General features: G+C 68.3%; 56 protein-coding genes and 10 pseudogenes (1 of these 66 running past the window's edge). 39 read left to right on the forward strand and 27 right to left on the reverse strand.

Annotation, left to right across the window (positions count from 1 at the left end; all coding sequences use genetic code 11):
* Positions 1–22: 22 nt before the first annotated feature.
* The 4 genes and pseudogenes from AQJ46_RS00005 to AQJ46_RS59405 all read left to right on the forward strand — a co-directional run.
* Positions 23–262 (forward strand): ankyrin repeat domain-containing protein, encoded by a 240-nt coding sequence (locus AQJ46_RS00005; protein WP_225887185.1) that lies wholly within the window; start codon positions 23–25, stop codon positions 260–262.
* Complete coding sequence (locus tag AQJ46_RS00010) at positions 259–681, forward strand: hypothetical protein (RefSeq protein WP_059203575.1); 423 nt, start codon at positions 259–261, stop codon at positions 679–681. The genes AQJ46_RS00005 and AQJ46_RS00010 overlap by 4 nt, the downstream gene beginning before the upstream one ends.
* 699 nt (positions 682–1,380) lie before the next feature.
* Positions 1,381–1,749, forward strand: coding sequence for a DUF1330 domain-containing protein (locus tag AQJ46_RS00015; protein ID WP_059203576.1), 369 nt, complete (start codon positions 1,381–1,383; stop codon positions 1,747–1,749).
* Between the two features lie 164 nt (positions 1,750–1,913).
* Positions 1,914–2,235 (forward strand): annotated as a pseudogene (locus AQJ46_RS59405) (transposase); the annotation flags it as partial.
* On the opposite strand, the pseudogene AQJ46_RS59410 reads toward AQJ46_RS59405, so the two are convergent.
* From AQJ46_RS59410 to AQJ46_RS00040, 6 genes and pseudogenes are all read right to left on the reverse strand, one after another.
* Positions 2,228–2,419 (reverse strand): annotated as a pseudogene (locus tag AQJ46_RS59410) (IS256 family transposase); the annotation flags it as partial. The pseudogenes AQJ46_RS59405 and AQJ46_RS59410 sit on opposite strands and share 8 nt — an antisense overlap.
* Before the next feature lie 178 nt (positions 2,420–2,597).
* Positions 2,598–3,701, reverse strand: a complete 1,104-nt coding sequence (locus AQJ46_RS00020; protein WP_059203577.1) for a PDR/VanB family oxidoreductase — start codon at positions 3,699–3,701, stop codon at positions 2,598–2,600.
* Positions 3,702–3,724: 23 nt separating this feature from the next.
* Positions 3,725–4,636 carry a metal-dependent hydrolase gene (locus tag AQJ46_RS00025; RefSeq protein ID WP_059203578.1) on the reverse strand — a complete coding sequence of 304 codons (912 nt, stop codon included), beginning with the start codon at positions 4,634–4,636 and terminating at the stop codon, positions 3,725–3,727.
* 79 nt (positions 4,637–4,715) lie between these two features.
* Positions 4,716–5,645 carry an alpha/beta fold hydrolase gene (locus AQJ46_RS00030; protein ID WP_059203579.1) on the reverse strand — a complete coding sequence of 310 codons (930 nt, stop codon included), beginning with the start codon at positions 5,643–5,645 and terminating at the stop codon, positions 4,716–4,718.
* Positions 5,642–6,790, reverse strand: a complete 1,149-nt coding sequence (locus tag AQJ46_RS00035) for an MBL fold metallo-hydrolase (protein WP_059203580.1) — start codon at positions 6,788–6,790, stop codon at positions 5,642–5,644. The genes AQJ46_RS00030 and AQJ46_RS00035 overlap by 4 nt, the downstream gene beginning before the upstream one ends.
* A 4-nt stretch (positions 6,791–6,794) precedes the next feature.
* Positions 6,795–7,706 (reverse strand): SDR family oxidoreductase, encoded by a 912-nt coding sequence (locus tag AQJ46_RS00040; RefSeq protein ID WP_208616845.1) that lies wholly within the window; start codon positions 7,704–7,706, stop codon positions 6,795–6,797.
* A 152-nt stretch (positions 7,707–7,858) separates the two neighbouring features.
* On the opposite strand from AQJ46_RS00040, the gene AQJ46_RS00045 reads away from it, so the two are divergent.
* Both AQJ46_RS00045 and AQJ46_RS56860 read left to right on the forward strand, forming a co-directional pair.
* Positions 7,859–8,500, forward strand: coding sequence for a TetR/AcrR family transcriptional regulator (locus AQJ46_RS00045; RefSeq protein ID WP_059203581.1), 642 nt, complete (start codon positions 7,859–7,861; stop codon positions 8,498–8,500).
* Positions 8,501–8,557: 57 nt separating this feature from the next.
* Positions 8,558–8,895 (forward strand): annotated as a pseudogene (locus AQJ46_RS56860) (TetR/AcrR family transcriptional regulator); the annotation flags it as partial.
* Positions 8,896–9,291: 396 nt separating this feature from the next.
* Here the strand turns inward: AQJ46_RS56860 and AQJ46_RS53910 are convergent.
* Entirely contained in the window at positions 9,292–9,510 is a 219-nt protein-coding gene (locus AQJ46_RS53910; RefSeq protein ID WP_059203582.1) for a TetR family transcriptional regulator, read from the reverse strand.
* A 180-nt stretch (positions 9,511–9,690) separates the two neighbouring features.
* Between AQJ46_RS53910 and AQJ46_RS00055 the strand changes: the two genes are divergently transcribed.
* The 5 genes from AQJ46_RS00055 to AQJ46_RS00075 all read left to right on the forward strand — a co-directional run bounded on the left by AQJ46_RS00055 (position 9,691) and on the right by AQJ46_RS00075 (position 15,126).
* The gene (locus AQJ46_RS00055; RefSeq protein ID WP_107117168.1) at positions 9,691–10,503 is read left to right on the forward strand and encodes an oxidoreductase; all 813 of its coding nucleotides are present in this window, start codon (positions 9,691–9,693) and stop codon (positions 10,501–10,503) included.
* A 66-nt stretch (positions 10,504–10,569) separates the two neighbouring features.
* The gene (locus AQJ46_RS00060; protein ID WP_059203584.1) at positions 10,570–11,082 is read left to right on the forward strand and encodes a nuclear transport factor 2 family protein; all 513 of its coding nucleotides are present in this window, start codon (positions 10,570–10,572) and stop codon (positions 11,080–11,082) included.
* A 299-nt stretch (positions 11,083–11,381) separates the two neighbouring features.
* Positions 11,382–12,539 carry an L-dopachrome tautomerase-related protein gene (locus AQJ46_RS00065; protein ID WP_059203585.1) on the forward strand — a complete coding sequence of 386 codons (1,158 nt, stop codon included), beginning with the start codon at positions 11,382–11,384 and terminating at the stop codon, positions 12,537–12,539.
* 480 nt (positions 12,540–13,019) lie between these two features.
* A complete protein-coding gene (locus AQJ46_RS00070; RefSeq protein ID WP_059203586.1) occupies positions 13,020–14,318 on the forward strand; it encodes a DUF3533 domain-containing protein in 1,299 nt (432 codons plus the stop codon).
* A gap of 226 nt (positions 14,319–14,544) precedes the next feature.
* On the forward strand, positions 14,545–15,126 hold the full coding sequence (locus tag AQJ46_RS00075; protein ID WP_059203587.1) for a TetR/AcrR family transcriptional regulator: 582 nt from the start codon (positions 14,545–14,547) through the stop codon (positions 15,124–15,126).
* Positions 15,127–15,348: 222 nt separating this feature from the next.
* Here the strand turns inward: AQJ46_RS00075 and AQJ46_RS55235 are convergent, their stop codons facing one another.
* Positions 15,349–15,603, reverse strand: a complete 255-nt coding sequence (locus tag AQJ46_RS55235) for a hypothetical protein (RefSeq protein WP_059203588.1) — start codon at positions 15,601–15,603, stop codon at positions 15,349–15,351.
* Between the two features lie 379 nt (positions 15,604–15,982).
* On the reverse strand, positions 15,983–16,582 hold the full coding sequence (locus AQJ46_RS00085) for a TetR/AcrR family transcriptional regulator (protein ID WP_059203589.1): 600 nt from the start codon (positions 16,580–16,582) through the stop codon (positions 15,983–15,985).
* A gap of 85 nt (positions 16,583–16,667) precedes the next feature.
* On the opposite strand from AQJ46_RS00085, the pseudogene AQJ46_RS58350 reads away from it, so the two are divergent.
* From AQJ46_RS58350 to AQJ46_RS00105, 6 genes and pseudogenes are all read left to right on the forward strand, one after another.
* Positions 16,668–17,084, forward strand: a pseudogene (locus AQJ46_RS58350) (aldo/keto reductase); the annotation flags it as partial.
* Between the two features lie 95 nt (positions 17,085–17,179).
* Complete coding sequence (locus tag AQJ46_RS58355) at positions 17,180–17,722, forward strand: aldo/keto reductase (protein WP_263972830.1); 543 nt, start codon at positions 17,180–17,182, stop codon at positions 17,720–17,722.
* Positions 17,723–17,868: 146 nt separating this feature from the next.
* Positions 17,869–18,018, forward strand: a pseudogene (locus AQJ46_RS53920) (short-chain dehydrogenase/reductase); the annotation flags it as partial.
* A gap of 50 nt (positions 18,019–18,068) precedes the next feature.
* Positions 18,069–18,434 carry a nuclear transport factor 2 family protein gene (locus AQJ46_RS51445; protein WP_079072035.1) on the forward strand — a complete coding sequence of 122 codons (366 nt, stop codon included), beginning with the start codon at positions 18,069–18,071 and terminating at the stop codon, positions 18,432–18,434.
* Between the two features lie 340 nt (positions 18,435–18,774).
* Positions 18,775–19,911, forward strand: coding sequence for an alpha/beta fold hydrolase (locus AQJ46_RS51280; RefSeq protein WP_159063963.1), 1,137 nt, complete (start codon positions 18,775–18,777; stop codon positions 19,909–19,911).
* A gap of 143 nt (positions 19,912–20,054) precedes the next feature.
* Positions 20,055–20,411, forward strand: a pseudogene (locus tag AQJ46_RS00105) (IS5 family transposase); the annotation flags it as partial.
* A 40-nt stretch (positions 20,412–20,451) separates the two neighbouring features.
* Here the strand turns inward: AQJ46_RS00105 and AQJ46_RS00110 are convergent.
* A complete protein-coding gene (locus AQJ46_RS00110; protein WP_079072037.1) occupies positions 20,452–21,702 on the reverse strand; it encodes a multidrug effflux MFS transporter in 1,251 nt (416 codons plus the stop codon).
* Between the two features lie 35 nt (positions 21,703–21,737).
* On the opposite strand from AQJ46_RS00110, the gene AQJ46_RS00115 reads away from it, so the two are divergent.
* Positions 21,738–22,217, forward strand: coding sequence for a MarR family winged helix-turn-helix transcriptional regulator (locus tag AQJ46_RS00115; protein ID WP_059203593.1), 480 nt, complete (start codon positions 21,738–21,740; stop codon positions 22,215–22,217).
* 215 nt (positions 22,218–22,432) lie between these two features.
* Positions 22,433–22,759: a GYD domain-containing protein gene (locus tag AQJ46_RS00120; protein ID WP_059203594.1), complete on the forward strand. Its 327-nt coding sequence runs from the start codon at positions 22,433–22,435 to the stop codon at positions 22,757–22,759.
* 161 nt (positions 22,760–22,920) lie between these two features.
* Here AQJ46_RS00120 and AQJ46_RS00125 read toward each other — a convergent pair.
* Positions 22,921–23,654, reverse strand: a pseudogene (locus tag AQJ46_RS00125) (IS630 family transposase); the annotation flags it as partial.
* A gap of 101 nt (positions 23,655–23,755) precedes the next feature.
* Here AQJ46_RS00125 and AQJ46_RS56475 point away from each other — a divergent pair.
* From AQJ46_RS56475 to AQJ46_RS53935, 5 genes are all read left to right on the forward strand, one after another.
* A complete protein-coding gene (locus tag AQJ46_RS56475) occupies positions 23,756–24,331 on the forward strand; it encodes a hypothetical protein (RefSeq protein ID WP_063803741.1) in 576 nt (191 codons plus the stop codon).
* Between the two features lie 319 nt (positions 24,332–24,650).
* Positions 24,651–25,904, forward strand: coding sequence for an IS256 family transposase (locus tag AQJ46_RS00135; protein WP_079072039.1), 1,254 nt, complete (start codon positions 24,651–24,653; stop codon positions 25,902–25,904).
* 17 nt (positions 25,905–25,921) lie between these two features.
* Positions 25,922–26,320, forward strand: coding sequence for a VOC family protein (locus tag AQJ46_RS00140; RefSeq protein WP_059204339.1), 399 nt, complete (start codon positions 25,922–25,924; stop codon positions 26,318–26,320).
* Between the two features lie 285 nt (positions 26,321–26,605).
* Positions 26,606–27,442: an ATP-grasp domain-containing protein gene (locus AQJ46_RS00145; RefSeq protein WP_059204340.1), complete on the forward strand. Its 837-nt coding sequence runs from the start codon at positions 26,606–26,608 to the stop codon at positions 27,440–27,442.
* 150 nt (positions 27,443–27,592) lie between these two features.
* On the forward strand, positions 27,593–27,781 hold the full coding sequence (locus AQJ46_RS53935) for a hypothetical protein (protein WP_225887186.1): 189 nt from the start codon (positions 27,593–27,595) through the stop codon (positions 27,779–27,781).
* 73 nt (positions 27,782–27,854) lie between these two features.
* Here AQJ46_RS53935 and AQJ46_RS56875 read toward each other — a convergent pair.
* Positions 27,855–28,011, reverse strand: a pseudogene (locus AQJ46_RS56875) (IS5/IS1182 family transposase); the annotation flags it as partial.
* A gap of 202 nt (positions 28,012–28,213) precedes the next feature.
* Between AQJ46_RS56875 and AQJ46_RS00150 the strand changes: the two are divergent.
* From AQJ46_RS00150 to AQJ46_RS00160, 3 genes are read left to right on the forward strand one after another with little or no spacing between them, the layout of a single operon-like run.
* Positions 28,214–28,618, forward strand: coding sequence for a GntR family transcriptional regulator (locus AQJ46_RS00150; RefSeq protein ID WP_079072040.1), 405 nt, complete (start codon positions 28,214–28,216; stop codon positions 28,616–28,618).
* Entirely contained in the window at positions 28,615–29,511 is an 897-nt protein-coding gene (locus AQJ46_RS00155) for an ABC transporter ATP-binding protein (RefSeq protein WP_059203595.1), read from the forward strand. The genes AQJ46_RS00150 and AQJ46_RS00155 overlap by 4 nt, the downstream gene beginning before the upstream one ends.
* Positions 29,508–30,515, forward strand: a complete 1,008-nt coding sequence (locus AQJ46_RS00160; RefSeq protein WP_059203596.1) for a transporter — start codon at positions 29,508–29,510, stop codon at positions 30,513–30,515. The genes AQJ46_RS00155 and AQJ46_RS00160 overlap by 4 nt, the downstream gene beginning before the upstream one ends.
* Before the next feature lie 538 nt (positions 30,516–31,053).
* Here the strand turns inward: AQJ46_RS00160 and AQJ46_RS00165 are convergent.
* The gene (locus tag AQJ46_RS00165; protein WP_079072108.1) at positions 31,054–31,530 is read right to left on the reverse strand and encodes a DUF488 domain-containing protein; all 477 of its coding nucleotides are present in this window, start codon (positions 31,528–31,530) and stop codon (positions 31,054–31,056) included.
* A 72-nt stretch (positions 31,531–31,602) separates the two neighbouring features.
* Entirely contained in the window at positions 31,603–31,860 is a 258-nt protein-coding gene (locus tag AQJ46_RS51460) for a LuxR family transcriptional regulator (RefSeq protein WP_404828345.1), read from the reverse strand.
* 756 nt (positions 31,861–32,616) lie between these two features.
* On the opposite strand from AQJ46_RS51460, the gene AQJ46_RS00170 reads away from it, so the two are divergent.
* Positions 32,617–33,504, forward strand: a complete 888-nt coding sequence (locus tag AQJ46_RS00170) for an MIP/aquaporin family protein (RefSeq protein WP_059203598.1) — start codon at positions 32,617–32,619, stop codon at positions 33,502–33,504.
* 209 nt (positions 33,505–33,713) lie between these two features.
* Complete coding sequence (gene glpK, locus AQJ46_RS00175) at positions 33,714–35,231, forward strand: glycerol kinase GlpK (RefSeq protein WP_059203599.1); 1,518 nt, start codon at positions 33,714–33,716, stop codon at positions 35,229–35,231.
* 394 nt (positions 35,232–35,625) lie between these two features.
* Here glpK and AQJ46_RS56880 read toward each other — a convergent pair whose 3' ends face one another.
* Entirely contained in the window at positions 35,626–35,817 is a 192-nt protein-coding gene (locus tag AQJ46_RS56880) for a hypothetical protein (protein WP_079072041.1), read from the reverse strand.
* 169 nt (positions 35,818–35,986) lie between these two features.
* Between AQJ46_RS56880 and AQJ46_RS00180 the strand changes: the two genes are divergently transcribed.
* Positions 35,987–37,120 carry a glutathione-independent formaldehyde dehydrogenase gene (locus tag AQJ46_RS00180; protein WP_059203600.1) on the forward strand — a complete coding sequence of 378 codons (1,134 nt, stop codon included), beginning with the start codon at positions 35,987–35,989 and terminating at the stop codon, positions 37,118–37,120.
* Between the two features lie 1,073 nt (positions 37,121–38,193).
* Here AQJ46_RS00180 and AQJ46_RS00185 read toward each other — a convergent pair.
* From AQJ46_RS00185 to AQJ46_RS00200, 4 genes are all read right to left on the reverse strand, one after another.
* Complete coding sequence (locus AQJ46_RS00185) at positions 38,194–39,126, reverse strand: hypothetical protein (RefSeq protein ID WP_107117197.1); 933 nt, start codon at positions 39,124–39,126, stop codon at positions 38,194–38,196.
* Positions 39,123–39,335 carry a hypothetical protein gene (locus tag AQJ46_RS00190; protein WP_059203602.1) on the reverse strand — a complete coding sequence of 71 codons (213 nt, stop codon included), beginning with the start codon at positions 39,333–39,335 and terminating at the stop codon, positions 39,123–39,125. Before AQJ46_RS00190 ends, AQJ46_RS00185 begins: the two co-directional genes overlap by 4 nt.
* Positions 39,336–39,583: 248 nt before the next feature.
* Positions 39,584–40,867: a SpoIIE family protein phosphatase gene (locus AQJ46_RS00195; protein ID WP_225887187.1), complete on the reverse strand. Its 1,284-nt coding sequence runs from the start codon at positions 40,865–40,867 to the stop codon at positions 39,584–39,586.
* Between the two features lie 653 nt (positions 40,868–41,520).
* Positions 41,521–41,817: a hypothetical protein gene (locus AQJ46_RS00200; protein WP_059203603.1), complete on the reverse strand. Its 297-nt coding sequence runs from the start codon at positions 41,815–41,817 to the stop codon at positions 41,521–41,523.
* A 289-nt stretch (positions 41,818–42,106) separates the two neighbouring features.
* Between AQJ46_RS00200 and AQJ46_RS00205 the strand changes: the two genes are divergently transcribed.
* Positions 42,107–42,424, forward strand: a complete 318-nt coding sequence (locus AQJ46_RS00205) for a hypothetical protein (protein ID WP_225887188.1) — start codon at positions 42,107–42,109, stop codon at positions 42,422–42,424.
* Positions 42,425–42,993: 569 nt separating this feature from the next.
* On the opposite strand, the gene AQJ46_RS00210 is transcribed toward AQJ46_RS00205, so the two are convergent.
* Positions 42,994–44,001, reverse strand: coding sequence for a DNA polymerase Y family protein (locus AQJ46_RS00210; protein WP_059203605.1), 1,008 nt, complete (start codon positions 43,999–44,001; stop codon positions 42,994–42,996).
* A gap of 87 nt (positions 44,002–44,088) precedes the next feature.
* On the opposite strand from AQJ46_RS00210, the gene AQJ46_RS00215 reads away from it, so the two are divergent.
* The 3 genes and pseudogenes from AQJ46_RS00215 to AQJ46_RS00220 all read left to right on the forward strand — a co-directional run bounded on the left by AQJ46_RS00215 (position 44,089) and on the right by AQJ46_RS00220 (position 45,124).
* On the forward strand, positions 44,089–44,583 hold the full coding sequence (locus AQJ46_RS00215; RefSeq protein ID WP_225887189.1) for a DUF6233 domain-containing protein: 495 nt from the start codon (positions 44,089–44,091) through the stop codon (positions 44,581–44,583).
* A pseudogene (locus AQJ46_RS51480) lies at positions 44,584–44,745 on the forward strand (IS5/IS1182 family transposase); the annotation flags it as partial.
* A gap of 34 nt (positions 44,746–44,779) precedes the next feature.
* On the forward strand, positions 44,780–45,124 hold the full coding sequence (locus AQJ46_RS00220) for a hypothetical protein (protein ID WP_059203606.1): 345 nt from the start codon (positions 44,780–44,782) through the stop codon (positions 45,122–45,124).
* Between the two features lie 317 nt (positions 45,125–45,441).
* Here the strand turns inward: AQJ46_RS00220 and AQJ46_RS00225 are convergent, their stop codons facing one another.
* The gene (locus tag AQJ46_RS00225) at positions 45,442–46,128 is read right to left on the reverse strand and encodes a helix-turn-helix domain-containing protein (RefSeq protein ID WP_225887190.1); all 687 of its coding nucleotides are present in this window, start codon (positions 46,126–46,128) and stop codon (positions 45,442–45,444) included.
* A 63-nt stretch (positions 46,129–46,191) separates the two neighbouring features.
* On the opposite strand from AQJ46_RS00225, the gene AQJ46_RS00230 reads away from it, so the two are divergent.
* Entirely contained in the window at positions 46,192–46,995 is an 804-nt protein-coding gene (locus AQJ46_RS00230; RefSeq protein ID WP_059203608.1) for an NAD(P)H-binding protein, read from the forward strand.
* A 383-nt stretch (positions 46,996–47,378) separates the two neighbouring features.
* Here AQJ46_RS00230 and AQJ46_RS00235 read toward each other — a convergent pair whose 3' ends face one another.
* From AQJ46_RS00235 to AQJ46_RS00250, 4 genes are all read right to left on the reverse strand, one after another.
* Entirely contained in the window at positions 47,379–47,645 is a 267-nt protein-coding gene (locus tag AQJ46_RS00235) for a DUF4235 domain-containing protein (protein ID WP_059203609.1), read from the reverse strand.
* Positions 47,642–48,112 (reverse strand): DUF3618 domain-containing protein, encoded by a 471-nt coding sequence (locus tag AQJ46_RS00240; RefSeq protein WP_059203610.1) that lies wholly within the window; start codon positions 48,110–48,112, stop codon positions 47,642–47,644. The genes AQJ46_RS00235 and AQJ46_RS00240 overlap by 4 nt, the downstream gene beginning before the upstream one ends.
* On the reverse strand, positions 48,109–48,528 hold the full coding sequence (locus tag AQJ46_RS00245; RefSeq protein WP_079072043.1) for a phage holin family protein: 420 nt from the start codon (positions 48,526–48,528) through the stop codon (positions 48,109–48,111). The genes AQJ46_RS00240 and AQJ46_RS00245 overlap by 4 nt, the downstream gene beginning before the upstream one ends.
* A 178-nt stretch (positions 48,529–48,706) precedes the next feature.
* Positions 48,707–49,765, reverse strand: coding sequence for a YihY/virulence factor BrkB family protein (locus AQJ46_RS00250; protein ID WP_059203612.1), 1,059 nt, complete (start codon positions 49,763–49,765; stop codon positions 48,707–48,709).
* A gap of 544 nt (positions 49,766–50,309) precedes the next feature.
* Here AQJ46_RS00250 and AQJ46_RS51485 point away from each other — a divergent pair.
* A protein-coding gene (locus AQJ46_RS51485; protein ID WP_404828346.1) for an IS5 family transposase occupies positions 50,310–51,148 on the forward strand; the annotation gives its coding sequence in 2 pieces (ribosomal slippage) (positions 50,310–50,670 and positions 50,670–51,148; 840 coding nt in all).
* Between the two features lie 17 nt (positions 51,149–51,165).
* Here the strand turns inward: AQJ46_RS51485 and AQJ46_RS00265 are convergent.
* Positions 51,166–51,510, reverse strand: coding sequence for an ArsR/SmtB family transcription factor (locus AQJ46_RS00265; RefSeq protein WP_059203614.1), 345 nt, complete (start codon positions 51,508–51,510; stop codon positions 51,166–51,168).
* The gene (locus tag AQJ46_RS00270) at positions 51,507–51,953 is read right to left on the reverse strand and encodes an SRPBCC domain-containing protein (RefSeq protein WP_208616846.1); all 447 of its coding nucleotides are present in this window, start codon (positions 51,951–51,953) and stop codon (positions 51,507–51,509) included. The genes AQJ46_RS00265 and AQJ46_RS00270 overlap by 4 nt, the downstream gene beginning before the upstream one ends.
* A 424-nt stretch (positions 51,954–52,377) precedes the next feature.
* Between AQJ46_RS00270 and AQJ46_RS00280 the strand changes: the two genes are divergently transcribed.
* The 3 genes and pseudogenes from AQJ46_RS00280 to AQJ46_RS56890 form a co-directional block, all read left to right on the forward strand.
* Positions 52,378–53,010, forward strand: a complete 633-nt coding sequence (locus tag AQJ46_RS00280) for a DUF2461 family protein (RefSeq protein WP_225887192.1) — start codon at positions 52,378–52,380, stop codon at positions 53,008–53,010.
* Positions 53,011–53,220: 210 nt separating this feature from the next.
* A pseudogene (locus AQJ46_RS55240) lies at positions 53,221–53,368 on the forward strand (YjbQ family protein); the annotation flags it as partial.
* A 162-nt stretch (positions 53,369–53,530) separates the two neighbouring features.
* A protein-coding gene (locus tag AQJ46_RS56890) for a SpoIIE family protein phosphatase (RefSeq protein WP_059203617.1) crosses the window boundary here: on the forward strand, positions 53,531–54,545 show its 5' portion. The gene runs 2,207 nt beyond the window's last position; only the first 1,015 of its 3,222 coding nucleotides appear in the window; the start codon lies at positions 53,531–53,533; its stop codon lies off the right edge, out of view.

Raw genomic sequence — 54,545 nt, forward strand, 5'->3', positions numbered from 1 at the left:
TGAGTCGTGATGTCGTTTGTCGTTGAGCGCGGATGGCGCCGGGTGGACTCCCTTGCACTTCGCCGCTCAGGCCCAGGAACCGGTGATCGTGGAGGAGCTGCTGGCGGCGGGCGTGTCCGTGGATGTCCCGGATGGCCAGGGCAACACCGCCTTATGGCGGGCGGTCTTCAGCTATCGGGGTGATCCGGCGGTCCTGCGTCTCCTCCTGGCGGCGGGCCGCCGCCTCACCAGAGCCACCCTCGCTTCCTGGAGGACCGCATGAGCGAGAACCCACAGGTCAAAGCCATCCTGGAACACATCGAAACCCGCGAGCGCGAACTGGCCGACCAAGCCGGGCAGTTCCGGGTCCGCATCGAAGGCCCCAGCCGGCAGCTCGGCGAACTCGACGCGGAGAGCGAGAACCTGCGCATCACCCGCAAGACCCTCCTCGCCCTCCCGCTGCCCTCACCCGCCACCGGACCGGACCGCCCCGACGTCCCGGACCACCCCGCCTACCAGCAGATCCTCACCGCCCTGACCGACGCGGGCCGACCGATGCGCGCCCGCGACCTCTGCCAGCCCCTCGACCTGTCGATCCTTCCGAAGAACACCGAAGGCATCCGCTCCAAACTGAAACGCCTGGTCAGCCGGGACATCCTCATCGAACCCGAACCCGGCCTGTTCGCCCGCCCCGAAGCCTGACGGCCATCCCCCACCCGCGACCAGCGGGCCTTCCCCAACCTCAACCACGAAACGGACAAGAGCCCACGTTCCGCACTCTGAGGTGCGGGTGCGGCCTTGGGGTCGTTCAGACGCGGCGCGCCCTGCGACAGGTAGCCAGGGCGGGGAGGCGGCAGCACGGCCGGGAGTCGCCGGACTGTCCAACCGCAAACCAACCACGAACAGCCAGGCCGCGCGGACATCGGGGCGCACCGAACGGCTCTCCGTCGCTCGGACTTGCGCGCGAAAACCGATCGGTTTACGATGAGGGAGACCGATCGGTTTCTCGCCGCGGAGGCGGGTGAGTCTCGAACCCCATCTATTCGACAGGTTTCTCGGCGGATCGTCTTCGACAGTGGCTGGGGCGGGCTGTTGCCTGGTGGTGTCTGCGCCAGTTTGCCGAGCGCAGCAGTCTGGCCTCGGTGTGGCGTTGGTCGACGAGGCTGGGCGCCGCGCGGGGCCAAAAAGGTGTACCCAACGGCACCGGAGGTGTACTCAGATTCCCGCGACCTCATTCTTCACCCGAGCGCTGGAAGTGCGTTCTTCAAAGTCGGTCTCCGAGATGGCGCAAGTCGCGACCGACGTCAACATCATCATCAATGCATGCGTCCTGCTGTCGGTGCCCCGCGCCCGCCTAGAGCAGCGAACGCCAGTTTCCTGATACCGGAGAGGGTATTTGTAATGAGTGCGAACTCGCAGAAGAAGTTCTACGCCCTGAATATGTTTGACGTGTCCGACTTGGAGAAGTACCTCGCGTACTTCCGCCGTTTGCCTGAAGTAGCTCCGCAATATGGTGGCCGAATGGTAGCGTTTGGTCGTTTCCGAGACAACGTAGCCGGTGACCTCGCGCCACGGCAGGTCCTGTTTGTCGTCGAATGGGAGTCCGAAGAGGCGTTCAACAGGTTCCGGGACGCTCCGGACTTGGCCGACTTCCATCCGCTGCGGGAGAACGGGACGGCGTCCTATGCCTGGCAGACGTTTGATGGTCTCGATATGAGTGACCCCGCCAACGTTTCGGTCGACGATGTACTGGCGGTGCTCAAGCCTTAAAACCCGCATTGCTACGGAGAGCGTTTCGCTTTCTGGCCTGGCCGAGAGGCATTGCCCGGAGTGTAGTTGGCTGATGGCGTGTCAGGGACGGTCTTGGCGGACCGCCCCTCCAAGGAGTCGATACCAGAACTGGCCGCGGTGCGATCCGGGCAGTCTCCAACGTGATCGACGACCTTGCGGACACGACCTGGGACCGTGAACTCGAAGACCTCTTCCTCCGCATCGGCCACGGCTTCGGCCGCGCGGACCTGCGAAGCCGTATGCGGGACTACGTCCGTGCCCTGCTCGGCCCGGTCGGCCGCAAGAACGGCTGACAACTGGCCGAATACGCTGGCCACCGCCCCCTCGATGGCCTGCAGCGGCTGCTCAACGGAGCCACCTGGAGTGCCGACGACATCCGCGACGACCCGCAGACACACATCGCCGAGAAGCTCGGCGACGACGGGGTACTTATACCTTGACGACATCGGCTGGGCCCGGCCCGGTGCCTGTTGCGGTAGTTTCCCCGGACACCCGCGGCCCGCTCACCGGGCTCGTGCCCCAGATGATCAGCAAGCTCGCCCTCCAGCGCAGATTCCAGCACCCGCTTGGTCAGCTGTTGCAGGAGGCCGCCCTCCCCGGTGAGCTTCACGCCACCGGCCTGAGCCCGCGCAACCAACTCGGCGACCAACCGTCATCCACGGCGCTCGCCCCCCTCACAGCAGCCTTCCCGGGCCCCTCGGTGTCACTCGTCACGTCAGTCATCAACTGCCGCTTCCAGCTCAAGAGTTACACCGCTGTGCAGACCCCTCTGACGGAGGGCCGGAGGGCGTCACGCAAGACTTTCTCGACGGGCGCTCGGCCATCGCTCACACCTCCAGCACCAACCGCTCTCCTTCCGGTGCACGTGAGACACATGGCAGCATGGCGCCGGCCGCTCGTTCGGTGGCGGTGAGCCGGCGGTCACGGTGATCGACGTGGCCCTGGGCCACCCGTACCCGGCAGGTGCCGCAGAACCCCTGGCGGCAGGAGAACGGCAGGTCCGGCAGGGCTTCGTGGAGAACATCCAGGGCGGAGCGGTCGTACGGCACCGGCAGAACCCGTCCGGTGTCGCCCAGTTGGAGTTCGAAGGGACGGCCGTCCGTGATCGGGGGCGGGGCGAAGCGCTCGAAGTGCAGGGCTGACGCGCGACTGTCACCGAACGCGCGCCGAACGCCGTCGATCATGGGAGCGGGCCCGCAGCAGTACACCGCACCCGCCGCCGGGATCAGGCTCAGCAGATCGGCTGCTTCGGGCACGCCGGACTCGTCGTCAGGATGGATGGAGACCCGGTCAGGGCAGGCGGCTGCGAGTTCGGCCAGTTCTGCCGCGAAGGGCATCGAGCCGCGGCTGCGGCCAGTGTGCACGAGCCTCCAGTCCAGGCCGCGTCGGGCGGCTTCCCGCGCCATCGGCAGGATCGGGGTGATTCCGATGCCGCCCGCGACGAGCAGGACAGATGCTTCGGCGGCGAAGGGGAAGGCGTTCCGGGGCCGCCCGGTGACGGCGACCCGCATACCGACTCCGAGGGCATCGTGCACCTCGGCCGAACCGCCTTTGCCGTCGGCGATGCGGCGCACCGCGACGCGGTACCGGTACCGGTCGGCGGGGTCGCCGCACAGGGAGTACTGCCGCTTGCGGCCGGAGGGCAGGTGCAGTTCGATGTGGGCGCCGGGCTGCCAGGGCGGGAGTTTTGCCCCGTCGGGTGCTGCCAGCCGCAGGGAGACGACGTCCTCGGCCTCTTGGTGCTTGGTGGCGACCACCAGTTCCCGGATCACGGGCATCTCGGTGGCCGGCGGACGTCGGGGAGGAGCGCTGCGCCGCGCGAGGCGCGTGACCGCGTGGTCGCTGAAAGCCGCCAGCTTCTGCATGAAGGAGTCGCTGCGCGGCCTGCCGTACAGGTCCGGTGGCCGGGTGACGGGTGTGATGGTGTTCATGGGATGCCTTGCTGGTTGCCGGGTCACTGGGCAGCCGCTCGGGCAGCGGGGGACGTTGCCAGGTAGGCGACCGCCAGCTGGGTCGAGCCCTCTTGCGTCGGGTGGTAGCCGGGGCGGAAGTAGCGCAGGACCGAGCGGGCGAACGAGCCCGGCGGGGGCAACAGGTCCTTGTGGGCCGCGGTCAGGTAGTCGCGGAAGCGGACCTTGACCCGATCGTCGAGTTCGGGGTCGGCGCTCATCAGGAAGCGGACTCCGCGGATCCACAGGCGGGTCAGCACCGGAGCGGTGACGAGCATGCCGACCACTCGGCGCCGGTAGCGGGGATCGAGGTGCACCAGCAGGTCGAACGCGACCGAGCGGTGTTCGACCTCTTCCGCGCCGTGCCAGCGGAACAGATCGAGCATCGCGGGGTCCGCGCCGGCCTGGTCCAGGTGCCCGTTGCTGAGAATCCAGTGACCCATGTACGCGGTGAAGTGCTCGAAGGCCGCTATGAGGGCGAGTCGTTGGAGGAGGTGCGCGTGGGTGGCGGCTGGTGTCAGCTCCGGGCGGTCTCCGAGCACCCTTCGGAAGATCCACTCGGACTGCAGGGTGTACGGAGCCGGGTCCAGCCCCTTGGCGAGCAGGTGCTCCAGCACCTCCTGGTGCGCCTCGGCGTGCATCGCCTCCTGGCCGATGAAACCGCGTACGTCCTCGCGCAGCCGGTCATCGGTGATCAATGGCAGTGCCTGCTCGAAGGTGCGCACGAACCAGCGTTCGAGTTCAGGGAGCATCAGGTGGAGCACATCGAAGGTGTGGGTCGCGAAGGGCTCACCCGGTAGCCAGTGCAGCGGGGTGGTGCCCCAGTCGAAGGTGACGTCCCGGGGTTGCAGCACCAGATCGTGGTGGTCGATGGGCTCGGACGGACGCTCCGGGTGGGCATGTGCGGCTCGGAACATGACAGGTTCCTCCGTCAGCGGTCGGTGTGTGCGAAGGGGCGGTCAGGCAGACGTCCAGTACTGGTGGTCTGTTGGGCTGTCAGATCGGGTACGCGGTGTGGTCCGGAGTGTGAGTGCGGCGGGGGCCGTCCTCGATGCGGTTGGCGAATTCCGCGATCCGTGACGCGATCTCCTCGGGGTGGCTGAGCTGTACCCAGTGCCCGGCGTCGATCGGGCGCCGCTGTATCTGGCGCGTCCAGTGCTCCACTCCGTACGACAGCACCGGGGTGACGCAGAAGTCGCGGGTGGGGATGATGAGTTGAACCGGGACGGTGGTTCGCCGGTTCCGGGGACGTAGCAGGCGGGGCAGCATGTTGGCGCGGTACAGCGCGGTGCCGGATACAGCGTCGCGGGCCAGCGTCGGCGCGGGGTAGGCGGTGTGGCCGGGCATGCCTTGGGAGCCGGTGAGGAAGGCGCGCCAGCGGTGTCCCAGTGCTCTCCAGGTCAGGGCGGGCAGGAGCGGAAGATGGAAGTAGGCGATGTACCAGGACCGTGCGGCCTGCCGCAGCATCTTCGGCAGGTCCGGATGCCGCGGTCGAAGGCGGGCACGGATCAGGTGGCCGACGTGGTCCATGCAGGGTCCGGAGATGGAGGTGAACGAGGCGATCCGCCCGGCCAGGCGGGTGCCGGTGACCGACTCCCAGGAGTGGATCGATCCCCAGTCGTGTCCGACCAGGTGCACCGGGCGGTCGGGGCTCACCGCGTCGAGAACCGCCTCCAGGTCGGCTTCCAGGCGGGACATCCGGTAGGCGCGCAGACCCCTGGGCCGGTCGGAGGCACCGGCTCCCCGCACGTCGAAGGCGGTGACGTGGAAGCGGTCGGCCAGGCGCTCGGCGACGGGGTGCCACACGGCGCTGGTGTCCGGATAGCCGTGGACCAGCACCACCGCAGGAGCCGTGGACGCTCCCCATTGGTAGGCGGCCAACTCCACGCCGTCCGCGGCGATCCGGCGGGCGGTCGGGCCGGTCATCGGCCACCACCGGCAGGGGTCAGTTCGCCGTAGTTCAGACCGCCGTGGAAGAAGCTGGGCTGCACCGGCCAGTGCCGCTTGAAGGGGGCCAGTTCCGATGAGGGCAGGATCTGCAGCCAGCGTGGATCGCGCCGGCTGGGGTCGGCGAGGGTCTTCTCCTTGACCATGGAGTCGTACTGGTCGAGGGAGTCCTCCAGGGTGTTGGCGTTAGGGACCACCTCATGGCCGTAGAACGCGGCGTGGCGGCGCACGCCGGGGATGCGGGAGAGGTCGGGCTGCCAGTTGTCGGCCGAGATGCCGTTCTCGGAGGAGACCCACACCCCGTCGGGGGTGTTCAGCACCAGGGAGTGGTTGCCGTCCGTATGGCCGGGGGTCCACAACAGGCTGACGCCGACACCGAGTTCGACATCGCCGTCGAAAGCGGTGACGCGCTCGTCCGGTACCCCGTCCATGCCTCCGTCGACGTACCAGGCCCACTGCATCGGATGCACCGATTCGAAGGTGCCCAGCTCCCTGCGGTGCACCAGCAGCCTGGCGCGCGGGAACAGCGCATCGCGGGGCGCCCGTTCGCCCGGAATCGTCCTGGTACTTCCCATGATCATGCGCACGTCCTGGACGTGCAGGTGGTCGAAGCTGACGAAGTCCACGTCCTCGGGTCGCAGACCGCAGGAGGGCAGGACGGTGTTCGGGTCCTGGTAGAAGCGGGCGAAAACGTGCTCGGTGAGAAAGTCCCCCGCCAGCCGCTTGAGCTGGGCGTAGAACGGCGCTTGAGCCGTTCCGGCGGCGACGGTCGGCTCCCACACGAGTGTTTTCGGCTGACCGTCGAAGCCGTCGAACTGCACGACGAGCATCCGGTTGATGATGCTCACGAACGGGTTGACGGCGAGCGCGGCGCCGTGGAAGCCGAACCGGGTCGGGTACGGGGCGGCGGCGATGTCGAAACTGCGGACGGCGTGGATGCGGCCCTGCTGGATGAACCGCTCACGGTAGGTGGCAGCGGCGCTGCGCACGGCGCGCAGCCGGTCACCGCGGGGCCATACGTTGTGGACGCCTTCGAATTCGGGGATGGGACGCGGAGCGGCGGCGTCCGGGGCCTTGTCCTGCGCCTTCTTTGCGCTGGGCGCCGGCGTGGGCGTGGTGGTCACGGGCTCATCCTTCGGGCAGGCGGGCGGTCCGGGTGCGCTGCTCGTAGGCCGCGCGGACCGACCGGTCGGACAGGGCGGCGAGCTGGTCGGGGACAAGGAGGTGATGCAGGGCGTCGCGGGCACGGCCCGGCAGCAGCGCGGCCAGCCGGGTCAGGGCCGCTATCTGGCGTGGAACGAAGACCTCGAACCGCGGGCGCAGCACGACATCGAGCACGGCGTCGGCCACCTGATCTGTCGTCAGGCGTGGGGTGCGGCCAGCCGCGGTGCCCACGGCCAGCTCGGTGTCCACGACGCCGGGCATCACCAGGGACACGTGCACTCCGGTGCCGCGCAGTTCGGCGCGGACGGCTGTGCTGTAGCCGTGGAGGGCGTGCTTCGTCGCCGCGTAGGTCGCCTCGCCTGCCGGGGCGACCTTGCTGGCGGCGGAGGCGATGTTCACCACGTGGCCGCGCCCGCGTTTCCGCATCCCCGGGGTCACGAGTTTCATCCCACGGAGTACGCCGTGGACGTTGACGTCGAACTGGCGCAGGGCGGCTTCCTCCGGTTCCTCCTCGAAGGGGCCCACCCACATGATTCCGGCGTTGTTGATCAGTACGTCGATCGGCCCCAGCTCGGTCTCGACAGTGCGCAGGAAGTCATCGAAGGAAGGTGTGTCGGTGACGTCGAGAGACAGCCCGAGCAGTCGGCCACCGGGACGCGCGCCGATGGCGCCGGCCGTCTCCCTGGCAAGCTCCGCGTCGAGATCGCCGATCGCCACGGCGGCTCCGGCCGCAGCGAGCCGGGCTGCGACGGCACGCCCGATCCCGCGGCCCGCCCCGGTGACCGCGATCACTCGGCCGGTCAGCGGTTGTGTGCGGGAGAGCCCCTGGCGGTCTCTTCGGCTGAACACGTACGGGTGTTTGGGCGGTGCTGCCACGGTCGAGCCCCTTCCTTGCCCTGAGCACGAGCGGACCGCTGAGCGGCAAGCGGCCCCCACACGCTTCTGACACGTTGACGTGTCAGATGAACTGACAAGCTAGAGTGTCAGTTCGGAGCACACCGGTGTCAACACCTCTGCGAAGGGGAGAAATGACCGGCACACACACCGCCGGGCGCCGCTACGGCGGACGTGAAGCGGCGCAACGACAGCAGGAGCGCCGCACCCGACTCATCCAGGCGGGCCTCGACCTGTTCGGCACGGCCGGATACGCGTCGGTCTCCGTCAAGCAGGTGTGCTCGCATGCCGGACTGACCGAGCGCTACTTCTACGAGTCGTTCCGCGACCGCGAAGACCTTCTCGCCGGGGTCTACAACGAGCTGGTCGCTACGATCAGCGCCGAAACCGCGCAGGCCGCAGCCGCTGCGGCCCCCGATGTCGACGCCCAGTTGCGCGCCGGCCTCGAGGTGTTCATCCGCGCACTGGCCGGCGACGCCCGCACGGCCCGCCTGGTGCTCATCGAGGTCGTCGGCGCCAGCCCTCGCCTCGAAGTGCGTCGCCGTGAGGTCCTGCACGAATTCGCCGCCATGGTCGCCGCCGTCGTCGGACCGCTCACCGGCCTGGAAGCCTCCTCCAGCCGGCTCACCATGACCGCGATGAGTCTGGTCGGCGGAGTCAACGAACTCCTCGTGGACTGGACGCTCGGTCACCAGAACGCCACCGTCGAAGAACTGATCGACCTGTGCCACACCCTGTACACAGCGGCCTACCGAGCCGTCAGCGATCAGCCCTGATCACGCAGGCCCGGATTCCTTCAGGAGCTTTCCGCACCGGACGGCAGCCCACGCCCCCGTTCACCCCGCAAGCGGATCCTGCACATATTCGAGCCCGTGGAACTGCAGGCGTGTGCGCCCGAATTCCGCGACTGCCGGTACCTGGCTGTGCAGATCTAGCTGAAGGATCAGAGTCACCCTACGAGCCAGGTGGCATACAGGATCAAGGGAGGGCTGACGGCCTTTCCGTGCCGAGGCCGAACGGGGCGGGGTGAGTGATCCCGAGCTGCTGGCCCGACTGCTGATCCTGGTCTTGATGGCGCCAGTGCCCGCGCGGGGATCGGCGCCGACTGCACCTGACCGGGCTCATCGCGCCCACTGTGGCCGCCCTGCTAGATGGGGCAGGCATGCGCTGACGCATCGCCTTTCCGGGCAGGTTCGGTGACTGATGTGTTCTCCGAGCTGATGCCCGTCTCAGGTAACCGGCACGGCCCGAGCCGCTTGATGCCCTGGCTCCCCGGTACTCGGGGCAAAGCCCGATGATCGTAAGGGAATTGATGAGCAGCCGGGCGCGGGGGAGGCTGTGGTCTTGTCGGCATTGGTGCCCAGCGGCAGGGCTTGGTCATGGTGCCCGGGAACCTCATCCGGCTGGCCCGGACGCTCGCCGATCTGGTCATTGCCCCGTGCGTTGGCGGCTGTCACGACGGCGTACCCCTGCATCTGCATATGGAGCGCTTCGGGGTGTGCCGAGATCGGCCGCGTAACCGATCGCCATTGGGCTGCCCGTGGCGCGGGAGGCCCGCTCGTGCCCCTCATCCTTGCCTTTTGCCCACGCTCTCGAACGCTGAGCAGGCGTCTTCCGTGCTCCGCGTCAAGGCGGCGGCGACGATCGCCTTCTCGCCCGGGAGGAGTCGGAAGAGGTACGGCTGCGTGACACCGACCCGCTTGGCAATCGCCTCGGCAGAGGTGCCGTAGCGGCCCTTGAGCGCGAACTCGCGATCGCAGCGCGATGGCGCTCCCACATCTCTCATGCCTGCTCATCCGGTGCGTGCCGCCATGCCGGCGGGCGCCGGTCAGCTCCACCTGAAGCCGGCCGGCGGCGCGGCCCGGGATCAGTTCCGTGCTTGAGCTTGCGCAATGTAAACCGATCACTTTACAGTGAGGGCCAAGGGGAAACCGGCCGGTTTCCCAGATGGCTTCGGGAGTGCATGATGACGACAAATCGGCCGGTTGCCCTGGTGACGGGCGCCTCCTCCGGCATCGGGAAGGAAACCGCGCTCGCGCTGGTCGCGGCGGGTTTCGAGGTGGCCGGCACGGGCCGTGACACCTCGCGGGTCGCCCCGCTGGGCGGGGTGACGCTCTTCGACCTCGACGTGGTCAGTGACAAGTCGGTCACCGCGGTGGTCCAGCAGGTGATCGACCGGTTCGGGCGGATCGACGTCCTGGTCAACAACGCCGGCATCGGCTCGATCGGCGCGGCCGAGGAGACCTCCCTCGCGCAGGCCCAGGGCGTCTTCGACATCAACGTCTTCGGGGTCATGCGCATGGTGAAGGAGGTCCTTCCGCACATGCGCGCCCGGGGGCGCGGACGCATCATCAACCTCTCGTCCGTGCAGGGCTTCATCCCCGCTCCCTACATGGCGGTCTACGGCGCGTCCAAGCACGCCATCGAGGGCTACTCCCAGTCCCTGGACCACGAGGTCCGGCAGTACGGCGTCCGCTCGCTCCTGGTCGAACCCGCCTACACCAACACCGGGTTCGAGGCCAACAGCGCCAAGCCCGACACCCCCCTGCAGACCTACGCCGACCAGCGGCACATCTTCGACCGCCTGATGGCGGAGGCGATCAAGAGCGGTGACGACCCCGCCGTGGTCGCCAAGGCGATCGTCACGGCCGCCACCGGCAAGAAGCCGAAACTGCGCTACGCCGCCGGCCCCACGGCCGGACGCGCACGCCTACTCCGCTTCGTTCCCGCCTGGGTCCTGGACAAGCAGATCCGCACGATGAACAAGCTGGCCGGCTGACACCCCACCACCCGCGCATCCCGCCACCCACAAACCCGTTCGTGCCGTTGATACCGGGAGAGACCCATGTCCGAGACGCTGCACTCCGCCGCCGCCACCGTGGCGAGCTGGCGCTCCGCCGAGGAACACGGTGACGTCGACGCCGCGGTCGCGTGTCTGAGCCCGGACGTCGTGCTCAGCTCGCCGCTCACCGACCAGTTCCGCTTCGAGGGATCTGACCAGCTGCGTGACTTCCTGACCGTGGCGTTCGCGGTGGTCAAGGACGTCCGCTACCACACCCAGACCGGCGAGGGCGACGCGTACGCCCTGGTCTACCGGGCGCGGGTGGGGTCCCAGTCGTTCGAGGAGGTGCAGATGCTGCGGCTCGACGACCAAGCACGCATCACGGAGATCACGCTCTTCGGGCGTCCGATGCCGGCCCTCACCGCCCTGATGCACCTCATGGGGCCGGAGCTCGCCCGCCAACAGGGCCGCCGGGGCCTTGCGACGCTCATGAGCGTCAGCACCATACCGATACACGCGATGGTCTCCTCGGGGGACCGCAGCATGGTCGCGAAGACCCGCCCGACAGCCCGGTAGACCTGAGAGCACCAGGTCCACCGGCCGTTTGGCCCCGTTCCCCTTCCAGGAGTTGGCGGCAGCCGCAGGCGATGTCCCCGGCAGACAGCTTCAGGTCGCAGGAACGCACGAGGTATCTGCCGTCCAGGTGGGCTCCGGCGCGCCCTGACCCCACCGGCGAAGCCGACTCCCGAGAGCGGCTGCTGGAGGCACCGTCCCTCACCGGCCACGGGAACGTCCGGCCAATCCCCCCCCCGCACCGAAGTGATGCGGCAACTCGCCGCGCCTTCCAGCAACTTGACCCAGTAGGAGACGCTCCCATGAAGCGACGTACGTTCCTTACGGCGACCACCGCGTCGCTGGCCGCCACCCAACTCGCCGGACCCGCCTACGCCTCCGCCTCCCCCTCCGGTTCAACAGCCGGTCGCTACGAGGTAGTTGCCCGCTTCTGGGGTGCGATGCCGACGGGTGTCACCGTCTCGCGCCGAGGCCGCATCTTCGTCAACTTCCCCCGCTGGGGCGACGACGTCCCCTTCACCGTCGCCGAACTGCGCGGCGGGAAACCGGTGGCCTACCCCGACGCCGAGGTGAACCGCCAGGACGCCTCCGACCTGGCCGGGCACCTCCAGTCGGTGCAGAGCGTCGTCGTCGACGGGGCCGACCGGCTGTGGATTCTCGACACCGGAAGCCCGCTGTTCGCCGGATCCTCCTACGGCGGTCCCAAGCTCGTGGCGGTCGACCTGCGCACCGACCGCATCGTACAGAAGATCCTCCTCCCGCCCGAGGTGGCGCCGTCGAACAGCTACCCCAACGACGCGCGCTTCGACCTGCGGCGCGGCGCCGAGGGCATGGCCTTCATCACCGACTCGGGCGGCTCGAACGGCATCATCGTGGTCGACCTCGCCACGGGCCGCTCCTGGCGGCGACTGACCGGGCACCCCTCGGCACTCCCGGACCCGGACTTCGTTCCGGTCATCGATGGCCAGCCCTTCATGGTCCGCCCCGCAGGCGGCGAGCCCACCTCTTACGAGACCGGCTCCGACGGCATCGCTCTCAGCGCCGACGGCACGCGCCTCTACTACTGCCCGCTCTCCAGCCGCCGACTGCACAGCGTCTCCACCGACGCCCTCGCCGACCCCGACGCCACGGACACCGAGGTGGCAGCGACGGTCGAGGACCACGGGTTCAAGCCGATGGCCGACGGCCTGGAGAGCGACGACAAGGGACGGCTCTACGGCGGCGACCTGGAACACAACGCCATCTGGCGCAGAAGCCCGAACGGCACCTACCGCACCCTCGCCCAGGGCACCGACCTGAACTGGATCGACACCCTGTCCATCGCCTCGGACCGGCACCTGTACGCCACCGCCAACCAGCTCGACCGGCTGGCGCCCTTCCACGAGGGCCAGGACCTGCGCCGCAAGCCCTATCTCCTGGTCCGCCTGCCGATCGACGCCGGCCCGGTCAGGCTCGTGTGACCTCGCCGGCCCGCGTCGGGCGGCCGCCTGGTCGCCGTCCCGGTGCGCACCCCAGCAGTGCAGCGGTCGACCCCGCCCCGGGCGCTGCCCCGGGCGCTGCCCCGGGCGCGGACCCAGTCGAGGCAGGGCTTGCCGGTGTAGTGCGCTGCAGGGCTTGCGCGACCTGAAGTGAGCCGCTCCCCTCACGGTTCGAAGCGACTCGATGACCAGGAGTGGCGTCGGCACGCGGCTTCGCGGCGCTGCTGGGAGACGGGCCAGCGCCTCGACTTGGAATCCGTAAACCGGTCGGTTTACTGATGGGTCTGAAACCGGCCGGTTTCATCAGCCGGAGTCCCGGCTGGGGTGCTGAATTCGCACCTCCGGTTCCGCGTCGCGGCCGTGCGTGCGTGCCGGGATCGAACGTTCCGAGGGTCGCCGGCCCGCAAAAAGCTGTCCGGCCTTCTCCGTCTATGAGTGTGTTGTCCGAGACCGGAGTAAGTCATGAGTGGGATTCACCCGTTCCGCGTCCTGCGTGCCAAACCCCTGTGGATCGCCAACGGCGTCATCACCGGCGTACTCGCGCTGCTGTTCACCGTGTTCTACGTCGGGGCCAACATCGATCCCGTCGATCACATGAAGAACTTGCCCGTCGGCCTGGTCAACGCCGACAAGGGGGCCGCCGTCGGCGGCGAGCAGGTCAACCTGGGGGCTCGGATCACCGAGTCGATCAAGAAGTCCACCGCGAGCGGGGACAAGATCGACTGGAAGGTGATGGACGAGAAGGAGATGAAGGAGGAACTCGGCAAGGGCAAGCTGTACGGCGCGCTCGTAGTCCCCGCCGACTTCACCTCCGCCACCACCGCACTCACCAGCGCCTCGACCACCGGGACCCCGACCCGTCCGACACTGACGGTGCTGACCAACCAGTCCGCCGGCAGCGTGGGCTCTAGCCTGGCCCGGACCGCGACGACGCAGGCGGCCGAAAGCGCCTCGCTGCAGGTGGGCAGGGAACTCACGGCCCAGGGCGGGACCGGGCAGGCGAAGCTGCCCGCCGCGGCACGCCTCCTGCTCGCCGACCCTGCCGCCGTCACCGTCGAGGACGGCCATCCCCTCGATGCGCACAGCGGCCTGGGCCTGACAGCGTTCTACTACGCGCTCGTCCTCGTGGTCTGCGGCATGCTCTCCGCCAACGTCATCAGCGGCCAGGTCGACCACGCCCTCGGCTACACCCACAACGACATGGGCCCGCTGCGCCTGCATCGCCCGCTGATCCGGGCGACCCGGGTGCAGACCCTCGCCATCAGCAGCACTCTCATGGCCGGTCTGTCGCTGCTGATGGGGAGCCTGGTCATGGCGGGCGCGGTCGGCCTCATGGGAATGCACGCCGCCCATCTGCCACTGCTGTGGCTGTACTCGGTGTGCGCCATCGCCGTCTCCGGGATCGGTGCGCTCACCCTGCTCGCCGTCTTCGGCACGCCCGGCATGCTGGTGGTCACGCTGGTCTTCATCGGGATGGCGGTGCCGACGGCCAACGCCACCACTCCCCTCCAGGCCCTGCCCGGCTTCTACCGCTTCCTGGCGGAGTTCGAACCGCTGCGGCAGATCACCGGCGGCATCCGCTCCATCCTTTACTACGACGCCCAGGCCGACGCCGGCCTGACCCGGGGCTGGGTCATGATGGCCGTCGGCCTCGCGGCAGCCGCCCTCTTCGGCTTCGGCGTGCTCGGGTGGTACGACCGCAAGGGGCTCCATCGCATCCCCGCCGAGACGGAGCCCGAGAAGACCGCTGCCCCGGCGTAGCGGAACGCGGCTCACCCAGGACGGGGCCATTGCGCGGAGTGGCCCCGGTGTGCGTCGCCCCCGTGGGGACGAGAGGCGCGCACCATCAGGGCTCGGCGACGGTCTCTCCCCCAAGACCGTCGCCGCCTCTCAGTGGCCTTCAGACGTCCGCCCGACGGCGGGCGCCTCCCCCGACCCCCCATGGAAACCGATCGGTCTGTTGCGTTCGATTGGAGTTAACCTCGGCATGACTACCAAAGTGAAGCAAAGCCCCCGGGAGCGGCTGCTGGAGGCGGCGGCCACGCTCACCTACCGCAACGGCGTCGGCATCGGCATCGGCATCGGCGTCGAGGCGCTGTGCAAGGCGGCGGGAGTGTCGAAGCGCTCCATGTACCAGCTGTTCGAGAGCAAGGACGAACTGCTGGCGGCAAGCCTGAAAGAACGTGCCGCTGCCTTCGTGGCAAAGGCCCTGCCCCCGGCGGACGATGGCCGCTCCCCCCGCGAGCGGATCCTGTACGTCTTCGAGCGGGTGGAGTCGCTGGCAGGTGCGCCCCACTTCCGGGGCTGCCGGTACCTGGCTGTGCAGATCGAGCTCAAGGACCAGAGTCACCCCGCGAGCCGGACGGCCCACCAGATCAAAGCGAACCTGACGGCCTTTTTCCACGCCGAGGCCGAACGGGGCGGGGCGAGCGACCCCGACCTGCTGGCCCGGCAGCTCATCCTGGTCTTCGACGGCGCCAGCGCCAGCGCGGGGATCGGCGCCGACAACCTGACCGGGCTCATCGCACCCACGGTGACCACCCTGCTCGATGCGGCAGACATGCACTGATCCGCCCCGTCGTCGCGCCGGATCGGCGACCGAAACACTCTTTCGGATTGATGCCCGACTCCGGCGGCCGGAGCAGCGCCCACGGCCCCGCTTCCCCGCTTTCCCGCAATCGGCGGGAAGCCCGATGGCCATAAGAGTGCTGCCGATCATGCCGCGAGCAAAGAAGCCCTGTGGTCGCATGGACATCGGCACCCAGCGACAGGTGCACGGTTTCCCACGGTCTCATCCAGCCGGACGGACGAGCTCGCCCGTCCGGTCATCGCCCTCTGCCTCAGCGGCCGCGACGACGGCGTATCCCTGCATCTGCACCAGGAGCGTTTCGGGGCGCGCCGAGATCAGCCGCGCGTACGCGCCCGCCATGACGCCCAGGGCCTGCTCGCTGCCCTTCACCGTCGACCGCGTGATGGCGGAGGCGATCAGAGACGGTGACGCCCCCGCCCCCGCCACCGTCGCCAAGACGATCGTCGCGGCGGCCACCGACGCCAAACCGAAGCCGCGCTACACCGCCAGCCCCACGGCCGGACGCGCGCGCATACTGCGCCGCGTCGCCCCCGCCCAGGTTTTCGACAAGCAGATCCGCAAGATGAACTCGAAGGGGCGCGATCAGTTTTCGTCGCAGAGGCGGGCAAGTCCCGAACCCCCCATCACTACTAGGAGTACGGGGGCTTTCCCGCGCGACACAGAAGGGCAGCACACGCGGATTCCCGCGACCTCAGTCTTCACCCGAGCGCCGGAAGTGCGTTCTTCACAGTCAGTTGAGGGGCGCGACTGGCAGCCCAAAAACAACGCTAACCGCTGCGGCCATTGGTCCCGGTTCGCGTCGAAGATGCGGGGGGGGGTGATCTTCAGCTGGGGGTCAGTTCGGGGCCGGCGGGATGGCCTGGTCGATCAGCATTTCCGCGACTTCGTGGGCGTCGCGGAAGGGCTGGGTGTCATTGAGTGAGGTGGACAGCGCGCGGGCTCCGTCGAACAGCAGCGCCAGGCGGCGGGCGAGGGTTTCCGGGTCGGGGGCGCCTGCTTCGGCGGCAAGCCCAGCCAGGCGGTGGGTGAATGCTTGTTTGTGCTGTTGGACCAGTTCCGCCACCTCGGGCATGGTGCCTGCACCCTCGACGACGGCGTTGTGGAACACGCATCCGCGATATACCGCGTCCGGGCTGGTCGGGGGTTCGCGGAACAAGGCGAGCAGGCGTTGCCGCGGATCGACGTCGTCGCGGGTCAGTTGCGCCACGGCGGGCACCGGCGGCTCGGCCCTGAAGCGTCCCAGATAGGCGGCGACGATGGCCTCCTTGCTGGGGAAGTGCTGGTACAGGGTGCGGCTGGACACGTGGGCCACCTCAGCGAGCCGGGCGACGCCGGTGGCGTGAATGCCGTCTCGGGAGAACAGTTCCGCCGCGGCGCGCAGGATGCGCTCCCGTGCGCCACGTCCACCCCGGTGGATCGTCTCGGTGCTGGTCACCACTCAAGTATAGCGGCCGCTTTACTTCGGGTCGGTCGTCGGCTACGGTCAAGTACCGTGATCGCTTTACTTTGGAGGCGGCGTCATGCGGTACCTGACCTTCGGCCGCGGCAACGGCCTGCGCGTCTCGGAATACGCTCTGGGAACCGCAACCTTCGATACCCAGTGGTGCGCCGGCAGCAAGCGGAGCGAGACGGCTCGGATGCTGGACCGGTTCGCTGACGCGGGCGGTACCTTTCTCGACACCGCCGAGAGCTATCAGGCCGGCGAGTCCGAAGAGATCCTCGGGGAGTTGCTGACCACCCGGCGCGACCAGTTCACCGTGGCCACGAAGTTCGCCGTCGGCATCAACCCCACCTCGGGCGTGCAAGGCACCGGCGACTCCCGTCGGAACATGATCCGGGCGGTCGAGGGCAGCCCGGCCCGGCTCCGCACCGACCGCAGCGACCTGCTGTGGGTCCATTTCCCGGACCCGGTCACCCCGACGACGGAGATCGTGCGTGCACTGGACGATCTGGTGCGCTCCGGGAAGATCCTCTACGCCGGGCTGTCGAACTTCCGGCCTGGCGCACCGCGCGGGCCGTCACCCTCGCCGAGGTGCGCGGCTGGGCCCCGATCGTGGGCGTGCAGGTCGAGTACAGCCTCGTCGAACGCTCCGCCGACCGGGAAATCCTGCCGACGACCGAAGCGCTCGGCTTGGGCGCGACGTTCTGGTCACCGCTGGGCGGCGGGCTGCTGACCGGCAAGTATCGCCACCGGTCGGAGGGACGACTCACCACGCTGGGTCGCCTGATCCACACCGAAGACACCGAACAGAAAAGCACCGTGCTCAACACCGTCCTGCGCATCGCCGACGAACTCGGCACCACCGCGGCGCAGGTCGCGATCGCGTGGCTACGGCACCGCGCGACAATCGCCACCACCGGACTCGTCCCGGTGATCGGCCCACGCACCGTGTCCCAATTGGACACCTACCTCGCCGCCCTCGACGTCGAACTCAGCCACGAGCAATACAAGCAACTGGACGAAGTCAGCCGGATCCCGCTCGGCCAACCCCACGAATCCGTAGCCGCCCGCACCCCGACCCTGCTCGGCGGCTCCGCCATCGACTTCCGGCAACCGACCGTCCCCGTCGCCTGAAAGAAGAGCTCGGATGAAAACGACCTACGTTCCGCGCAGCGGCGACCGCATCGATGGCCGCCACCCAACGCGCTCGACCCGCCTGTGCCGCCAGTTCAACTGCCGGGCACGAGAGCCTGGCTGGTGGCGGCGATCAAGGACGGCGACGGGTGATCGTCGGGGCAGCGACCGACTTGAAGCCGAAGCTGCGCTACACCGCCGGCACCCTGGCCGGACGCGCCAGCATACTGCGCCGCCTCGTTCCTGCCTGGGCCTTCGACAAGCAGATCCGCAGGCTCAACCAGCTCGACGGCTGACACCCGCCACCTGCAAACCCGATCGCGCCGTTCATACCGGGGAGAGACCCATGTCCGACACCCCGCACTCCGCCGCCACTACCGTCGCGCGCTGGCGATCCGCCCTGGAACGCGGTGACGTCGACGCCGCGGCCGCGTGCTTGAGCGCGGACGTCGTGCTCGTCCCGCCGCTCACCGAACAGTTCCACTTCGAGGGACCCGGCCTGCTGCGAGATTTCCTGGCCTCCGCGTTCACAGCGGTCGAGGACATCCGCCTCCACACCCAGACCGGCGAGGACAACGCGTACGCGGTGCTCCACAACGCGCGGGTAGGACCCAGCCGTTCGAGGAGGCGCAGCTGCTGCGACTCGACCACGAGGCACACATCAAGGAGATCACGCTCTTCGGGCGTCCGATGCCGGCCCTCACCGCGATGATGATCACCCTGGGGCCGGACCTCACTCTCCGGCAGGGCCGCCGTGGCCTCGCTGCGCGCCAGCGCCGCGCCGGCGCACGCGCTGGTCACCTTCGGGGACCGCAGCATGGTCCCGCCGCCCCGGCCGGGAGCCCGGCGGACCTGACAAGGCCAGGTGCGAGCACGGCCTCCAGCAATTCGATCTCGATGATCCAGCGGCGGATCTCTGACTCGCCGGGGCGATGACTCTGGCTCCGGAATCCTTCCCTTGAGTATGCAACCAGGAAAGTAGGAGAAAGATGTCGACACGCTCGCGCGCAAATCACGGGAAGAAAGGTCTCATACGGCACAGGACTGGCCGTGTGGCCATCGCTGTCACCGCTCTAGCAATGTGCGCGTTGCTTCAAGGTTGTGCTGGCCCCGCACGGTCAGCCACCGAGCTCCGGGCTGCTGCAGGCACGGCGGCAAGTGGGGCACCGTCGCCCCAGTCCGGTGTGACGACTCCCCGCGAAGGGGACGCCACTGTCGCTAACTACAAGTTCCGGGACGGCGAAACAATCGATCAGCTGAAACTCCATTACACCCTACTCGGCGAACCACATAAAAATCAGAAGGGCGTGGTCGATAACGCTATCTTGCTCCTTCACTGGACGGGCGCGAGCAGCAAGGCCCTGTTGACACCGGAGTTTCAACAGTCACTTTTCGCGCCAGGGGCGCCATTTGATGTGACACGTTATCTGGTTATCATTCCCGACGCGATCGGGCACGGTCAGTCGAGCAAGCCGAGCGACGGACTCAGGAGCAGATTCCCACACTATGGGTACGGCGACATGGTCGATCTCCAACACAAGCTCGTCACGGAGACACTCGGCATTTCGCATCTGCGCGCAGTCGTGGGGATGTCCATGGGCTGCATGAACGCCTGGCAGTGGGCAGAAGCTTACCCATCCGCGATGGACGGGATCATGCCAGTGGCGTGCTTCCCAGCGCCGATCAGCGGACGGAACCTGCTGTGGCGAAAAATCATCGTCGACCAAATAAAATCCGACCCAACCTGGAACGGCGGAAACTACCGACAACAGCCACCTGCGGCGGCGGCTGCTGCCAGCATTGCGCGCATGATGATCGACGGTGTCTCGCACCTGCAAGAAGAAGTCACCACACCCGGGCAGGCTGACCAGTTTATCCAGGCCGTCAAAGCGCAATCCTCCGGCGGTGACGCCAATGACCTCATCTACTCGTTGGAGGCGTCCCAAGATTTCAACGGCGAGCCTCACCTAGGGAATATAACGGCCAAGGTGTATGCAGTGAACTTCGCCGACGACGAATTCTACCGCGACAGCCTAGGCATCCTGCAGCGAGACATGACCAAGGTGCAGCACGGAAGATACGTCGTACGCCCGACCACAGACGATTCAACGGGACACTTGTCGATGACACATCCAGCCCTGTGGAAAGACAAGGCGCAAACCTTCACGAAATGGCTCAACGCCAACTGAGCCATGCTCCAAAACGGGCCAGCACCATCTCGATCAGCACAGCGAACGCACCGGCCGCCTCCAATGCCTTCGCCGCGGACACCAGCCCCTGCGCGTCCTCACCGTGCCTCTGCACCCGGTAGCCCAAGGCTGTGTTCGGACTCGACCGCCGCGGAACCCCGCTTGCCGTCACGCTCACCGGCGGCAACCGGCACGACATCACCCAGTTCCTGCCGCTTCTGGACGCCGTCCCGCCGATTCGGGGACGGCGGGGCCGCACCCGCCGCAGGCCCCGGCGCCTGTATGCCGACCGGGGCTACGACTTCGACAGATACCGCCGCCTGCTGTGGAGGCGTGGCATCAAGCCGTTGACCGCACGACGCGGCGTCGCCCACGGTTCCGGACTGGGCAAGGTGCGCTGGGTGGTCGAGCGTGCCTTCGCCTGGCTGCACCAGTTCAAACGGCTCCGCACCCGATACGAACGACGCGCCGATCTCCACCAGGGCCTGCTCGAACTGGCTGTCCGTGCTGATTCCGGCGGCACCGGAACTCACGAATGTTTCACGTACGGCGGGCATGGAGAACGGCCAGCGCGGCTGCGGCGCAGATGGCCATGGTGGTGCCCATGGCGACTGCGGTGACCTGGCCGGGCAGGCTCATGGCGGAGGCGGCGAGGCCGCCGACGAGGAATTGCAGTAGTCCTTGCAGGGAGGAGGCGGCTCCGGCGGCGGAGCCGTGGCCGCCCAGTGCCAGGGATGTGGCGTTGGCCAGCACGATGCCGAGCATGGACACCACCAGGAAAAGGCAGGTCAGCAGCAGCGGTAGCGGTAGGCCTAGCACGGCGCAGGTCAGGACGCCGGCGGAGCCGAGGGTTGCCACGGTCAGACTGACGCGCAGCAGGGTGTGCTCGTCGGCGGCGCGGCCGACGAGCCAGCCGCTGACCTGCCCGAGCAGCACGATGCCCAGACCGTTGAGGCCGAAGACGAGGCTGAACTGCTGGGCCGTGAGCCCGTAGGCGTCTTGCAGGACGAACGACGATCCGGAGATGTAAGCGAACACGGCGGCGAACATCAGTGCCGCGGCGAGCACGTACCGCAGGTAATGGAGGTCGGTGACCAGCGTCCGGAAGGTCCGCAGCGTCGCGCGCAGGTGGGCCGGCGCCCGCTTGGCGTCCGGCAGCGACTCGGGGAGCGCGAAGACGACCGCAAGCAGCAGGACGGCGCCTACGGCGGCGAGCACCAGGAACACCGCGCGCCAGGTGGTGAGCGCCAGCAGTTGGCCGCCGATGACGGGCGCCACGACCGGGGCGACGCCGTTGACGACCATGAGGGTGGAGAAGAACCGGGTCATGGCGGTGCCGGAGAACAGGTCCCGCACGATGGCCCGCGCCAGGACCGTGCCCGCGGCCGCACCCAGCGACTGCAGTATCCGACCGGCGATCAGGTAGCCGACGGTGGGCGCCAGCGCGCACCACAGAGACCCCGCCAGGTACAGCGCCATACCGGCAAGCAGCGGGCGGCGCCGGCCCCATGCGTCCGACAGTGGACCGACGATTACTTGGAAGAGGGCCAGGCCGACGACGAACGCCGTGAGGGTCATCTGAACCAGCGGCGCGCTGGTGTGAAGCTGGTGGGCCATGCTCGGCATGGCGGGTAGGTACATGTCGATCGTGAGCGCACCGAAGGCGCTCAGCGAGCCGAGCAGCAGGGCCAGCCGCGCCCGGCGCCCCAGGTTCACCGGCTTCGGGACGTCGGTGCTCTCCGCCGTGGCGACCCTCTGCCGATCTTGCGCATCGCCATGAGTTATGGACATATAATTATGGTGGCATAACTCAGTAGAGTGGTGCCATGCCCCGCGACACAAAAGACGCCGTCGGCACGGACGCCGGTGACCCGCTCGCCGACCTCGCCGACCTCGCCGACCTGATCCTCAACGTCGGCCGGCTGGTGCGTGCCCGGACTCCGGAAGGCCCGCAGGTGGTGACGCTGACCGAAACCGAGCGGCAGGTGATGCGGGTCGTCGACCTGTACCCCGGGGCCGCGCCGAGCGAGATCGCCCGCCGCACCCGGCTGCAGCGCACCAACGTCAGCACGGCGCTGCGCAGCCTCGAGGGCAAGGGGATGGTTTCCCGCGCCGCCACCAACGGCCGCGGCATCGCCGTGCGCCCGACCGTGCGCGCGGCGGCCAACCTCCGGGTGCTGCGCACCGCCTGGGCACAGGAGCTCGCCGATATCCTGGGCGACGACCTCGACACGGTCCGGAAATGCACCCACCTGCTCAGCCACCTGGAACAGCGGCTCACCGCCGACGACCAAGGCGGTCCATGACCACACGAGACCCACTGGGTCGTCGAGCGGGCCCGGCCTGGCTCCACCAGTTCAGACGACTGTGGCTCGTTCTGAAACCATCAGTAAGTCGCTCACCCGTTGGCTGTGGCCGTGCCGCGGTCATTGTCCCCAGCCGTTCGGGGGACACGCGGGCGGCATCCGGCGCGTTTACCGACCCGCCGGGGCATCCCTTGGTGGAACGAAAGGGAGATGTGATGCCGCTCTATCTATCGAGGTTCAGCTACACACCGGAGACTTGGGCGAGGCTGATCGTCCACCCCGAGGACCGCGCAAAGGCCGCTCAGGCGTACATCGAGTCCGTCGGTGGGAAGCTCCACGGCTTCTGGTACGCCTTCGGCACGCACGACGGCTACAACCTGTGGGAGGCCCCCGACAACGTGTCCATGGCCGCGGTTGCGCTGGCGATTAGTGGAGGCGGCGCGCTTAGCTCGTTCGAGACGACAGTTCTCCTGACCGTCGATGAAACCATGGATGCCCTGCGCAAAGCCGAAGGAATCCAGTACCGGCCGCCGGGCGGGTAGCTGTACAGGCCGATGCGTTCTAGGGGTGACGAGATGAGTGTTGCGCTCAGGTGTGGTTCGCGGGTGATTCGCCAGACTGGAAACGACGAACGCGACTCCTGATGATCAAGGTTGTCGAAGCCAAAGATCACGAACGGGGCCGCGTTCGAATGTCATCCGCGCTACTGACTTCCTCGGGTTGTTGTCGGCTGCTGGGTGAGGGACAGTCTGGTGCCGGCCAGGCAGCCGTCGATGACGGTCGGGCTGGAGCTGGGTGAAGGCAGTGTTGGCCAGCGGCCCGCGCCGTAAGAGCGACCAGACGCCCTCGACTGGATTCAAGTCCGGTGCGTAGGAGGGCAGTTGGATGATGGTGAGCCAGTCGTGTGCGGCCGCGTCCCCACGCATCCCGGCTGCCCGGTGGGTGTTGAGACAGTCCCAGATCAGCACGATAGGCGCCTGGAGTTGGATGTGAGCACGGACAACGAGGTCGCGGTAGTCGCTCCAGGCGAAGGTGTCGCGTCCCCTGCCCTTGTGCTTGCGGTGGCGGCGCAGCCGGTAGATCAGCCGGAAGCTCTCGCCCGGCTTGTAACAGCACATCGCGGCGATCGACCAGCGGCGCCAGGAGCGGCCCCCCACTCGCACCACCAGCGTGTGTCCACGCCGGCCCCAGGTGCGAGCGCGCCGCGGCGTCATCGAGAACCCGGCCTCGTCCTCGAAGACGATGTACGCGCCCAGCGCCGTCGCAGTCATTCCGCCTGCGGCCACACATCCTTGTTTCACAGGCCCACCGCCTGCTCGTCACGCTCACGTGCCCGACGGGCCGGCGACTGCCAGGACCAGCCGTGCCGGTGCAGCAGCCGCCATACCCCGCCGACGAGCAATCCAGCGAGAACTTCCAGGCGACCAACGTGGCGAGATACCGATTCAGGACCGCACGAGAGACACCGGCCACAGCGCCGCGAGATCCGCCGCCTGAAGGTCTGCACCGTCCGCCCCGGCCTGCTCTTCCCTCATGCCGTGCAGGCCACCGAGGCCAAGCGCCGCCGAACCAACCGCCGAACGGGCAGGACCAGCACGAAGACGACCTACGCGGTCACCAGCCTCGGCCTCGAGCAGGCCGGCCCCACCCAGCTCGCCGTGTTGATCCGCGGACGCTGGTCCGTCGGGGCCCTGCACCACGTCAGAGACATGACATTCGCAGAAGACGCCTCCCGCATCCGCACCGGCGCCGCACCCCACGGCATGGAAACCCTGCGTACCATCACCATCACCATCACCATCGGCCTTCTGCGCCAAGCCAGCTGGACCAAGCTCGCTGCAGCCACCGACCACTACCGGTCACGCCCCGCCCCGCGCGCGAGCCACTTCGTCTCACAACCTGAGAACGCATCAGCCCTGGCGCTGGAGGCTCCGCCGCCACGTCGTGAGCCCATCAGCGGCGGCCAAGTGAGCCCGCTGCAGGGCCTGCTGAACCGTTCCGCAGCCGCCCAGATCGAGGTCGGACGACGTGCCTTGTCGGTCAATGACGAGCTGACCGGCGCCCGGGCTTTCACTATCAACTCGCAGTCGAAGGATTCTTCTCGAGCGAGCTGACTGGCAACCGCATCCGCACCACGGTCCGCAAGCTCGTCCTGCCCGAACTGGGCTACCAGCGCGGTGAGTAGACCATGACGGAGTTCTCAGCCGGTCTCTGACGAAGTGCCGCTGCCAGACGGTGGTTTCACTCGTCGTTCCGTGGTGATGGCTCGTAAACTTCCAGGTCTTCATGCAGGCGAAGGTGTGCTCGACGAGCAATGCTCAAGACCTGTGGATCGGCCTCGGATTGGCGCGCGAAGGGCGTACCTTCCCGAATGATCCTGTGATGGTCATCGAGTAGGCCGACGCTGCGAACGTCGGTCGGGAAGGCACGCCCGTGCTCACGGTAGTCAACGAAGACGGAACGACACCACACGGCTCCCTGATTGACGACATCGTCCGCGAGGGCGCGAGGCGGATGCTCGCAGCCGCTCTGGAAGCAGAAGTCAACGCCTACATATCCGAGTTGGCCGATCAGCGGGACGATTCCGGCCGCCGTCTGGTTGTGCGCAACGGCTTCCACCAGCCGCGGAAGGTGACGACTGCGGCCGGGGCGATCGAAGTGAAGGCCCCGCGGGTCAACGACAAGCGCGTCGACGAGGCCACCGGCGAACGCAAGCGGTTCTCCTCGGCGATCCTGCCGCCCTGGGCCCGTAAGTCGCCGAAGATCAGCGAGGTACTGCCACTGCTCTACCTTCACGGTCTGTCGTCCGGTGACTTCGTGCCCGCGCTGGAGCAGTTCCTCGGCTCCTCCGCCGGCCTCTCACCCGCGACGATCACACGGCTGACCGCGCAGTGGCAGGCCGACCACAAGGCGTTCATGAACCGCGATCTGTCCGCCACGGACTACATCTACGTCTGGGCTGATGGCGTTCACCTACGCCTTCGCCTGGAGGAGGCGAAGGTCGCCGTCCTGGTCATGGTCGGCGTGCGGGCGGACGGCACCAAGGAACTGATCGCGATGACCGACGGCTACCGCGAATCTTCCGAGGCATGGGCGGGACTGATGCGGGACTGCGCCCGCCGGGGCATGCGCGCCCCCGTCCTGGCGGTCGGCGACGGGGCGCTCGGCTTCTGGAACGCGTTGAACGAGGTGTTTCCCGAAACCCGTCACCAGCGGTGCTGGGTGCACAAGGCCGCGAACGTGCTCGACGCGCTGCCGAAGTCGGCCCAGCCCGCGGCCAAGCGCGCGATCCAGGAAATCTACAACGCCGAGGACAAGGAGCACGCGGCCAAGGCCATCGAAACGTTCGCCAAGCAGTACGGGGCGAAGTACCCCAAGGTCGTCAAGCGGGTCACGGACGACAAGGAGGAACTGCTGGCGTTCTTCGACTTCCCCGCCGAGCACTGGATCCATCTGCGGACCACGAACCCGATCGAGTCGACCTTCGCCACCGTCCGGCTACGCACCAAGGTCACCAAGGGTGCCGGCAACCGGGCCGCCGCCCTCGCCATGGTCTTCAAGCTCATCGAGTCAGCCCAGGAACGCTGGCGGGCCGTGAACGCACCCCACCTCGTCGCCCTGGTCCGGGCCGGCGCCCGCTTCGAACGCGGCCACCTCGTCGAACGCCCCGAGGCGGTGGCGGCGTGAACCGGCCCACCAGCGGCATGTTGCACCACGTCGAGCTGTGGGTGCCGGACCTCGACCGCGCGGTCGCCTCTCTCGGCTGGCTGCTGGAGACGCTGGGCCACACCCTCTTCCAGAGCTGGAACAACGGACGCAGCTGGCGGCTCGGGCCGACCTACCTGGTCCTTGAGCAGTCCCCAGCCCTCACCGCCGATCGGCACGACCGCTGCCGGCCAGGGCTGAACCACCTGGCCTTCCACGTCGAAGACGAAACCGCGGTCGACCAGCTGGCCACCGACGCGGCTCGGCACGGCTGGCATCTGATGTTCCCCGACCGGCACCCGCACGCCGGTGGCGCACAGCACTATGCCGCCTACCTGGAGAACGACGACGGCTTCGAGGTCGAACTCGTCGCGATCAACCCACCACAACAAAACTGAGATCAACCGATCCACAGGTCTTGACGATTACTCGTGCTCGACGTTGGCGCGTACCTTGCGGTGAGAGGCTTACGGCGCGGTGTACGACAGTGATCGTGGCCTGTGCCCTGCGAGCGTGTGCCACCCTCAAACTTGAGCAGCACAAATCTGTGACACCGAGCTTTGAGGGTTAGGCGACATCGAGGAGCTTTGAGGAGGCGTGTTGGCATCGCGCGACTACGCGGCTGCCCGAGACCGTGTTCCGTGGGACAGGTAAGTTTGTGTCACCGCCTGAGGAGATGCATGATGCCTGACCGCCGCAGAGTTCTGTTCGTGACCGACCTCGCCTACCCAGCCCGGGGGCGGCGCTACTGCGACGAGGACATCTTCCTGACCTCCCGACTGCGTGACGACTTCGACATCGCCCTGTGCCACCCGCTGGATGCCGCCGCGATGATGGACGCCTTCGACGTGGTCGTGGTCCGCAACAGCGGGCCCGTGCTGCACTACCAGAAGGAGTACGACGCCTTCCGGGAGCAGGCCACGGCCTGCGGCACCCGGATCTACAACCCGCTGTCCGGCCGGGGCGACATGGCCGGCAAGCAGTACCTGCTGGACCTGACCGCCGCCGGATACCCGGTCATCCCCACCATCGACCAACCCCGGGACCTGCACCTGCTGCCCGAGGCAGGCCAGTACGCGGTCAAGCCGAAGGCGGGTGCGGACTCCATCGGCCTGGCCTTCGTGCCTCGAGAGCAGCTGGGCGGCCTCGCATACGGTGACATCCTGGTCCAGCCGCGTATCGACTTCCGCTACGAGGTGTCCTTCTACTACGTCGACGACGCCTTCCAGTACGCCCTTCATGCCCCCGATCCGGAGCGTCGCTGGGTCCTTGAGCCCTACGAGCCCGCCGAGGCCGACCTGGCCTTCGCCCGGCGCTTCATCGACTGGAACACCCTCGACCACGGCATCCAGCGTGTGGACGCCTGCCGCACCCGGGAAGGCGAGCTACTCCTCGTCGAACTGGAGGACCTCAACCCCTACCTGTCCCTGGACTTGGTCTCCGACCGGACCCGTGACTCGTTCGTGGCGAGCATGACAGCATCCCTCCACCGTTTCCTGGACGCTCGGCCCCGCACCTGAGGCGGCTGGCGGGCCCTGAACAGTGATTCGCTCAAACTTCGCTGGCATGCGCTCAAGGTTCGATGTCACAGGAGTGCCCGGGCCGAAACGCTGAGTGAGCCGTACGAGTTGGGGAGATCCGCGATGAGCGCACCGAGTCGAAGCCGAGAGATGCCAGTGCACCGTTGGCGCCGGGATGAATGGCGCGGGAAGAACTCGATGCGGATCTGCGTCGAGCACGCCAACGCCGAGCACAAGCAGTGGCGGCCCCTCCAACGGTATCTCGGACGCCGCGAGTACTACGACGAGACCCACCTGGCGATCGCTGGCCTGGTCTCCGACCGCACCGCGATGCGGTGATCAACCACCAGCCAACCCGCCAAGCCGACACAACTCGATCTCAGTCGCGCACCACACCGTTAGGGTCCTCCTACCACGCCGTGAGTTCGCTGTGGCCGGGTTCGCGGGTGCAGGATGACCGTGCCGGTATCGCGGTAGCCACCATCCGCGATGACCGTGGTCTTGCCGAGGACGGCCTTCGCACCAGCCAGATCCCACGCCTTGCAGTTGCGGTTGCCGGGCAACGGCCGGGCCCGTCGTACGCCGGCTGACTCTCCAGATGCCCGGCCCCGGCTGGCCGGGCGGACCGGTCGGAGCCCTCAAGCGGCCTGAGCCCACCTCCGTTCTCCGATGCACTTCCGCGGAGCTCCTCCGTCGGTTCGGCCGACGCCTCCCCTTGGCCGGTTGACCGAACAGCACATGAGGAAGCTAAAGTACTAGGTACCTAGATAAATGGAGGAACTGGTGATTGAGTTCCACCTGAACGACAGGTCCGGCGCGTCCCCGTACCAGCAGCTGGTCCAGCAAGTACGCCACGCGTTGCGGCTGGGTCTGCTGGAGGTGGGGGACCGGCTCCCCACGGTCAAGGAGGTGGCCCGGCAGGTGGCGGTCAATCCGAACACCGTGCTCAAGGCGTACCGCGAGCTGGAGCTCGAGGGGCTGGTGGCCGCCCGGCCGGGGGTGGGGACGTTCGTGACCCGGACGCTGGCCGACGCCTCACTCGCGTCACATGGCCCGCTCCAAAAAGACCTGCGGCGCTGGCTGGCCAAGGCCCGCCTGGCCGGCCTCGACGACGAGTCGATCGAGGCCCTGTTCATGACCACCTTTCGCACCGCCGCTGGAGAGGACGTAGCGTGAGCGCCGTCTTACGGGCCCAGGCCCTGGGCAAGAGATACAAGCAGCGCTGGGCGCTGCAGAACTGCGACCTGGACGTGCCCGCCGGGCGGGTCGTCGGCCTGGTCGGGCCCAACGGGGCAGGCAAGTCCACCCTGTTGAACCTCGCCTCCGGCATGCTGACGCCGACCACCGGAACGATCGAGGTGTGCGGCGGCCGTCCCGCCACCGGCCCCGCGCAGCTGGCCAAGGTCGGCTTCGTCGCCCAGGACACCCCGACCTATGCCGCCCTGAGCATCGCCGACCATCTACGGATGGGCGCCCGCCTCAACCTCAGCTGGGACAATGCCCTGGCCCGCGAGCGGATCCGGCGGCTCGGTCTGAACTTCAAGCAGAGAGCCGGGAGGCTGTCCGGCGGCCAGCGCGCGCAGCTCGCTCTCACCCTGGGCATCGCCAAGCGGCCCGAGCTGCTCATCCTGGATGAGCCGGTCGCGGCCCTGGACCCGCTCGCCCGGCGGGAGTTCATGCAGGACCTGATGGAGGCCGTCGCCGAGCACGAGCTGAGCGTCGTGCTCTCCTCCCACCTGGTCTCCGACGTGGAGCGGGCCTGCGACTACGTCATCGTCCTGGTTGACTCCCGGGTGCAGGTGGCCGGGGACATCGACGACCTGGTCGCCTGCCACCACCGGCTCACCGGACCGCGCCGTGACCCGGACACGCTCCCGGCCGGACAGCACGTCATCACCGCCAGCCACACCGACCGTCAGACAACCCTCCTGGTACGCACCGACACCGCGGTCCACGATCGGTCCTGGACCGTCAGCCCACTCGGTCTGGAAGACATCGTCCTGGCCTACATGGCTCGGCCCACCGATGCGGTACGCGACACCCGGCCCGCACTGGAGGTCCTTCGATGATCTGGCTGACCTGGCGCCAGTTCCGCACCCAGGCCGCCGTGGCGTTCGCCGCGGTGGCTGCCTTCGCCGCCGCTCTCGCGGTCACCGGCCCGCAGCTGGCCGACCTCTACCGAACTGCCGGCAGCAGCCTGGTGGACCAGGTCTCCAGTTCGGACCAGAGCGTCTACTACGCCGGACTGCTGATCACGCTGGCCGCGCCAGCGGTCATCGGGATGTTCTGGGGCGCGCCGCTGATCTCCCGTGAACTGGAGACCGGCACCCACTACCTCGCGTGGAACCAGGGCGTCACCCGCACCCGCTGGCTGGCGAGCAAGCTGGGCCTTGGGGCGGCGGCCGCCATGACCGTTGCCGGACTGACCAGCCTCGCGGTGAGCTGGTGGAGCAGCCCCATCGACCAGGCTGTCAACGGCGGTGGCGCGACGGACACGTACTTCCCGCGGCTCGACCCCGTGGCCTTCGCCGCACGGGGTGTCGTCCCCATGGCCCATGCCGCCTTCGCCTTCGTCCTGGGCGTCGCCCTCGGCCTGGTCATCCGCCGTACCCTGCCCGCGATGGCCACCACGCTCGTCGTCTACGCCGCCGTCCAGATCTCCGTACCGTTGTGGCTTCGGCCTCATCTGGCCGCCACGGACCGGACCACCGTGCCGATCGAGCCCGGCGGCGCCCCCATCAGCATCCAGGAGGGCGCCCAACAGATCGTCACGCACCCCGACGTGCCCGGGGCCTGGGTCACCTCCCAACAGACGTTGAACGCCGCCGGTCAGCCGGTCCCAGTGCCGTCGTCCTTCGCCGACTGCCTGCGCACCGAGTCGGGCCCGCCCACCCTGCAGCAATTCGACCGCTGCCTCGCCGACCTCGGCGCCCTGGGCTACCAGCAGCAGGTGACCTACCATCCCGCCAGCAATTTCTGGGCCCTTCAATGGGCCGAGACCGGGCTCCACCTCGGCCTCGCCCTGGCCCTGACCGGGTTCTGCGCCTGGTGGATCCGCCGCCGACTGACCTGACCAGGCAGCAGGTCCGGAGCGCGACGCCGGACCGCTGAAGCAGGTGCGAGGGGCAGCCGGGATCCGGATACGGCTGCCCCTCCTTCCTGGGCAGCTCACTCACTGACCTGGCAGGGGGCGCACCGTCCACGGCGCACATCCTGCTTGCCAACCTGGTGATGGACGGCCCGCCGACGATGTCCCGGGCACCATGGCCTTCGTCACCTTCGCCTTTTCCCGGTCTACCACCTGCTCAACGTCCAGCACGACACACACAGCGTGTTCAGCAGGCGGACGCTGTAGAACCCCTCGATGCACGGCTTCTTCACCACGCCCAACCCGAGCTCCAGCCAGTGGCTCGTGTGCGCAGCTGTCGTCTCGACCATTCGGCGGACCGGCGAGCTGGGCAGGACAGTGCTGCGGTCTCGCACCCGCCGCACCCGCCGCCATGCAGCCTCAGCCCAGCAGTACACCGTGAGCCCGGTTCCCACGAACGGCTCAACCACTGGCCAACGGCGGCACAGATGTGAGCACCGGATGCGGCGCCACGTATCGCCCTTCAGCGCTGGTCATACACCAGGAGGCCGTCGTCACGCAGCCGGGCACCGACCGTCGGCCGGTGTTCGGTCAGCCGTCCGTCATGGGACAGGTGCAGCACCGCGGTCCCGCGTGCGAGTACCGCGAAGTCGGCGATGATCCGCCGGTGACACCGCCACCACACCGCCTCCGCGCACATGACCGTAGTGCGTGCCGCCGCGGCCTGCGTGAGCAACTCGTCCATTGCCGCCACGAACTGCGGGACCCGCGTGTACCCGGCGTATCCGCGAAAGGAGGCGTTCTGCCAGAACGTGTCGGCTGAGTCCGGCGCGGTCCTGCGGAAGCCACCGAGTCGGGGTTCCCACCGGTAGGCGATCCCCTCACGCGGCATCCACTGCTCCAGCGCGCCTCGGTTCGTGTCCGGGTTGTGGCGGCTTCCCGGCGCGGTGCGGACGTCGACCACGGCCAGCACCCCGGCGCCGTCGAGGAGGGCGGCCATCTGTTCCCTGGTGGCGGTGCTGTGCCCGAAGGTGAGCAGCTGTCCGCGGCTCTGGCCTGTGCGGTTCACACGTCAGCCGGGTTTGGCGACGGTGAGGAGCACCGCTGCGTCGTCGATCGCCTGGAGGGCGTGGCGGGCCGGGGGATGACGATCAGGTCGCCGTTGCGCCCCTCCCAGGTGGTCTCGCCGCTGGTGAGCCGTACCCGTCCGCACAGCACGAGCAGAGTTGCCTCTGCCTCCGTAGACGGTGGTGGCGCTGCGCCCGCTGGAGGTGGAGGCGGCCCGTTCCAGTTGCTCGCGGGCCTGTGCGTCCAGGTAGATCTTCTGCATGTGTGCGGTCCCAGGTATGTGAGGCGGCATCCATCTGGTGCGCCGTTCGAACCGTCCCACATGGCCGGACGCACCGACCGGCACCGACACCTACCCACTCACCGGATCGGTCGGATGTCACTGTCGGCTGCGGCCGCATGGCGCATTGCCCATATTTCCCCCAGTGTGGACGCATATGAGAGCAGGAAGGGCGCATGTCATGTGTGGACGGGACTCGGCCTTGAACGTCGTGGTGGGTGGCGACGGCTCGCCTTCGTCGCATGCCGCGCCCCGGTGGGCGGTCCCGTATGCCGAGCGGATCGGCTGTGATGTGTGGCAGTGGCCGCCTGGGAGCTGCCTTGGTCGTACAGGTGGCCGCGCCCGCGGTGGATCCCCCGTTCGGCCGAACGATCACGGAGCAATGCCTCGCCAAGTGCACCAGGTACTCGGCGAAGCGGGGGCCGCCCAGGGGCCAGAGCGTCCAGTCAGGGGCAATCCCGTCGAGGCGCTGCTGGGTGAGGCGGAAGGGGCTGTGGTGGGCAGCCGGGGCATGGGCGGATTCCGTCGAACGCTGCTGGGCTCCGTGAGTCAGCAGTCTGCGATGCAGTCACGTGGCCGATCACCATCGTTCGCGGGACCGTCGAGGTGACGGACGCCGGTACACAGGCCGAATGACGCGGGACCCGCTGTGGGCGCGTCCACTCCGAAGGGCTCCTCTTCGCCCACGTTTCGGGCGAGGAATGAAAAGTTCCGTTGCTTTCCAATCAAGGAGGGTCGATGACTGAACGCATCGTTCACCGACGCGGGTATCGAAAAGGTATCGGCGGCGAGATGACTGCCGAGTTCCTGGGCACGTTCGTCTTGATTCTGCTGGGTGTCGGGTCGGTGGCTGTCGCAGTCGTCGGTCTGCCGGGATCAGGCCGGCAGGCCGTCGACTTCGGGCCCGCCAACTGGCTCATCATCTCGTGGGGCTGGGGTCTCGCCGTGGTATTCGGCGTATATGTGGCCGGTGGAATCAGCGGCGCCCACCTCAATCCCGCGGTCACCCTCGCTTTCGCGGTCCGACGTGATTTCCCATGGCGGAAGGTCCTGCCCTACTGGGTGGCGCAGGTCGTCGGCGCCTTCGTCGCCGCCGCGCTCGTCTACGCGACCTACAGGTGGGCTATCGACGCGTCCATCAAAAAATCGGGTGTCCCGCGAGATGAGTCGCTGGGAACATATTCGATCTTCGCCACGTTCCCCGCCGAATATCTCGGAGATTCGTGGTGGGGTCCTTTGCTCGACCAGATCGTGGGGACTGGCATCCTGCTTCTGTTGATCTGCGCACTCATCGACACGCGCAATACGGCTCCGATGTCCAACCTCCATCCGTTCCTCATTGGCCTGGTGGTCGTCGCGATCGGCTTGACCTTCGGGACCAACGCCGGGTACGCGATCAATCCAGCACGTGACTTCGGCCCGCGATTGTTCACATACTTCGAGGGCTGGGGCTCCATCGCTCTTCCCGGCACGTTCCAGTGGTTCAGCAACTACTGGTGGATCCCCATTGTCGGCCCGTTCATCGGCGGAGTCGCCGGTGTCGGCGTGTACGACCTCCTCATCTCTCCGCTGATCAAGGCCAGGCATGGAGAGGCCGAAGAAGGTCCCGCCACCGAAGAGCCCTAGAACACAGAGGAGGAACCGTTCGGCAGTGGCGGCAGTGGCCGTGTGAACGACGCGTACACACTCCGCGCCTCGGTAGCCCGGGTGGCCGTGCTCCACAGGCGCGCATACCGGGCTTCGTCGAGGGTTCAGGGCGGGCAGCTGCACGGCCTGAACCCAAACGTCACCCCCAGAGCGCAATGACAACAGGACCATGAGAAGAGGCGGCAACGATGCCCGAATTCATCGGCGCGGTGGACCAGGGGACCACCAGCACGCGCTTCATGATCTTCGATCACGCAGGCAACGAGGTGGCCAAGCACCAACTCGAGCACCATCAGATCCTCCCGCAGTCCGGTTGGGTCGAGCACGACCCAGTGGAGATCTGGGAGCGCACCAACACGGTGATCCAGAACGCCCTCCGAAGCGGAGGGCTGTCCGCCACCGACCTCAAAGCGATCGGCATCACCAACCAGCGCGAGACGACTGTGGTCTGGGACCCGCGCACCGGCCGCCCCTACTACAACGCCATCGTCTGGCAGGACACCCGCACCGACAGCATCGCCGCCGCCCTCGAACGCGACGGCCACGGCGAGACCATCCGGCACAAGGCAGGCTTGCCGCCTGCCACCTACTTCTCCGGCGGCAAGATCAAGTGGTTGCTGGAGAACGTGGACGGACTGCGCGAGGCCGCTGAAGCGGGGCACGCTCTCTTCGGTAACACGGACGCGTGGGTGCTGTGGAATCTCACCGGCGGCCCGAACGGGGGTGTGCACGCCACCGACGTCACCAACGCCAGTCGCACCATGCTGATGAATCTGGAGACCTTGGACTGGGACGACGAACTGCTGGGAATCTTCAACATCCCGCGCGCGATGCTGCCGGTCATCCGCCCCTCGTCCGATCCTGAGGCGTTCGGCCAGGCCCGCTCGTCACGACCGTTGAGCGCCGCCGTCCCGATCACCGGTGTCCTCGGCGACCAGCAGGCGGCGACCGTCGGTCAGGTCTGCTTCGCCCCCGGCGAAGCCAAGAACACGTACGGCACCGGCAACTTCCTGGTCCTCAACACCGGTACGGAGCTTGTCCGTTCGCAACACGGTCTGCTGACGACAGTGGCCTACCAGTTCGCAGGCAGCCCCGCCGTCTACGCACTGGAGGGGTCCATCGCCGTCACCGGCGCGGCCGTGCAATGGCTGCGTGACCAGCTGAAAGTGATCGGAAGCGCCGCGGAAAGCGAGCAACTGGCCCGCTCGGTGGACGACAACGGCGGCATGTACTTCGTCCCCGCTTTCTCCGGGCTGTTCGCCCCGTACTGGCGCTCCGACGCCCGTGGCGCGATGGTTGGTCTCGCCCGCTACAACACCGGCGGGCACATCGCCCGAGCCACGCTGGAGGCCATCTGCTACCAGAGCCGCGACGTGGTCGACGCCATGGAACAGGACTCCGGCGTGCACTTGGACGTGCTCAAGGTTGACGGGGGCGTGACCGCGAACGACCTGTGCATGCAGATCCAGGCAGACGTGCTGGGCGTACCCGTCAGCCGGCCGGTTGTCGCTGAGACCACGGCACTGGGCGCTGCCTACGCGGCCGGACTCGCCACCGGCTTCTGGAGCGATACCGACGAGCTGCGCTCGCACTGGCAGGAATCGAAGCAGTGGAGCCCCGAGTGGAGCGAGGAGCAACGCCAGGACGGCTATGAGGGCTGGAAACGTGCCGTGGAGCGCACCCTGGACTGGGTCAAGGTCACCTGATGACCGGCACCTGCTCCCCCGGATGGCATCTTCCCTCGAGCAGAGACCAGTAGGAGCGCCTCATCGACTCCGCGCCGTGGCTCTGTTCACGTCGCGGAGCAGCGTTTCGACAGCCCTTCGGGGGGCACTGCCCGCGCGAGATGTTCACGACTCCGGGCCGCAGCTCGGTGGTGTCCGGAGGGGAGCCGTCTGCCGCTCGTCCGGAGCCCGGAGGAAAACCGCTGGCTACGGACGCAGGAGGCAACCGCCGTTGCCGAGTGCCGGCGGCTGCCTCCTGTTCTCGTCGGCATCGCCATCCCGGCACGGAGGCGGGGCGCCTTCCGCAGTCATGAACAACTGCTGAAGTGAGTCGTCGATAGAGCCGGCCAGTCAGGCTTTCGGTGGAAGGCCCGAATCAGCGGTCGGCGATGTCCTCGCGGAGACCGTCGGAGAATTCCCACCATGACAGAGGAAGCCAGTCGCCGTTGACGAAGGCATCGACAGTCGCGCCTCGACCACGGACCGTGACGGTCGTTCCTGGCGGATAGATCGTGCCGGACAGACCTGGCACGGGGACAAGCAGGGTTCCCAGTCGCTGTGCTGACACTTCTCGACCCCTCTCCATTCTTCACGCGGCACGAGCAGTCTTTCCACCCTGAGATTACTGACTTGCCCGATCGCGTAGGCCGGAGAAGCATGAGAGATGGGTCACGCAGAGAAAGGGGCGAGCGTGGCCGACAGCCGGACATGTACATCGTCGATCAGAGGTGGCAGCCATGAAGGCCGTCGTTTACAAGGGACCGTTCACCGTTGCGGTAGAAGATGTTGAAAAGCCCAGCATCCAGCACCCGAACGATGTGATCGTACGGGTTACCTCCACCGCGATATGCGGCTCCGATCTGCACATGTACGAGGGCCGCACTGCGGCGGAGCCAGGCATCGTCTTCGGCCACGAGAACATGGGAATAATTGAGGACCTCGGCCAGGGCGTCACCACGCTCAAGAAGGGCGACCGCGTGGTCATGCCCTTCAATGTCGCCTGCGGTTTCTGCATGAACTGCGTCGAGGGATATACCGGATTCTGCATCACCGTCAACCCCGGTTTCGCGGGCGGCGCTTACGGCTACGTGGCCATGGGGCCTTGGCAGGGCGGCCAGGCAGAGTACGTGCGCGTTCCCTACGCTGACTTCAACTGCCTGAAGCTGCCTCAGGGAAACGAGCACGAGAGCGATTTCATCCTGCTCGCTGACATCTTTCCCACTGGCTACCACGGTTGTGAACTCGCGCAGGTCCGACCTGGCGAGAGTGTCGCGGTGTACGGCGCAGGTCCAGTTGGACTCATGGCCGCCTACTCGGCCCTGCTGCGCGGCGCGAGGAAGGTGTTCGTCGTGGACCGAGTCCCCGAGCGCCTGCAGAAGGCCGAGGAAATCGGTGCAATACCGATCAACTTCGCCGAGGGTGACCCGGTCAAACAGATCGAGGAGCAGACCGAGGGCATCGGCACGGACAAGGGCGTGGACGCCGTCGGCTACCAAGCGACGGCGCAAGGCACTGACAACGAGGAACCGGCGACCGTGCTGAACTCGCTCGTCCGCACCGTCCGACCCACCGGAGCGCTCGGCGTGCCCGGACTCTATGTCCCGTCCGACCCAGGAGGCCCGGACGAGCAGGCCAAGCAAGGCATGCTCCTCGTCGCGATCGGCAAGCTCTTCGAGAAGGGCCTGCGGATGGGTACGGGCCAGTGCAATGTGAAGCGCTACAACCGGTTCCTGCGAGACATGATCATCGACGGCAGGGCGAAGCCCAGCTTCGTCGTCTCCCACGAACTGCCCCTGGACCAGGCTTCATCGGCCTACGACAAGTTCGACAAGCGGATCGAGGGCTTTACCAAGGTGGTGCTGCACCCGTAGCCCTGCGGACCTGCCACTCGCCGGTTGCCTCAGGGCGCGCCCACCGTAGATGGGTGCGCCCATCACGAGCCGCCTCCAACTGGTCAGTCCATTGGATGGATGGAGACGAAGTGCCCACGGCATGGCGAGGGGCGGGACGTCGGTCCTTCGATCTAAGTGGGCGCCCCGGGCCGGATGTCGAGGAGTGAAGGTGTCAGCGTCGGCATCGAGGAGGTCCAGAGCGAGGCGAGCTGTGCGCGCTGCCCGGACACGTGCGCAGAACGACCGAGTCCAGGCTGCGGGGCCAGCGACTCCCACTACCGGATCACTTGATGCGCACCCTCAGGCAGGGCCTCCGCCAGACACGAGCAGAGGCTCAAAGAGCCCACCAGCAGAACAAGCGCAGCCCCGCCGAACGTGCGCGGCCGGCCAACCCGGAAAGCAGGACGAGTACCTCGAGCGCGGTGTCGGAGGTGATTCCAGCACCCGTCCGGCACGTGGACGTTCGGATGCCTGGTCATAGGTGCAGCCGGTCAAGATCGCTTCGAGCTGAGCCGTCACGACGACCGGATCAATGCCTTTCAGCGGCACCACATCGAACACGGAAGGATCCGGACCACCGGGCTGGTCAAGCACGCGGACGGCCACATCGTCATCGGAGGCCGAGAAGTAGTCGCACATCACCATGCCGTGATCCTCGCATCCGGCGACACGCCGAGGGGCGCAATCCCCCGGCGAACCCGGTGGCTCCGACCACCCCATCGAGGTCATTGTTCACGTCACATCGCCGCAGATCAGGCGACGCATCACCGAGCTGGCTCAAGTCAACTGCCGCAAGCGCAGCATCGTGACCGACGCCCTCGGCCTCCTCCTCGCGGTGCTCATCCGGGCGACGGCGACTACCGCACGCACCTCGTCGAGCACGCCGCCACTCTCAGCTCCTGAGCAACGATCCGCCTCGCCATGACGGGCCTCATCGCCCGCCGTCTCACCGGCGAGGCCACCATCTCCAGGCGCGAACCCACATCACTGGGCCGCATACCCATTCCGGGATGACCAACGGGAGTGAACGACCTCTGCTGATCTCGTGCCGGCTATGTGGCGCCTCTGGCCATGCGGCGTACCTGCTGCGTGGTCTCGTGTGCCGCCTGCTCGGCCCGGGCGACGACATCGGCAGCGGACCGGCTGTGTACCTCGGCTTCACCCTGTTCGTTCTCGGCCTGCCGGCACTCCTCGCGCGCCTGCTGCATCTGCTCCTCGACGGCGGACATCCGCCGGCGAGCCTCTTCGGTGCGCTCGCGCGCCCGCTGCAACTCGGCGTCGACATCCGCCTGCCGTGCGCGCTCTTCACGCAGGCGCTGCTGGGCCGCCTCGGCTGCCTCCCGCGCCCGGGCCAGCTGCTCCTGACGGGCGCGGCGCCGCTCGGCGAGTTCGTCTTTGGATGCCCGTCCCGGAGACGGGGACGGGGACGCCGGGCGACTGCGAGGGCTCGGCCTCTTGGTCGGCGGTGTGGTGCCCGGGCGGAACTCCGAGGGCGGGGTGAGGGCACTGACCAAGCGGCCGCCCGCCCACTGATCCGCTGCATCCGGATCCGCGAGTACGGCGCGCAGGGTCTCTTCGAGGTCCTGCTGGACTGAGTCCGACAGCCGCTGCCCGGCGTCGCGAGCGAGCTGGGCGGCCTGCCGGGACAGAGCGGATACGACACGGCGGCGCTGCGCGGAGAGATCCTTGAGTCCATCGGCGTTCAGGGCTTGGTAGGCCTCGCGCAGCGCGCGCCCCAGTTCCAGGAACTGTCGGCTCTCCTCCGGCTGGGAGCGCAGCAGGAGGTTGGCGGCCCAGGCCGCGAGGGTGGGGCGGCGGGCGGCACGGATGCGGCGGGCATCGTCCAACCGGCCGGCTGTTTTCGCGGCGGCGGCCAGCGTCTCCCGCCGGGCAACAAAGTCTGACGGCGGCGTGGTGTACAGCTCGTCGAGGACGGCTTCGACGCCGTGCCCTGCGCCGCCCCGGCGGCCTGTGCGCGTGTTCAGCCTCTCCACACCTCCAGCCCGCCCGCAACTCGCTCGAGCCATCCCGAGTCGACGCCGTCCAGCCGGCGTCTGCCGGTCAGGCCCGCGTTCTGCGGGAACGGGGTGAGGGCATGGGCGCTGAACTCCGTGAGGAACGTATGACCATCGATGCCCACTCTGCGGTCACCCGTCCCGGACGGCGGGCAGGCGATCACACGGCGCTTCGACATGACACCAGCCTCAGGCCCGCCGCACCGCCTCGCATCTCGGCAGAGCTCAGATCCTGACATCGTCTCGCACGCCCAGGCACGAGAAAGAATCCGGCACTGTGACTGTGCACGGCAGTTGGATAGGAGCGGCGCGTTCTGGCTGGTCAGGGCGGTTCTGTTCATCGCATTTGGCGAGGTCTGTTCGCGACGCATGGCACATTCAGTGGATGCGCTTCGGCACCCGTGGCGTGATGCCGGCGGTGTGCCGGTCACAGGCGGAGAACGATCAGGGCGATGTCGTCGCGGGCGCCGCTGCTGACTCCGAGGTGCGCAAGCAGAGCGTCGGCGAGACGTTCGGGGCTGTGGCGGGCATGGCGGGCGAGAGCGTCGGTGAGGCGTTGCAGGCCGGCATCGATGTCCTCACCGCGGCGTTCGATGAGACCGTCGGTGTAGAGCACGAAGGTGTCGCCAGGGGTGTAGAGCAGTTCGCCCTGGACGCGGGGGACGGGTTCGGGGCGGGCCCCCAGCGGAGGGTCGGTGGCCTGGTCCAGAAGATCGCAGGTGCCGTCCGGGTGGACCAGGACGGGAGGCGGGTGACCGGCGCTGCTGTACAGAATGCGGCGAGCACTGGTGTCGATCACGGCTTGGACGACGGTCGTGGCCAGCGCACCCTCCACGTAGCGCGCGTACAGGCCCAGGACGTCCAGGGCTCTCGCGGGCCCTTCGACAGCCCGGACGACGGCGGACAACGCGCTGCGCAGCATGCCCATGACGGCGGCGGCCTCCAGGCCGTGTCCGACGACATCGCCGACCGCGACGGCGAATCTGTTCTCCGGCAGGTCGACCACCTCGTACCAGTCGCCGCACACGTTCAGTGACCCGGCGGCGGGCAAGTAGCGCACCGCGGTATCCCGGTGCCGGGCCAGATGGGGCGAGTGGAGCATGGCCTCCTGCAAGGTGACGGCGACCTGTCGTTCCCGGGCATGGGCCTGGCGCAGTTTCTCGTTCACTCGATGGAGCTCGCGCGCCCGCGCATACAGCTCGACCTCCATCGCCTCCACGTCGCTGAGCGCCCCGCCTCCTCGCCGACGAGGGTGAGAGAGGATGAACGAGGTCACATCCTCCCCCCGGTGCAGGATCCAATCCACCTGCCCGTCAGGCCCTAGCACCGGTGTGTTGATCGCGGACCACCACCGCTCCTCGAACACTCCGGGCCGGTCGGCCACGGGAATGTCGTACTTCATCGGCGCCATCGTGTCCGGCTCCTTCGAGCGCAGGACCCAGTGCAGGGAAGCGTGCAGATTCCGGACCCCGTCAGCATCCGGGTCCGCCGGATTGTCAGGGAAGGCATCAAAGAGGTACCGCCCGATCAAATCCTCCCGAGTGCGGCCGGTCACCCGGCAGGCCGCCTTGTTGACGTCGGCGAGCACCAGGTCCGGGCCCAGCACCATGCAGGGACTGGGGGTGACAGCGAACAGCGCCTTGTAGTCGATCCCCGGCCTCGCCCCACGATGTGGCCGGGCACCCTCAGCAGGGCTGGTCTCGTCCCTCACCCTTACGTTCTACCGTTCGTCGGCGCCCTCGGCACCTGGACGTATCGCCTGTTCTCTCGTGGCGCCCCGCATCTCGGGTCCTTCTCGTGGGGGCACGCAGCGTGGTGTGGACGCCGCCGGTTCAGCTCCTGGAGCCGGGCGAGCACCCCGCGAATGCCTTCGTCGTCGACGGTGAGAAGGCCTGCGGCACCCAGGTTGAGTTCCTCCGGGCGCTCGGTCTGCCACCCCTGACGCCAAAGTCGCCCCCACACCGGCCCTCGGCGGTTGGCGGAGGCGGTCAACGCGCTCGCCACCATGTGCCCGGTCGACGACAGCAGCGAGTAGGACGTGCCCGCCCTGCTCGGTGCCCGCCTGGCCGCAATGGAGGCCGCCTTGCCCCGCACGCGGAGTCGGCTGGGCGACGGAGCTGCACATCCGCTTTCGCCCGGACCGCCGCCTAAGCCGAGCGCTTCCTGGCCTCGGAGATCGGGCACGCGGCGACCGGGGCGGCGCATCTGGCGTCCAGCGTGCTGCGTCTGGCGACGGTGGCGGGCGGTCGAAGTGTCCGGAAGCCCTTCGAAGATGCTCCTCGCTGAGGCGCCGCTCCACTCTGTACCGGGAAGTCCGCCAGGAGCTCGCCCGCTCCGAACTCCGCGTGTAGCAGCTCGTCCCGCTCAGGGGGTGTCGCCGGAGTAGTAGAAACGGCAGCTCACTCCCGGGCCGGGTGTGCGGGGTTCGCCGGGGCGCGGGTCGTACAGGGCGCGGCCGCCGGGCCACCGGGAGAGCTCGGTCGTCAGGGCAACGCCGTCGTCGACTTCCTCGGTTCGCCAGCCATGGATGTCCAGCAGCAGGCCGTCCAGCGGGCCGCCGATCAGTTCCGCGTAGGTCCGGTGCGGGAGCGGGCCGGGGTTGGGGTCGTCGTGGTCAGCGCCGTAGACGCGGCCGTTCAGCAGCTGCTCGTCTCCGTTCATCCGATCAGTCTTCCAGCCGCTACTGACAATGAGGGGTGTGGAGACGGCGACAGGCCCGGCCTGGGTGGTGGACGCCCGTGGACGGTGCAGCGCCGGGCTGGCAGCGCTCGGGCTCTGTGCCGGCGCCTACGAACGGCTGCACGCGTGGCCGGCTTGCCGCTGTGGTGGTCGGAGAAGACGATGAGCCGCCGATGACGCCATCGGCGTGACATCGCCCGGAAACCGCAACCGCAGATCGCCGTGTACGGCTCTCCCCTTGCACATCCACCCGCTGCCGGAGGAGACCGACGTGACCATCGCCCTTGAACCCCACACGCCGCAGGCCTTCGTCGACCCCTACGCCGCCGATCCGGCGGAGACCGCCTGGCCTCCGGCCTCCGCCGGACAGGACAGGGACCACCTGCTGCCGCCGCCCAACCCCTCCGAGCGCCTCAGCATCCTCATCGACCCCCGCGACCACCACCGCCTGGCCCTGCACGCCGCGCTCACCGCCGCCGGCATCCCGCCCCGGCCCGAGGACCGCGACGCCATCGACCAGCTCAGCGCCCTGCCCTCCGGCATCAACACCACCCTGCAACGCTGGCTGAGCCACACGGCATCACAGTGACCGAACCACCGACAGCGAGGAAAGGCCGGTGCGGTGTCCGCGCAGTTCCCCTGAACCACGCAGAGCAAGCCACCGTGCGTCCTGGTCCCCTCCCCAACGGGGTGGCCGATGGCCTCCAGGACACGGCTCTCCACATCGGACCATTCACGATCCGTGTGGCCCGCTGAGGGCCAAAGACCAGTTGGAAGGCTGCATGTCCCCTGATGTGTCCGTTGCCAGCTGCACACAGCGTCGGCCACCTCCTCCGGCGCGGCGATCGGCGTGCGCGGCACGGGCAGCCCTGCTGCAGAAGATGACCTCCCGGGGGCGCAGTGCGAGTAGGACGTAGCAGTACCAGCCCTGGCGTTACTCCCAGTGCAGCCGGATCCCGCCGTGGCCGACGATGTGACTGACGTCCCAGGCCGGCCTCATGTAGGTGGTCGGTCGTGTTCGAGGCCGCGGTGGCTGGCCCGTGCGGTGACCCCGCGTGGTGAGGGGGTCGTTGACGGCCCGGAGGTGACTTTTGGGGCGCGCCGCGGCATCCTGGCGGGTCGAGCAGCGAGCCGTACCTCGAGCGGGTCGGGGCTGGGTCATGAGGCGCGGCGGAAGACAGCGGCGGGACCGATGACGCTTGGCCCGAACTTGTCGCGCACGCGGTCGACGGCGGTTTCGGCGGCGAGGCGAGCCTCGCGGGCGTCATCGAGGGACAGCTGCCAGGCGACCTGGTCGGCGTCGACGAGGTCTTCGCCCTTCAGTGCGAGTCCGGTCAGGCGGCCGCGCTGCAGGCCGGCGGCGTCCATCAGCTGGTAGGCGAGCCGGCGCAGGTCGTCCTCATGGGCAGAGGGTGCGGTCAGGCGTCGGGTCTTCTCCCAGGTGCCGCCGCCGGCGAACTTCAAGGTCAGCGTCAGGGCGCGGGCGGCCTGGCCGCGGCCGCGCAGCCGGGTGCCGAGCCTGACGACCAGGTCGAGCAGGGCGGCGCGGACGGCGGCGCCGTCCAGGGTGTGGTCATCGAAGCGGTGGTGCACGGTCGCCGTGGCGGGCAGGGCGCGGGGGATGACGGGGCGAGGGTCGATGCCATGGGCCCGGTCGGCGGCCAGGCGGCCGGCCTTCCCGCCCAGCAGGCGCTGCACGGTCGCGGACGGTACCGCGGCGAGCAGGCCCACGCAGTGGATGCCGTAGTCACGCAGCGCCGCCGCCTGCCGCGGGCCGATCCCGTGCAGGGCCTCGACCGGCAGCGGCCCGAGCCAGCCGGTGACGTCCTCGGGGGCGATCGCCAGGACCCCGCCCGGCAGGGGAACCTGTCCTGAGGCAGTCGCGGCGATCGTGATGGAGGGGCCGATACCGATACGGACGTCGGTGCCCAGGCGGGAGACCGTCCGTACCCGCAGCACCTCCCCCAGTCGGCGGGCCTCGACGCCGTGGTAGCGCAGCGCTCCGCGCAGGTCTACCAGTGCCGCGGTGGGCGGCAGTGCCTGCACCACTGGCGACAGTCCGGCCAACTCCTCCAGGACCTGCCTGTATGTCTCCTCCGGCAGCCGGTCCGCGCAGCGCACATGCATCACCACGCCGTGCCCATCCGCCGTCGCCCGCGTCCTCATCGTGCTCACCTCCCCCACCACATTATCGAACATAAAATCGAACACGCGACGGCACGGCGCATCGATCTTGGGCCTAGAATCAAAAACGTGTTCGATGATCTGCCACCCGACCTGGAGCGACTGCGCACCCTGCGCGTGTGGCATGCCCTGTGGCTGAACCGCATCGACCGCAAGATCGCCCTGCTGGAACGGCGCAAGGCAGAAGAGGAACACGGCCGGCGCACCCGCCCGCAGACGCCGGAGTGGGTCGTCGAAGTCGGCATCGGCGCCAGCAAGCCGCCCGTCCAGGTCCACGCCGGCACCTGCCACATGATCGGCTCGCGGCGCCGCCCTGTCAGCCGCGACGAAGCCCGCCGCCTCCTGGCCGACGGACTGCGCGCCTGCACCCACTGCCAGCCCGACACCCAGCTGCACATCATCGACTTAGAGGTCGCGCAGATAGGCGCGATGGGACACCTCGAGAGAAGAAGCACAGGGTCTGGTGAACACGGGGTTGCGACGCTCCGTGATCACACCGGGAGACCTGTGCCTTTGCCAGTGAGCCTCCTCCAACCTGACTGGGTGTCACAGGGGTTGGCGTGACAGGCCGTCAACCGCGCCCGTGCGAAGATCCGCGCACTTGGCGAGCAGGCCATGGCCACCCTCAAGTCCTGGCGCCTGCTGCGGAAACTCCGCTGCATCACCACCCGCGTCACCGACCTGGTCAAGGCCGTCTTGACTCTGGAGCTCGCCACCTCGGCCTGAGGATGGAAGCCTCGCGGCCTCCTATACTCCTGGCGTGTCTGATACGTCGAACCTATTCCACGTGTCGTCCGTGCTCAATCGGCGGTCGATCGCACAGCATGGCCTGGACTGGACCCGCATGGGCGCCGCACGGGGAATCGCCGGCAGCCGCCGCCCCGAGGTGGAGGGGATCTTCGTCTGTCGGGGCGAGGAAGAAGCAGGGTTCTTCCTCCAGGTCATCAACAACACCGGTGGGCCGGCCGATCTCTGGTCCGTGGACGGCATCGATGAAGGGCTGCTCCTCGACAACGGCAACGGCTTCGTCTATCTACCCTGCCGTATACCAGCCGCGCGAGTCAGCCTCGTGCGATCAGCCGTTCCTCCTCAGCATGATTTCTGAGTTCGCCCGGCGAGACGGCAGGGGCCAGGCCCACGCGGAAACCGGCTGAGATTTCGGTGAAGGTGTGGGCGGAACGCAGGTACATCAAGGCCGTCGACGCTTGGCGGCTGCAGGTCAGCCGCTGAGCCGCCACCCCCCGACGCAGCAGCCGCAGCGCGGAAGTGGACAGATCCCACCCGGCCAGATGGGTGGGGACTCAGGACCCCGGGTGGAGAAGGGCGCTGTTGGTCGACGGACCAGCTACCTGGAGCTTCGTTCTTCCGTCACCGCAACCGCTGTATCTCACACCCCGGTTGGAAAAGGCTCAGCCTTGGAACTCAGGCACTGCACAAAGTCGCGGCAGGGCGCCGCCCCGCGGTGAACGCGGCCGGTGGGACACCCATGAAGTGGCGGAACTCGGCCGTCATGTGGGACTGGTCGTAGTAGCCGGCCGTCGCGGCGATGTCCGCCCATCGGCCCGCACCGGCCGCGAGCACGGTGCGAACGCGGTCGATGCGTGCGAAACGCTTGGGCGACAAGCCGGTGCCGTCGGTGAACAGAGCGTGCAGGCGGCGCTCACTGATGTGCAACCGGGCCGCGGTCGCGGTGACAGTGGCGCCGACCAGTAGACGCGCCGCCTCTTCGAGCCGCCCCGACGGCTCCGGGCGGTCGGCCAAGGCTGTTTCGAGAGCGGTAACCGGGTCAGCGGCGAGCTGGTCGACGTCCAGGCCCGGTAGTTCGCGGAGCGGCAGCGCACGGTCGGCGAGGTCAGTCAGCGGACGGCCGAGCAGGGCTTGGGCACGACCCGGCCGCATGCGAACCCGCACGCACGAGTGGCCGGGCGCGGCGACGTGATAGGCGGCCCGGGTGCGGGGGCCCGTGACGATCAGCTCGCGCTTGTCGGTGCGCAGGAGAAGTGTGGTGGCGTGATCGGGTACGTCGACCGCTGCCGAACCGGCCGCCGTGGCCACATCGATTCCGGCCACCCAACGCAGAAGGCCGGGCGGCACGTTGAGAGAACTCACGCGGCCCACGATAGTGCCGAAACTTCCTATCACGTGGCGTGAGAGCGCTGTCATCGTCGGGCCATGATCCTTGTTACCGGTGCCACCGGCACCATCGGTAGTCATGTCGTGCGTCTGCTCACCGAGCGGGGCGTGCCGTTTCGGGCGATGTCCCGCCGCGAGCGGCCCGGCGGGGTGCGGGCCGACTTCGACGACCCGGTGTCGCTGGCGCGCGCGGTGGCCGACGTCGACACGGTCTTCCTCGTGACCGTGCCGCCAGTGCCGACCGCCGACCACGACATCGCCCTGGTGACGGCCGCGCGGGCGGCGGGCGTCCGTAAGATCGTCAAGTTGTCCGCGATCGGCAGCGGCGAGCGGTTCGACGGGGCGACCGTCGGCGCGTGGCACCTCGCCGCGGAGGAGGCGATCGAGGCCGGCGGGCTCGTGTGGACGATGCTTCGCCCGCCGAGCTTCGCCTCGAACTTCTTGTGGTATCGGGCGCTTATCCAGGCCGGAGAGCCGATACCGAACCTGGTCGGCGACTCCCGGCAGGCCATCGTCGACCCGAGGGACGTGGCTGCGGTCGCCGTCGCCGCCATGACCAGCGATGCGCACGACAGGCGGCGATACGACCTGACCGGGCCGGAGCTGCTGACGTTCGCAGACCAGGCGGCGATCCTGGAGGGCGTGCTGGAGCGGCCGATCAAGATCACCGACACGAATGCGCTCGACCAGTTGCCGGCCGGGATGGTCACGGGCATCGGCTGGGCGCGCGCCGGCGGTGCGGCCTACGTCACCGACCACGTGCCGAAGGTGCTCGGCCGATCGGCAGGCACGTTCGAGCAGTGGGCACGCGACCACCGGGAGGCATTCACGGCGATGCCGTAACCCACCGCCCCCGACGGCCGCCAGGCCTGATAGCTCAAGACAGAGCCCGTTCTCCCTTGGTGCTTCGCTGGAGTTGGTGAAGAAGGCGTTGATGGACGTCGATCCGGCGTCCGTAGCAGCCTGCGAGTCGATGGGAGGCCTTCTGCCAGGCGTGGGTGCGCTCTACGGCCAGCGCCCCTCTGGACGGGAACTTTCTCGCCCTTGCGATCCGCCGGGCAGTCCGCGTTCGTCGAGGGTGGTGCGCGCTGAGGCACCGTAGGCCACAGGTCTGCTGTCCTGCCACTGCCCTTGACCGGCGGCTGCCGGTTGCCGGACACCGCTGAGGGAGGGCGACCACCGGTGGTAATCGCCAGGCCGGTGTCGGGGCGGCCGCCGACGGTCGGTCAGCCGGGCCAAGTGCCGGTCAGGCGGCGGGTGGCGGTGGCGCCACTGCGGTCGACGGCGGCTTTCACACCGGCGAAGATCGCGCCCTGAAGGACGGCCGCAGACACCACCTCACGCCAGGTGCGGTGCTCATCGGTGGCGTCGGGGGCGTCCTCCTCGTGCCCGAGTCGTTTCCAGACCTGTTTGAACATCGCGCCGGCCAGAACACCGCTGAGGGCACCCATGGCCATGCCGACCGGCTTGTAGGCGACTTTCGAGGCTTTCATCGGTGCCTCCTGGCACGTCGGACGACCAGCAGCGCGATGAGCGCGCCGGCTGCGGCAAGCAGCGGGCCGCGGTTGGCCCGCGCCGCCTGCATACCCTGGTCGGCCTTCTCTCGCACCGGCTGCGGGGCCTTGTCCCGGGCCAGCTCGGCGACGTGCACGGCCTTGTCGTGGAACTGCTCCGTGGCAGCAACGGCCTTGGCGCGCACCGGCTCCGGCGTCCGGTCCTGCACCGTGTGGGCCGCGTGCGCGGCCTTGTCCTTCAGCTGAGACCTGACCTGTGTGCTCTTCTCAGCGACCTGATCCTTGACTGCCGTCGTCCTCTCCCGGGCACGGGTCTTGACGTCGGCCTTGGACACGAGCGCCTCGACAGTCTCGCCGAGGTCCTCACGTGTCGCCTCCACCCGCTCACGCAACTCCTCGGAGGAAGGCGTCGGCTCCTCGCCCGGCTGCGGCTTGTCCTCGGTCATCGCTGTGCCCTTTCCTTGATCTCGGCCATATCGGCCTTGACGCTGTCCGCGGTCTGCTCGGGCGCCGGCGGGGATGCCTTGCTGACTTGCTGCTTGCCGAGCGCCGCCATCAGCGCGGTGACGGCGGCCAGGACGCCGGTGACGATCAGCGCCGCCACCCACACATCCACGGCGAGCGACAGCGCGGCGATGACGGTGGCCACCAATGCCTGCAGGGTGAGCACACCCACCAGCCCGGCGCCGCCGAACAGGCCACCGCCCTTGCCGAACCGCTTGCCCTTCTCGGTCATCTCCGCCTGCGCCAGGCGCATCTCGTCGCGCACCAGCTGTGACAGCTGCTGCGAGGCTCGCTGGACCAGGTCACCCACCGGTTCCTGCGCTGGGCTGCCCGGGCGGGGGGAGCCATCTGTTGTCACGAGTGCTCACCTTCCCTGCGGCTGCCCGGGTGACCGAGCGGCCAGCTCTGCTTCCACCTTCTGATCGGCTGTCCGTGCGTCCGGGTCGGCACGCATCACCGCCTGTCAGAGCATGCGTCGCCACGGCAGATGGGGTCCGGCGCCTACCGGGACGGCCGCGGGCAGCCGGTACGGCGCCTCAGCCGAGGCGGCGATGGTCCTCCTCGTCCCACTTGCGGGTGTCCCGCGGCTGCACGTACGGCTCCTGTTCGGCCGGGTGACCGCCGGCCACTGCGCGCTGACGGTGCATTTCGGCGTCGAATTCCAGGCCGAGCAGGATCGCCAGGTTCGTGATCCACAGCCACACCAGGAAGATGATCACTCCGGCGAAGGTGCCGTAGGTCTTGTTGTACGAGGCGAAGTTCGCCACGTACAACGCGAACCCGGCCGAGGCGACCATCCAGATCACCAGTGCCAGGAAGCTGCCCGGGGTGACCCACCGGAAGCCGCGCACCCGGGCGTTCGGCGTCGCCCAGTACAGGATCGCGATCATGGTCGTGACGAGGACCGCCAGCAGCGGCCACTTCGCAATCGACCACACCGTCAGTGCCGTGTCGCCCACCCCCAGAGAGGAGCCGATCTGTTTGGCAAGGGCGCCGGTGAACACGACGATCACTGCGCTGACGACGGCCAGGACCAGCAGTACCGCCGTCACGCCGACGCGGACGGGCAGCACCTTCCACACCGGGCGGCCCTCCGGGATGTCGTAGACCGCGTTGGCGGACCGGATGAACGCGGCGACATAGCCGGAGGCCGACCACACCGCGAGCACCAGACCAACGATCGCCATCACCGAGCCGATCCCGGCGTTGCCCTGCATCTGCTTCACCGCATTGCTCAGCACATCCCGCGCCGCGCCCGGGGCCAGTTTCTGGATGTTGTCCAGCACCTGCTGCGACACCGACTGCCCGACGACGCCGAGCAGCGAGATCAATGCCAGCAGGGCCGGAAACAGCGCCAGGATCCCGTAGTAGGTCAGCGCCGCCGCCCGGTCGGTCAACTCGTCCTTCTTGAACTCCTTCAAGGTGCCTTTCAGTACCGCTCCCCAGGAGCGCTTGGGCAGATCCGTCGGACTGTCCGGCGACTGCCGCTCCACCTGCTCATTCGGCCCGGCCTCAGGTGCCCGCGCGGTCTCGGCCTTTTGGTCGGTCGCGCTGTGCCCGCCGTGCCTTCCATTCCGTTTCAACGTCCGTACCATTCCCGACGTGTATCCGGACGAGAACCACCTATACACACATTCTTCGCATATCGTGACAAGATCGAAGATATCGATCACCGTGCGGAGCGAGGCGACCCCAGCTCCCACACCTTGCTCTTCGCCCGCGGCCACCACGCGCACGCCGACACCGTGGCAGCCACCAACGTATTTCGGGCCGGGCTGGTCCGTCGCCACGCCAACGCGGCATAGCGAGAAGCCCCCGGCTTGGGCCGGGGGAGGAGTCACCCGAACGCAGAGATCGCCGACTCCGACTGGAAACTGCAACCTCAGCGCGCTCGTGCCGGACACGCCTATGTCAACGAGCGGCCCACTCTGTCAGCACCGACAACTGACACAGCGGCACAGTGACATCACTCCTCCCGGAAAGTGACGCAGCCGCGCACGGGTGGAGAAACTGCGGTCAGGCGCTGCGTGATCGGCGTGTGGCCGTCCTCTTCGTGGTCTTCTTCGCTGCCGCCTTCTTGGCCGGCTGCTTCCAGAAGCGCGCGATCCGCACCGCCCAGCTCGCGCTGGAGTCCGCGCGATGATCCGGGGGTGCGGGGTGGCGCGGCCGAAGCCGTGGGAAGTCGACGACGAGCTGTGGGCGGTGATCGAGCCGCTGCTTCCGAAGGTCGAGCGTCGGACGCGGCATCCGGGACGCAAGCGGCATCCGGACCGGCTGGTGTTTCAGGGCATCCTGTGCGTGCTGCACACCGGAATCTCCTGGGAACACCTGCCGCAGGAACTCGGCTTCGGCTCGGGCATGACTTGCTGGCGGCGCCTGGCCGAGTGGACCGAGGCCGGGGTGTGGCCCCGGCTGCACGAGGTGCTCCTCGCGAAGCTGCGCAGTGCGAACGCCCTGGACCTTTCCCGGGCGGCCTTCGACGGCTCGCACATCCGGGCGTTAAAGGGGGCCCCAAGACGGGACGAAGCCCTGTCGACCGGGGCAGGACGGGCAGTAAGCATGACCTGATCACAGATGCCAGCGGCATCCCGCTCGCTGCCACCTTGACCGGCGGCAACCGCAACGACGTCACCCAGCTGATCCCGCTCCTCCAGGCCGTGCCGCCGGTGCGGGGCAAGCGCGGCCGGCCCCGGCGCCGCCCGGACGTGGTGCTGGGCGACCGCGGCTACGACCGCGACAAGTACCGCCGCCTGGTCCGGGACCTCGGCGTGAGGCCGCTGATCGCCCGCCGCGGCACCGAGCACGGCTCCGGCCTGGGCACCCAACGCTGGGTTGTGGGGCGCGCGTTCGCCCACCTGCACTGGTTCCGCCGCCTGCGGATCCGCTGGGAGATCCGCGACGACATCCACGAAGCCTTCCTCACCCTGGGATGCGCACTGATCTGCTGGAGAAGGCTCCGCACTGCCACGGGCCTTTGACGCGGCACTGCGGGGGTTCAGGACCCAGTGGCCCCCTCCGCCAGATCCTTGATCGCGTTGAGGTGGTGTTCCCACTGAGTAGCGAGGGTGTCCATCCACCGTGTTGTCCGCCTCAGCGGCTGCAAGTCGGCTTCGTAAAGGACCTCGCGTCCGGCACGGTGGGCGCGTACCAGTCCGGCGCGGTCGAGGACGGCCAAGTGTTTGGCCACCGCCTGGCGGGTGATGGGGAGGCTTGCCGCCAGGGACGTCGAGGTTGCGTCGCCTTCGCGGGCGAGGACGGCCAGGACCTCTCGGCGGATCGGGTCGGCCAGGGCCACCAGGACGTCCTCGGGAGCCTGTTCGCCCTCGGAGGTGCGGGTCATGCCGTGGTCTGTTCGCAGTCCGCGCGCAGCTGGTCGAGCTTGCCGGGCCAGTTCTGGCTGTTGGCGCGGTGCCGGTCGGTGGCCTCGTCGGTGGGCAGCCCGAGGTGCGCGAAGCCGCTCTCGACCATGGTGAGCTTGGTGCCTCCCGTGGAGTCGTCTTCGGTCAGGGTGAACTCGACGAGAGTGGCGTTGGAGTCGTCCGGCTCCTCGCCGGCGGCACCTTGAGACCACCGCCAGGACAGGACGCGCGGCGGCTCGACTGTCTGGATACGGGCGGGAATGACGCCGTGGATTCCGTGGTCGAAGACCAGGAGACCGCCGGGGCGCAGGTCGATCTTGACCGGCTCTCCATTGCCGAACCAGCGGCCGAGGAAAGCGGGCTCGCTCAGCACGGACCAGACCCGTTCCCTGGAGGCATTGATCAGGATCGCGCGTTCGATCATGTTGGGGATCATTGCAACCTCATCTCATCCGGATGCGCTACCCAAAGGTTGCACATCCCGAACCCGCGCGCAAACGATCAGTTGCGCATCGGGTAAGCGGCCGCCTGGGTCCCGCCAAGCTTCGAGCCACGCTACTCACTCCGCTACGAGTTCTTAGGGCGGCCATGAGATCGAACCCCTGGCCCAGCTGTTCGGGCTCCGTCTCGAAGATCTTCGCCAGGGCGCCGGTGTCGGTGACCTCCGGGCCCGAGGGCGAGCGCATGCTCGACCTCCTCCTACGACACCGTCTCGTTGGGCGAGCCGACGGCGGCCGGATCGCGGACCTCATCCGGCCGGCGCGTCGCATGCAGGACGATCGCATCGTGTTACGCCTCCTTGCCCGCCTCACTCTCCGCGCGGATCGTGGGTGAGCTATCCTCCGCGCATGCGCGGACAGTTCACCGGCTGGCCGGAGCAGGCCATGGACGTGTTGTGGCAGCTCCAGGGCGAACCGACCCACGCGACCCGCGAACGCTACCGCGCGGACCGCGAACGCCTGGTCCGGCAGCCGATGATCGCCCTGCTCAACGAACTCGCGGACACCGACCCGCGGTACGAGGACTTCTCCGTCTGGCACTACCGCACCAACTCGTGGTGGTGGCAGCACCAGGGCGCGGTGATCCGGCTCGGCCGCAAGATCGAGATCGGTCTTCGGTTCTCCCTGGACGGCCTGCGGATCCAGGGCGCCTGGTGGTACCCCGATCCCGGTCAGGTGGACACTTTCCGCAAAGCCGTCGCCTCCGAGAGGAGCGGCCGCGAACTGTCCGTCATCGTCGAGGACGTACGGAGGAAGGGATACGACATCTCCGGGGACGTGATGAAACGACCCCCGCGCGGCTATCCGACGGACCACTCCCGTACGAACCTGCTGCGCCACCGTTCGCTGATCGCCGCTCGTCCCCTCGGCTGCGAGGAGTGGCTGCACACCCCCGAGGCGGTCGACCGGGTCCTCTCGGCCGCCGCCGACCTGGACGCCCTGCTGATGTGGCTGGTCCGCCACGTGAAGCGCGCCGCCTGACATTCACGGGGCCGTGGGCGCCGCTGTGCCGCCACCTCACCGAGCCGGTGAAGAATCCAGGCGTGCGGATCAGGGCGATCGGTCCGGAGCAGGCGCATGTGCGGACCGCCGTACAGCGGGCATCGTTCGGCAGGTCGACGTTCACGGACGAGCACTGGCGCGTGATGACCGCCGGGACGCCTTGAGCAACACCCGCCGAAACACTTGGGCGCAACCCCCGGCCACGGCCGCGACCACGTCCTGCCCGCCCTCGTCCCGCCCCACGCGACCCTGCCGGTGCTTGATGGGCCGACTGGAGCTCGGCACGTGGCAGTCGGTGTGCCTGGTGGACACCGACAGGCACAACCTGGACCGGTAGGTGCGTCTGCGCTTCCTGGGGCGAGGGCCCCGCCGTGGTCTTTCGGTCACCGGGCCGTGTGGCACGGGCGCTCCGTGACGCCTGACCGTAATGCCCGTATCCTCATCAATGCCAGGTTCTCTTCCGAGCAACGGAGTGTCGCGGCAGCAAGTGAGGCGAAGCGTGGTTCGGTCCGGCGAGGAACCCAAGCCGGCGGGACGTGCGACGGATGGCACGGGGCCCGCCCATCCGCGTGAGCTGTTTCTCCAGGGCGAGCCGGTCGCGGAGGGCGTACGGACGTCCATCCTGAACTCGTGGCAGCGCTCCCGATCCCTGGGCCTGTCGCCGGACACGCTGGACCTGCCCTACCGGGAGGATTTCGACCCGGGCGGCCGTATCGTCCGCGCGGCCGTGCCGGTGCTGGACCGGCTGCAGGCCACGTTCGCCGGGAGTCAGGTCAACATCTCCGTCGCCGACGCGAACGGGACGGTGCTGCTGCGCCGCTTCGGGGACCCGTCGATGGCCAGGAGCCTGCCGGCCATCCAGGTCGTGCCCGGGTTCGTGTTCGCCGAGCAGGTCGCCGGCACCAACGGCATCGGGCTGGCCCTGGCGGAGCGGCAGCTCATCCGCGTCTACGGCGCCGAGCACTTCGCGGAGCGCTCCCAGCAGAGCGCCTGCGTCGCGCTGCCCGTGCGGGACCCGCTCAGCGGACGTATCGAGGGCGTCCTGTGCCTCGGCTATCCGCGCGGCTTCGAGCGGCCCGCCCTGGGCGTCGCCATCCGCAGGGCGGCGGAGGGCATCGAACGGCGGCTGCTGGCGCAGAGTTCCGCGCACGAGGGCGCCCTGCTGCGGACGTACCTGGCCGCCGGGGCCGGAACCGGCGGTCCGCATCGCGGCGTGGCGATGGACGCGCTGGCGAACGAATTCCGTTCCCGTGACGAGGCGATCCTGAAGGAGAAGGCCGCCGAGCTGATCTCCGGCGCGCAGCGGGGTGCCGTCGAGGTGCCCCTTCCCGACGGCCGGCGGGTGACCCTCGTGAGCCGCCCGGTAACGAGCAGCTCCGGGGTGCGGGGCATCGCCATCGAGGCCGTGCTGCCGGGCGCCCCGGTGGGGGAAACGCTTGCCGTAACCCGCCAGATGGACGAGCTGCCCACCCTCACGGCCCGGCTCTCGGCCACGCGCCCGGCGATCATCTTGC

Source organism: Streptomyces canus (assembly GCF_001514145.1).
Classification (GTDB): domain Bacteria; phylum Actinomycetota; class Actinomycetes; order Streptomycetales; family Streptomycetaceae; genus Streptomyces; species Streptomyces canus.

What these genes read in the sequence shown, in the direction of transcription:
- AQJ46_RS00150 (WP_079072040.1), top strand. Translation starts at nt 28,214, where the DNA reads ATGGAGGAACTGGTGATTGAGTTCCACCTGAACGACAGGTCCGGCGCG.
- AQJ46_RS00065 (WP_059203585.1), top strand. Translation starts at nt 11,382, where the DNA reads ATGAAGCGACGTACGTTCCTTACGGCGACCACCGCGTCGCTGGCCGCC.
- AQJ46_RS00055 (WP_107117168.1), top strand. Translation starts at nt 9,691, where the DNA reads ATGACGACAAATCGGCCGGTTGCCCTGGTGACGGGCGCCTCCTCCGGC.
- AQJ46_RS00075 (WP_059203587.1), top strand. Translation starts at nt 14,545, where the DNA reads ATGACTACCAAAGTGAAGCAAAGCCCCCGGGAGCGGCTGCTGGAGGCG.
- AQJ46_RS00160 (WP_059203596.1), top strand. Translation starts at nt 29,508, where the DNA reads ATGATCTGGCTGACCTGGCGCCAGTTCCGCACCCAGGCCGCCGTGGCG.
- glpK (WP_059203599.1), top strand. Translation starts at nt 33,714, where the DNA reads ATGCCCGAATTCATCGGCGCGGTGGACCAGGGGACCACCAGCACGCGC.
- AQJ46_RS00115 (WP_059203593.1), top strand. Translation starts at nt 21,738, where the DNA reads ATGCCCCGCGACACAAAAGACGCCGTCGGCACGGACGCCGGTGACCCG.
- AQJ46_RS00110 (WP_079072037.1), bottom strand. Translation starts at nt 21,702, where the DNA reads ATGTCCATAACTCATGGCGATGCGCAAGATCGGCAGAGGGTCGCCACG.
- AQJ46_RS00025 (WP_059203578.1), bottom strand. Translation starts at nt 4,636, where the DNA reads ATGTTCCGAGCCGCACATGCCCACCCGGAGCGTCCGTCCGAGCCCATC.
- AQJ46_RS00270 (WP_208616846.1), bottom strand. Translation starts at nt 51,953, where the DNA reads ATGATCGAACGCGCGATCCTGATCAATGCCTCCAGGGAACGGGTCTGG.
- AQJ46_RS53935 (WP_225887186.1), top strand. Translation starts at nt 27,593, where the DNA reads ATGCCAGTGCACCGTTGGCGCCGGGATGAATGGCGCGGGAAGAACTCG.
- AQJ46_RS00240 (WP_059203610.1), bottom strand. Translation starts at nt 48,112, where the DNA reads ATGACCGAGGACAAGCCGCAGCCGGGCGAGGAGCCGACGCCTTCCTCC.
- AQJ46_RS00250 (WP_059203612.1), bottom strand. Translation starts at nt 49,765, where the DNA reads ATGGTACGGACGTTGAAACGGAATGGAAGGCACGGCGGGCACAGCGCG.
- AQJ46_RS00070 (WP_059203586.1), top strand. Translation starts at nt 13,020, where the DNA reads ATGAGTGGGATTCACCCGTTCCGCGTCCTGCGTGCCAAACCCCTGTGG.
- AQJ46_RS00210 (WP_059203605.1), bottom strand. Translation starts at nt 44,001, where the DNA reads ATGAGGACGCGGGCGACGGCGGATGGGCACGGCGTGGTGATGCATGTG.
- AQJ46_RS00280 (WP_225887192.1), top strand. Translation starts at nt 52,378, where the DNA reads ATGCGCGGACAGTTCACCGGCTGGCCGGAGCAGGCCATGGACGTGTTG.
- AQJ46_RS00235 (WP_059203609.1), bottom strand. Translation starts at nt 47,645, where the DNA reads ATGAAAGCCTCGAAAGTCGCCTACAAGCCGGTCGGCATGGCCATGGGT.
- AQJ46_RS00145 (WP_059204340.1), top strand. Translation starts at nt 26,606, where the DNA reads ATGCCTGACCGCCGCAGAGTTCTGTTCGTGACCGACCTCGCCTACCCA.
- AQJ46_RS00015 (WP_059203576.1), top strand. Translation starts at nt 1,381, where the DNA reads ATGAGTGCGAACTCGCAGAAGAAGTTCTACGCCCTGAATATGTTTGAC.
- AQJ46_RS51445 (WP_079072035.1), top strand. Translation starts at nt 18,069, where the DNA reads ATGTCCGACACCCCGCACTCCGCCGCCACTACCGTCGCGCGCTGGCGA.
- AQJ46_RS00120 (WP_059203594.1), top strand. Translation starts at nt 22,433, where the DNA reads ATGCCGCTCTATCTATCGAGGTTCAGCTACACACCGGAGACTTGGGCG.
- AQJ46_RS00230 (WP_059203608.1), top strand. Translation starts at nt 46,192, where the DNA reads ATGATCCTTGTTACCGGTGCCACCGGCACCATCGGTAGTCATGTCGTG.
- AQJ46_RS00170 (WP_059203598.1), top strand. Translation starts at nt 32,617, where the DNA reads ATGACTGAACGCATCGTTCACCGACGCGGGTATCGAAAAGGTATCGGC.
- AQJ46_RS00045 (WP_059203581.1), top strand. Translation starts at nt 7,859, where the DNA reads ATGACCGGCACACACACCGCCGGGCGCCGCTACGGCGGACGTGAAGCG.
- AQJ46_RS51460 (WP_404828345.1), bottom strand. Translation starts at nt 31,860, where the DNA reads ATGCAGAAGATCTACCTGGACGCACAGGCCCGCGAGCAACTGGAACGG.
- AQJ46_RS00265 (WP_059203614.1), bottom strand. Translation starts at nt 51,510, where the DNA reads ATGACCCGCACCTCCGAGGGCGAACAGGCTCCCGAGGACGTCCTGGTG.
- AQJ46_RS53910 (WP_059203582.1), bottom strand. Translation starts at nt 9,510, where the DNA reads ATGAGAGATGTGGGAGCGCCATCGCGCTGCGATCGCGAGTTCGCGCTC.
- AQJ46_RS00190 (WP_059203602.1), bottom strand. Translation starts at nt 39,335, where the DNA reads ATGTCGAAGCGCCGTGTGATCGCCTGCCCGCCGTCCGGGACGGGTGAC.
- AQJ46_RS00030 (WP_059203579.1), bottom strand. Translation starts at nt 5,645, where the DNA reads ATGACCGGCCCGACCGCCCGCCGGATCGCCGCGGACGGCGTGGAGTTG.
- AQJ46_RS00140 (WP_059204339.1), top strand. Translation starts at nt 25,922, where the DNA reads ATGTTGCACCACGTCGAGCTGTGGGTGCCGGACCTCGACCGCGCGGTC.
- AQJ46_RS00020 (WP_059203577.1), bottom strand. Translation starts at nt 3,701, where the DNA reads ATGAACACCATCACACCCGTCACCCGGCCACCGGACCTGTACGGCAGG.
- AQJ46_RS00180 (WP_059203600.1), top strand. Translation starts at nt 35,987, where the DNA reads ATGAAGGCCGTCGTTTACAAGGGACCGTTCACCGTTGCGGTAGAAGAT.
- AQJ46_RS00200 (WP_059203603.1), bottom strand. Translation starts at nt 41,817, where the DNA reads ATGAACGGAGACGAGCAGCTGCTGAACGGCCGCGTCTACGGCGCTGAC.
- AQJ46_RS00010 (WP_059203575.1), top strand. Translation starts at nt 259, where the DNA reads ATGAGCGAGAACCCACAGGTCAAAGCCATCCTGGAACACATCGAAACC.
- AQJ46_RS00060 (WP_059203584.1), top strand. Translation starts at nt 10,570, where the DNA reads ATGTCCGAGACGCTGCACTCCGCCGCCGCCACCGTGGCGAGCTGGCGC.
- AQJ46_RS00165 (WP_079072108.1), bottom strand. Translation starts at nt 31,530, where the DNA reads ATGGCCGCCCTCCTCGACGGCGCCGGGGTGCTGGCCGTGGTCGACGTC.